General features: G+C 63.5%; 56 protein-coding genes (2 of these 56 cut by a window edge). 26 read left to right on the top strand and 30 right to left on the bottom strand.

Annotation, left to right across the window (positions count from 1 at the left end; all coding sequences use genetic code 11):
• On the bottom strand, window positions 1-582 hold the 5' portion of the coding sequence (locus RBH20_RS14855; RefSeq protein ID WP_306709942.1) for a metallophosphoesterase. 117 nt of this gene lie to the left of the window's left edge; 582 of the gene's 699 nt are visible here — the first part of the coding sequence; its start codon is at window positions 580-582; its stop codon lies beyond the left edge, outside the window.
• A gap of 82 nt (window positions 583-664) precedes the next feature.
• Window positions 665-1,273 (bottom strand): IMP cyclohydrolase, encoded by a 609-nt coding sequence (locus RBH20_RS14850; RefSeq protein ID WP_306709940.1) that lies wholly within the window; start codon window positions 1,271-1,273, stop codon window positions 665-667.
• Between the two features lie 134 nt (window positions 1,274-1,407).
• On the opposite strand from RBH20_RS14850, the gene RBH20_RS14845 reads away from it, so the two are divergent.
• Both RBH20_RS14845 and RBH20_RS14840 read left to right on the top strand, forming a co-directional pair.
• The gene (locus RBH20_RS14845; RefSeq protein WP_306709938.1) at window positions 1,408-2,004 is read left to right on the top strand and encodes a homing endonuclease associated repeat-containing protein; all 597 of its coding nucleotides are present in this window, start codon (window positions 1,408-1,410) and stop codon (window positions 2,002-2,004) included.
• Between the two features lie 311 nt (window positions 2,005-2,315).
• Window positions 2,316-2,747, top strand: a complete 432-nt coding sequence (locus tag RBH20_RS14840) for a universal stress protein (RefSeq protein ID WP_306709936.1) — start codon at window positions 2,316-2,318, stop codon at window positions 2,745-2,747.
• Window positions 2,748-2,773: 26 nt separating this feature from the next.
• On the opposite strand, the gene RBH20_RS14835 is transcribed toward RBH20_RS14840, so the two are convergent.
• Window positions 2,774-3,967 (bottom strand): inorganic phosphate transporter, encoded by a 1,194-nt coding sequence (locus tag RBH20_RS14835; protein ID WP_306709935.1) that lies wholly within the window; start codon window positions 3,965-3,967, stop codon window positions 2,774-2,776.
• Window positions 3,968-4,124: 157 nt separating this feature from the next.
• On the opposite strand from RBH20_RS14835, the gene RBH20_RS14830 reads away from it, so the two are divergent.
• The 5 genes from RBH20_RS14830 to leuS all read left to right on the top strand — a co-directional run bounded on the left by RBH20_RS14830 (window position 4,125) and on the right by leuS (window position 12,299).
• Window positions 4,125-5,288, top strand: coding sequence for a BMP family protein (locus RBH20_RS14830; protein WP_373567961.1), 1,164 nt, complete (start codon window positions 4,125-4,127; stop codon window positions 5,286-5,288).
• A 166-nt stretch (window positions 5,289-5,454) separates the two neighbouring features.
• Window positions 5,455-7,011 (top strand): ABC transporter ATP-binding protein, encoded by a 1,557-nt coding sequence (locus RBH20_RS14825; protein WP_306709931.1) that lies wholly within the window; start codon window positions 5,455-5,457, stop codon window positions 7,009-7,011.
• Window positions 7,008-8,288: an ABC transporter permease gene (locus RBH20_RS14820; RefSeq protein ID WP_306709929.1), complete on the top strand. Its 1,281-nt coding sequence runs from the start codon at window positions 7,008-7,010 to the stop codon at window positions 8,286-8,288. Before RBH20_RS14825 ends, RBH20_RS14820 begins: the two co-directional genes overlap by 4 nt.
• A 10-nt stretch (window positions 8,289-8,298) precedes the next feature.
• Complete coding sequence (locus RBH20_RS14815) at window positions 8,299-9,345, top strand: ABC transporter permease (RefSeq protein WP_306710475.1); 1,047 nt, start codon at window positions 8,299-8,301, stop codon at window positions 9,343-9,345.
• 275 nt (window positions 9,346-9,620) lie between these two features.
• Entirely contained in the window at window positions 9,621-12,299 is a 2,679-nt protein-coding gene (gene leuS, locus RBH20_RS14810) for a leucine--tRNA ligase (RefSeq protein WP_306709927.1), read from the top strand.
• Here leuS and RBH20_RS14805 read toward each other — a convergent pair whose 3' ends face one another.
• Both RBH20_RS14805 and RBH20_RS14800 read right to left on the bottom strand, forming a co-directional pair.
• Window positions 12,300-12,749 (bottom strand): DUF123 domain-containing protein, encoded by a 450-nt coding sequence (locus RBH20_RS14805; RefSeq protein WP_306709925.1) that lies wholly within the window; start codon window positions 12,747-12,749, stop codon window positions 12,300-12,302.
• 8 nt (window positions 12,750-12,757) lie between these two features.
• Window positions 12,758-13,048 (bottom strand): hypothetical protein, encoded by a 291-nt coding sequence (locus tag RBH20_RS14800; protein ID WP_306709923.1) that lies wholly within the window; start codon window positions 13,046-13,048, stop codon window positions 12,758-12,760.
• Window positions 13,049-13,138: 90 nt separating this feature from the next.
• Here RBH20_RS14800 and RBH20_RS14795 point away from each other — a divergent pair, with 90 nt between their 5' ends.
• The 3 genes from RBH20_RS14795 to RBH20_RS14785 all read left to right on the top strand — a co-directional run bounded on the left by RBH20_RS14795 (window position 13,139) and on the right by RBH20_RS14785 (window position 14,526).
• The gene (locus RBH20_RS14795) at window positions 13,139-13,771 is read left to right on the top strand and encodes a rhomboid family intramembrane serine protease (RefSeq protein WP_306710473.1); all 633 of its coding nucleotides are present in this window, start codon (window positions 13,139-13,141) and stop codon (window positions 13,769-13,771) included.
• 136 nt (window positions 13,772-13,907) lie between these two features.
• Complete coding sequence (locus RBH20_RS14790) at window positions 13,908-14,075, top strand: hypothetical protein (RefSeq protein WP_306709921.1); 168 nt, start codon at window positions 13,908-13,910, stop codon at window positions 14,073-14,075.
• Between the two features lie 145 nt (window positions 14,076-14,220).
• Window positions 14,221-14,526 carry a hypothetical protein gene (locus RBH20_RS14785; protein WP_306709919.1) on the top strand — a complete coding sequence of 102 codons (306 nt, stop codon included), beginning with the start codon at window positions 14,221-14,223 and terminating at the stop codon, window positions 14,524-14,526.
• A gap of 95 nt (window positions 14,527-14,621) precedes the next feature.
• On the opposite strand, the gene RBH20_RS14780 is transcribed toward RBH20_RS14785, so the two are convergent.
• Window positions 14,622-15,359 (bottom strand): ribonuclease H-like domain-containing protein, encoded by a 738-nt coding sequence (locus tag RBH20_RS14780; RefSeq protein ID WP_306709917.1) that lies wholly within the window; start codon window positions 15,357-15,359, stop codon window positions 14,622-14,624.
• A gap of 386 nt (window positions 15,360-15,745) precedes the next feature.
• On the opposite strand from RBH20_RS14780, the gene RBH20_RS14775 reads away from it, so the two are divergent.
• Window positions 15,746-16,120, top strand: coding sequence for a universal stress protein (locus RBH20_RS14775; RefSeq protein WP_306709915.1), 375 nt, complete (start codon window positions 15,746-15,748; stop codon window positions 16,118-16,120).
• Here RBH20_RS14775 and RBH20_RS14770 read toward each other — a convergent pair.
• The 3 genes from RBH20_RS14770 to RBH20_RS14760 are packed head-to-tail and all read right to left on the bottom strand — an operon-like array spanning window position 16,117 to window position 17,974.
• Window positions 16,117-16,845 carry a ParA family protein gene (locus RBH20_RS14770; RefSeq protein WP_306709913.1) on the bottom strand — a complete coding sequence of 243 codons (729 nt, stop codon included), beginning with the start codon at window positions 16,843-16,845 and terminating at the stop codon, window positions 16,117-16,119. The two genes, RBH20_RS14775 and RBH20_RS14770, sit on opposite strands and share 4 nt — an antisense overlap.
• 42 nt (window positions 16,846-16,887) lie before the next feature.
• A complete protein-coding gene (locus RBH20_RS14765) occupies window positions 16,888-17,316 on the bottom strand; it encodes an HIT family protein (protein WP_306709911.1) in 429 nt (142 codons plus the stop codon).
• Between the two features lie 34 nt (window positions 17,317-17,350).
• Window positions 17,351-17,974 carry a uracil-DNA glycosylase family protein gene (locus RBH20_RS14760; protein ID WP_306709908.1) on the bottom strand — a complete coding sequence of 208 codons (624 nt, stop codon included), beginning with the start codon at window positions 17,972-17,974 and terminating at the stop codon, window positions 17,351-17,353.
• 100 nt (window positions 17,975-18,074) lie between these two features.
• On the opposite strand from RBH20_RS14760, the gene RBH20_RS14755 reads away from it, so the two are divergent.
• Both RBH20_RS14755 and ileS read left to right on the top strand, forming a co-directional pair.
• Window positions 18,075-18,245 carry a DUF4177 domain-containing protein gene (locus RBH20_RS14755; protein WP_306709906.1) on the top strand — a complete coding sequence of 57 codons (171 nt, stop codon included), beginning with the start codon at window positions 18,075-18,077 and terminating at the stop codon, window positions 18,243-18,245.
• Between the two features lie 82 nt (window positions 18,246-18,327).
• The gene (gene ileS, locus RBH20_RS14750; RefSeq protein WP_306709903.1) at window positions 18,328-21,552 is read left to right on the top strand and encodes an isoleucine--tRNA ligase; all 3,225 of its coding nucleotides are present in this window, start codon (window positions 18,328-18,330) and stop codon (window positions 21,550-21,552) included.
• Window positions 21,553-21,714: 162 nt separating this feature from the next.
• Here ileS and prs read toward each other — a convergent pair whose 3' ends face one another.
• On the bottom strand, window positions 21,715-22,569 hold the full coding sequence (gene prs / locus RBH20_RS14745; RefSeq protein WP_306709900.1) for a ribose-phosphate diphosphokinase: 855 nt from the start codon (window positions 22,567-22,569) through the stop codon (window positions 21,715-21,717).
• Between the two features lie 235 nt (window positions 22,570-22,804).
• Here prs and RBH20_RS14740 point away from each other — a divergent pair, with 235 nt between their 5' ends.
• Window positions 22,805-23,914, top strand: a complete 1,110-nt coding sequence (locus RBH20_RS14740; protein WP_306709898.1) for a PAS domain-containing protein — start codon at window positions 22,805-22,807, stop codon at window positions 23,912-23,914.
• Window positions 23,915-23,950: 36 nt separating this feature from the next.
• Here RBH20_RS14740 and RBH20_RS14735 read toward each other — a convergent pair whose 3' ends face one another.
• Both RBH20_RS14735 and RBH20_RS14730 read right to left on the bottom strand, forming a co-directional pair.
• Complete coding sequence (locus tag RBH20_RS14735; protein WP_306709896.1) at window positions 23,951-24,763, bottom strand: hypothetical protein; 813 nt, start codon at window positions 24,761-24,763, stop codon at window positions 23,951-23,953.
• Between the two features lies 1 nt (window position 24,764).
• Entirely contained in the window at window positions 24,765-26,102 is a 1,338-nt protein-coding gene (locus RBH20_RS14730) for a glutamate-1-semialdehyde 2,1-aminomutase (protein ID WP_306709893.1), read from the bottom strand.
• Between the two features lie 177 nt (window positions 26,103-26,279).
• Here RBH20_RS14730 and nasA point away from each other — a divergent pair, with 177 nt between their 5' ends.
• From nasA to RBH20_RS14715, 3 genes are all read left to right on the top strand, one after another.
• Window positions 26,280-28,385 carry an assimilatory nitrate reductase NasA gene (nasA, locus tag RBH20_RS14725; RefSeq protein ID WP_306709891.1) on the top strand — a complete coding sequence of 702 codons (2,106 nt, stop codon included), beginning with the start codon at window positions 26,280-26,282 and terminating at the stop codon, window positions 28,383-28,385.
• A 320-nt stretch (window positions 28,386-28,705) separates the two neighbouring features.
• Window positions 28,706-30,028, top strand: coding sequence for an MFS transporter (locus tag RBH20_RS14720; RefSeq protein ID WP_306709889.1), 1,323 nt, complete (start codon window positions 28,706-28,708; stop codon window positions 30,026-30,028).
• Window positions 30,029-30,450: 422 nt separating this feature from the next.
• Entirely contained in the window at window positions 30,451-32,217 is a 1,767-nt protein-coding gene (locus RBH20_RS14715) for a nitrite/sulfite reductase (RefSeq protein ID WP_306709886.1), read from the top strand.
• Window positions 32,218-32,481: 264 nt separating this feature from the next.
• On the opposite strand, the gene RBH20_RS14710 is transcribed toward RBH20_RS14715, so the two are convergent.
• From RBH20_RS14710 to RBH20_RS14685, 6 genes are all read right to left on the bottom strand, one after another.
• Window positions 32,482-33,837, bottom strand: a complete 1,356-nt coding sequence (locus RBH20_RS14710) for a substrate-binding protein (RefSeq protein WP_306709884.1) — start codon at window positions 33,835-33,837, stop codon at window positions 32,482-32,484.
• A 172-nt stretch (window positions 33,838-34,009) separates the two neighbouring features.
• Window positions 34,010-34,654 (bottom strand): chemotaxis protein CheC, encoded by a 645-nt coding sequence (locus tag RBH20_RS14705; RefSeq protein ID WP_306709882.1) that lies wholly within the window; start codon window positions 34,652-34,654, stop codon window positions 34,010-34,012.
• A gap of 40 nt (window positions 34,655-34,694) precedes the next feature.
• On the bottom strand, window positions 34,695-36,050 hold the full coding sequence (locus RBH20_RS14700; RefSeq protein ID WP_306709880.1) for a substrate-binding protein: 1,356 nt from the start codon (window positions 36,048-36,050) through the stop codon (window positions 34,695-34,697).
• 120 nt (window positions 36,051-36,170) lie between these two features.
• On the bottom strand, window positions 36,171-36,629 hold the full coding sequence (lrp, locus tag RBH20_RS14695; RefSeq protein WP_306709878.1) for an HTH-type transcriptional regulator Lrp: 459 nt from the start codon (window positions 36,627-36,629) through the stop codon (window positions 36,171-36,173).
• 9 nt (window positions 36,630-36,638) lie between these two features.
• Window positions 36,639-37,001: a P-II family nitrogen regulator gene (locus RBH20_RS14690; RefSeq protein WP_005536890.1), complete on the bottom strand. Its 363-nt coding sequence runs from the start codon at window positions 36,999-37,001 to the stop codon at window positions 36,639-36,641.
• Window positions 36,994-38,322 carry an ammonium transporter gene (locus RBH20_RS14685; RefSeq protein WP_306709875.1) on the bottom strand — a complete coding sequence of 443 codons (1,329 nt, stop codon included), beginning with the start codon at window positions 38,320-38,322 and terminating at the stop codon, window positions 36,994-36,996. The genes RBH20_RS14690 and RBH20_RS14685 overlap by 8 nt, the downstream gene beginning before the upstream one ends.
• Window positions 38,323-38,786: 464 nt before the next feature.
• Between RBH20_RS14685 and RBH20_RS14680 the strand changes: the two genes are divergently transcribed.
• Together RBH20_RS14680 and RBH20_RS14675 are read left to right on the top strand one after the other, a co-directional pair.
• A complete protein-coding gene (locus tag RBH20_RS14680; protein WP_306709872.1) occupies window positions 38,787-40,397 on the top strand; it encodes a methyl-accepting chemotaxis protein in 1,611 nt (536 codons plus the stop codon).
• Window positions 40,397-41,746, top strand: a complete 1,350-nt coding sequence (locus RBH20_RS14675; RefSeq protein ID WP_306709870.1) for an ATP-binding protein — start codon at window positions 40,397-40,399, stop codon at window positions 41,744-41,746. The genes RBH20_RS14680 and RBH20_RS14675 overlap by 1 nt, the downstream gene beginning before the upstream one ends.
• A 71-nt stretch (window positions 41,747-41,817) precedes the next feature.
• Here the strand turns inward: RBH20_RS14675 and RBH20_RS14670 are convergent, their stop codons facing one another.
• From RBH20_RS14670 to RBH20_RS14645, 6 genes are all read right to left on the bottom strand, one after another.
• Window positions 41,818-42,300 carry a hypothetical protein gene (locus RBH20_RS14670; protein WP_306709868.1) on the bottom strand — a complete coding sequence of 161 codons (483 nt, stop codon included), beginning with the start codon at window positions 42,298-42,300 and terminating at the stop codon, window positions 41,818-41,820.
• Window positions 42,297-43,553 carry a DUF58 domain-containing protein gene (locus tag RBH20_RS14665; protein ID WP_306709866.1) on the bottom strand — a complete coding sequence of 419 codons (1,257 nt, stop codon included), beginning with the start codon at window positions 43,551-43,553 and terminating at the stop codon, window positions 42,297-42,299. Before RBH20_RS14665 ends, RBH20_RS14670 begins: the two co-directional genes overlap by 4 nt.
• Window positions 43,550-44,077 carry a hypothetical protein gene (locus RBH20_RS14660; protein WP_306709864.1) on the bottom strand — a complete coding sequence of 176 codons (528 nt, stop codon included), beginning with the start codon at window positions 44,075-44,077 and terminating at the stop codon, window positions 43,550-43,552. Before RBH20_RS14660 ends, RBH20_RS14665 begins: the two co-directional genes overlap by 4 nt.
• Window positions 44,074-44,769, bottom strand: coding sequence for a DUF4129 domain-containing protein (locus RBH20_RS14655; RefSeq protein WP_306709862.1), 696 nt, complete (start codon window positions 44,767-44,769; stop codon window positions 44,074-44,076). Before RBH20_RS14655 ends, RBH20_RS14660 begins: the two co-directional genes overlap by 4 nt.
• A 103-nt stretch (window positions 44,770-44,872) precedes the next feature.
• Window positions 44,873-45,853 carry a porphobilinogen synthase gene (gene hemB, locus RBH20_RS14650; protein WP_306709860.1) on the bottom strand — a complete coding sequence of 327 codons (981 nt, stop codon included), beginning with the start codon at window positions 45,851-45,853 and terminating at the stop codon, window positions 44,873-44,875.
• Between the two features lie 46 nt (window positions 45,854-45,899).
• Window positions 45,900-46,628, bottom strand: coding sequence for a competence/damage-inducible protein A (locus tag RBH20_RS14645; RefSeq protein WP_306709858.1), 729 nt, complete (start codon window positions 46,626-46,628; stop codon window positions 45,900-45,902).
• A gap of 179 nt (window positions 46,629-46,807) precedes the next feature.
• Between RBH20_RS14645 and RBH20_RS14640 the strand changes: the two genes are divergently transcribed.
• Together RBH20_RS14640 and RBH20_RS14635 are read left to right on the top strand one after the other, a co-directional pair.
• Complete coding sequence (locus tag RBH20_RS14640; RefSeq protein WP_306709856.1) at window positions 46,808-46,945, top strand: hypothetical protein; 138 nt, start codon at window positions 46,808-46,810, stop codon at window positions 46,943-46,945.
• Between the two features lie 72 nt (window positions 46,946-47,017).
• Window positions 47,018-47,767 (top strand): TrkA family potassium uptake protein, encoded by a 750-nt coding sequence (locus RBH20_RS14635; RefSeq protein ID WP_306709854.1) that lies wholly within the window; start codon window positions 47,018-47,020, stop codon window positions 47,765-47,767.
• Between the two features lie 110 nt (window positions 47,768-47,877).
• Here the strand turns inward: RBH20_RS14635 and RBH20_RS14630 are convergent, their stop codons facing one another.
• Both RBH20_RS14630 and RBH20_RS14625 read right to left on the bottom strand, forming a co-directional pair.
• Entirely contained in the window at window positions 47,878-48,081 is a 204-nt protein-coding gene (locus tag RBH20_RS14630) for a hypothetical protein (protein WP_306709852.1), read from the bottom strand.
• Window positions 48,082-48,127: 46 nt separating this feature from the next.
• Window positions 48,128-50,215, bottom strand: coding sequence for a (Fe-S)-binding protein (locus RBH20_RS14625; RefSeq protein ID WP_306709850.1), 2,088 nt, complete (start codon window positions 50,213-50,215; stop codon window positions 48,128-48,130).
• Window positions 50,216-50,359: 144 nt separating this feature from the next.
• Here RBH20_RS14625 and RBH20_RS14620 point away from each other — a divergent pair, with 144 nt between their 5' ends.
• Window positions 50,360-50,980 carry a conditioned medium-induced protein 4 gene (locus RBH20_RS14620; protein ID WP_306709848.1) on the top strand — a complete coding sequence of 207 codons (621 nt, stop codon included), beginning with the start codon at window positions 50,360-50,362 and terminating at the stop codon, window positions 50,978-50,980.
• Window positions 50,981-51,098: 118 nt separating this feature from the next.
• Window positions 51,099-51,761: a hypothetical protein gene (locus RBH20_RS14615; protein ID WP_306709846.1), complete on the top strand. Its 663-nt coding sequence runs from the start codon at window positions 51,099-51,101 to the stop codon at window positions 51,759-51,761.
• A 30-nt stretch (window positions 51,762-51,791) separates the two neighbouring features.
• Here RBH20_RS14615 and RBH20_RS14610 read toward each other — a convergent pair whose 3' ends face one another.
• From RBH20_RS14610 to RBH20_RS14600, 3 genes are read right to left on the bottom strand one after another with little or no spacing between them, the layout of a single operon-like run.
• The gene (locus RBH20_RS14610; RefSeq protein ID WP_306709844.1) at window positions 51,792-52,376 is read right to left on the bottom strand and encodes an L-threonylcarbamoyladenylate synthase; all 585 of its coding nucleotides are present in this window, start codon (window positions 52,374-52,376) and stop codon (window positions 51,792-51,794) included.
• Between the two features lie 2 nt (window positions 52,377-52,378).
• Window positions 52,379-52,888, bottom strand: a complete 510-nt coding sequence (locus RBH20_RS14605; protein ID WP_306709842.1) for a redoxin domain-containing protein — start codon at window positions 52,886-52,888, stop codon at window positions 52,379-52,381.
• Window positions 52,888-53,166: a glutathione S-transferase N-terminal domain-containing protein gene (locus RBH20_RS14600; protein ID WP_188852411.1), complete on the bottom strand. Its 279-nt coding sequence runs from the start codon at window positions 53,164-53,166 to the stop codon at window positions 52,888-52,890. The genes RBH20_RS14605 and RBH20_RS14600 overlap by 1 nt, the downstream gene beginning before the upstream one ends.
• A 98-nt stretch (window positions 53,167-53,264) precedes the next feature.
• Between RBH20_RS14600 and RBH20_RS14595 the strand changes: the two genes are divergently transcribed.
• Window positions 53,265-54,653, top strand: a complete 1,389-nt coding sequence (locus RBH20_RS14595; RefSeq protein WP_306709839.1) for a hemolysin family protein — start codon at window positions 53,265-53,267, stop codon at window positions 54,651-54,653.
• Between the two features lie 50 nt (window positions 54,654-54,703).
• Entirely contained in the window at window positions 54,704-55,075 is a 372-nt protein-coding gene (locus tag RBH20_RS14590) for a cupin domain-containing protein (RefSeq protein ID WP_005536915.1), read from the top strand.
• Between the two features lie 53 nt (window positions 55,076-55,128).
• Here RBH20_RS14590 and RBH20_RS14585 read toward each other — a convergent pair whose 3' ends face one another.
• Window positions 55,129-55,341: a hypothetical protein gene (locus tag RBH20_RS14585; protein WP_005536916.1), complete on the bottom strand. Its 213-nt coding sequence runs from the start codon at window positions 55,339-55,341 to the stop codon at window positions 55,129-55,131.
• 123 nt (window positions 55,342-55,464) lie between these two features.
• On the opposite strand from RBH20_RS14585, the gene RBH20_RS14580 reads away from it, so the two are divergent.
• Window positions 55,465-55,553: the start of a hypothetical protein gene (locus RBH20_RS14580; RefSeq protein ID WP_005536918.1), read on the top strand. Its footprint extends 226 nt past the window's final position; the window shows 89 of its 315 coding nt (coding positions 1-89); its start codon is at window positions 55,465-55,467; the stop codon falls past the right edge of the window.

Below are 55,553 nucleotides of genomic sequence, written 5' to 3'. Positions count from 1 at the left end.
AAGGTCGAGCACGGCGTAGGCGGCCCGGTGGTCCTTGTCGCGGGGCTGGCCCACGCTGCCGGGGTTCATTACGATACCGTCCTCGTACACCTCGTGGTGCTGATGGTGCGTGTGACCCATTACGAGCACGTCCTCGTCGCCTAGCAGGTCCGGGCCGAACTCCTCGGGGTATGTGTAGTGGTCCGGGTCGTCGGGGTGGCCGTGGACGAGTTTCACTCGATTGTCACTGACGCGGCGCTCGTCGGGCAGCGCCGCCAGCCATTCGATCTGCTCGTCGGACAACTGTTCTGTGGCGTGTTCGACGCCGGCCTGCGCCATCCCGTTGAACGCGAACGGCGTCTCGGCAGCGACGGCTCTGTCGTGGTTGCCCATCACCGTTGGCACTTCTTCGGTCGGCCAGGGAACGTCCGCAGGGAGCGCGTCGGTGTGTCCGCGCATCGCGTCGACACAGTCGGCGTGCCAGGGGTTGTAGCCGACTACGTCGCCCGCACAGACCAGCCCATCAACTGGCGGCATATCCGCAAGCACCGCCGCGAGCGCCACCCGATTGCCATGGATGTCAGAGAGGATACCGAGTTTCATTACTAGTGTCTACCCCCTGTGGGGTCTTGAGTGTCAGTCCTGGCTCAGTATTTGTGTCCGCCGTGCGTTCGCGGTCATCCGCTCACTCGCCGTTGTACACTGCCACGTCGAACTCGCTTGCCGACCCCGCGACGCCGGCCGAACAGACGGCGTGCTCGTACTCGTGGTCGTACACTTCGCGGGCTACCTCGCCGGCGTCGGTCGCGGCCAGATCGAACGCTGTTGGACTGTTCTCCTCGTATGTCGCCACCAGCGTCGGCTCGGTGACTTCCTCGACGAGCAGCGCGTCCCGACGGACAGTCCCGATAACTGCGCCCGGCCCGTCGGCGTTCGTCGTCGGGTCCGCCGCGTCGACGCCGACGATACCGGCGACCCGCGGCGTATCGTAGTCATCCTTCTCGAAGTCGAGCGAGAGGAGCGGCTCCGCGATGGCGTCCCGTGCCGGATAGCCAAGTTCGAGCTTTTCGGCGATGGGGTCGACGTGGGAGCCGTTGCCGACGACTGCGCCGTGCTCGGTGACCCGGACCCCGTTGTAGGAGATGTATGGGTTGTCCGTCTCTGGCGCGTCTGGCGTTGGCTCGACGGTCACTGTCCCGTCGCGCTGGACTGCCTGGCGGTTGGGGAACGAGCGCGAGGAGACGCGGTACGCGCCGACCTCGGGACTGACGACGACGAATCGTCCAACGTACATACGAGAGTGTGCACAGCACCCCGAAAAAGCGCTGTCGATGTTCGTTCGTGGTGTCACAGTAGCCGTTCGCTTAGACCATTTTGTGACCGCCGAAAAAGGTAATTTGAAATACAATTCTATGACAAATTGACATCGTGACAAGCGAAGAGGACTGTGTTCGAGCCCTCCGCAGTGCCGCTGTGGTACTAGGTGAGTCGCCGACGAAAGCGCAGTACGAGGAGCTTGGCGTGACGCCGGCATCTGGCACGATTCAGCGGGTGATGGATAGCTGGAACGGTGCGAAGAAGGCTGCCGGATTAGAGACCAATCATCCTCGTGGTTCTCGACTCGGTACGAAACCTGCCGACGTTTCGCTCCCCAATGGTTCTTCGTGGGCTGACCTTTCTCAGGACCAGCGATGGCACTACAAAAACGCTGACCGGAATCAACAACGAACCCTGAACCGGCGGGCAAAACACCGGGCATGGGTGTATGAGTACAAACGAGATAGTGACGGCTGCTGTCGCTGTGGAGAGGCTGATCCAGCGTGTCTTGACTTTCACCATCGCGACGATACAGACAAAGAGATGACTATCTCCAAGATGATCACATACGGCTTCTCGAAGTCGAAGCTCCGCGCTGAGATGGACAAGTGTGACATCCTCTGTGCTAACTGCCATAGAAAAGAACATCATGAGGTTCCGACTGGGGTTCGACCGACAACAGCCGGGCAGGTGGATGGCGATGAGTGACATAGCCGCTTGACTCCGCAACACTGAAATACGGCAGCCGGATACTGAATATTGTAATCAGTCCATTGGGGTAGAGGCCAATCCTGAAGCCTTCTGGGGGCTTCGACCCTGGTTCGAATCCAGGATGGACTATTTTTGTCGCGAGCTCACTCACGAGCCATGAGATTGTAGCTACGAACTCGAACCCTGCCAGTCGCGCACAGCGAAGCGAGTCTTCCTCTGGCTCGAACCCATGCGGAACAGGTGTGACACGGGTCTGGCAAGCACCGGCTTGCCCCTTGCTACTTGTAGCTACCTCCCAGAGAAAACATATGACACCGACACACGTCCTTGTCCCGCTGGACGGCTCACCGCTGGCTGATGAGGCGCTGACGTACGCGCTGGAGACGTTCGACTGCCGGATTACGGTCCTGAACGTCGTTGCGCCGCTCGATACGGGGATGAGCGAAGGCGGCTTACTCGAACCAGATGCGGAGCGCCAAGCGGCCGCCGACGAGCGGGCAACGGAACTCGTCGACCGGGCATCACAGCTGGCCAGCGAGGCCGGCCAACAGGTCGAGACGGCCGTCGAGACCGGTGACCCGGCCGAAACGATTCTGGACTACGTCGAGGAGGCTGACGTGGATCAGGTGGTGATGGGTGGCCACGGCGGGACGCGAAACGAGATTGCCCGGCGGCTGCTGGGGACCGTTGCGACGGCGGTCGTCAGCGAAGCGCCGGTGACGGTGACGGTCGTCCGGTAACGCGTGGCTGGCCGCCCCTACCCTTCTCAGACCTGGCTCCCGAGGATCGCTTCCAGCACCTGATACACGCCGAAGCCGATTACGACGCTAGTGGCGAGCGTGATGAGCCAGAACCCGACAGTCACACCTATTTTCCGGCGAGAGACGCCGGCGGAGCCGCCGGCCAGGCCGCCGCCGATGACGCCGGAAATAATGATGTTGTTAAACGAGATGGGAATACCCAGCGCGATGGCAGCCTGCGCGATGATGAAGCCGGGGACCAGCGCCGCGATGGAGCGGCGGACGCCGAGTTGCGCGTACTCGCGGGAGGTCGCCTGTAACAGGCGGGGCGCGCCCATCCACGCACCGCCGAGGATACCCACTGCGCCGAGCGCCAGCAACACGACTCCGGGCAGGCCGAGTTCTGCGCGGTAAAGGTTCTCCAGTGGCCCGGTCGCGAGGCCGACCTGACTACCGCCGCTAGAGAAGGCAACGACGCTGCCGAGAACGACGAGAAAGGTCTTGATGCCCTTGTCGACGGAGGCCTGGGTCTGCCGGCGGATGTAGTAAAAGCTCCCGGCGGCGACTAGTAGCGTCGCGGCGACGGCGGCGATATCCGTTCCAGCGACCATTGCAGCAAAGCCGGCCAGCGAGCCCTGTTCGGTGCCAGCGGGCGACGGGATGATGCTCAACTGGACATTGGCGACGATACCCCCGACGACGCCGGCGAGCAGCGGGACACCGACCGTTTCGGGGATGTCGTCCCGGCGCAACACTGTCGCGGTGAGGTAGGCCAAGCTCCCCGACACAGGTGGGACGAGCAGCCAGAATATGGCGATGCGACGGTAAGTGTCGAACACCGGCTGCCCGCCGAGCGAGAGGCCGACGCCGACCATCGCGCCCGTCGTCGCGAACGCCGCCGGAACGGGGTAGCCCGAGTAGATTCCAAACGCCATGAACCCCGTCGCGGTCAACAGTCCGGCAACGGCTGCGAGCGATGTGATCGTGGCACCGTCGATGAGGCCGGCGCCGACCGTTTCCGAAATGCTCCCGCCCTGGGTCAGTGCCCCCATCGCGGCGAGGATGCCGATCAGGAAGGCAGCACGCATCGTCGAGATGGCGTTCGCACCGATAGCCGGCGCGAACGGCGGTGAGTTGCTGTTCGCACCGAGTGTCCAGGCCGTCACCAGCCCGGTGATCGTCGCGAGGGCGACTAGCGCCCAGAAGACGACGGGGGTCACCGCGTGCCGGGCCCCGTTGGGGCCTGCCAGTTGTTGCTGTGTGAACGCGACCAGACTGTCATTGCCAGCCGTTCACACCCAGTACATAAAATGTCCGCGGCGTCGGCGTCGAACGGTGATCGGCCCGCCTTGCCATGATTTGTCGCCGTTGTGGCTAATGTGCGACACCGAAGTCTTTAACGCCTATCGACACCGCTGGTGGGACATGTCACAGCGAAGGCGCACGTTCATCAGTAGTGTTGGTACCGCAACCGCAATCGGGTTAGCCGGCTGCCTCGGTGGCGATGGCGGCGACGGCAGCGGCGGCGACACCGACAGCGATGGCGGGGACGGTGGCGACGGTGACAGCGGTCCGGCTGCTCGTATCGGAATGGTGTACGCGACGGGCGGGCTCGGTGACGGATCGTTCAACGATCAGGCTCAGACCGGCGCTATCCGGGCAGCAGACGAGCTAAACATCGAATACGATGAGTCGCAGCCGGAAGCGGTACAGGACTTCGGCAGCCTCCAGCAACAGTATGCGCAGTCCTCGAACCCGAACTACGACCTCATCTGCTGTATCGGCTTCCTGCAGGCGGACGCCCTCACCGAGAACGCTGAACAGTACCCCGAGCAGGACTTCATGATCGTTGACTCCGTCGTTGACGCGGACAACGTCGGCTCGTACGTGTTCGGTGAGCATCAGGGCTCGTTCCTCATCGGGCTGATGGCCGCGAAGCTGACCAGTCAGGACTTCTCGGCTGGAGCCGGCTCCACGCAGAGTGACTCCGCGAGCGTCGGCTTCGTCGGCGGCGTCGAGGGTGACCTCATCGGTCGCTTCGAAGCCGGCTACAAAGCCGGCGTCAAGCACGCAGAGGAGGACGTCGACATCCAGTCAGCCTACGTCGGCGACTTCAACGATCCCTCCGGCGGGCAGGAGGCGGCCCTCTCGATGTACGAATCCGGTGCGGACATTGTCTACCATGCGGCCGGCAACACCGGAACTGGCGTGTTCCGTGCGGCTCAGGAGGCCGGGCGCTTCGCAGTCGGCGTCGACCGTGACCAGTCGGTCACGAAAGAGAACTTCAGCGATATTATCCTCGCGAGCATGGTCAAACGGGTCGATAACGCCGTCTACACTGCCGTTGAGTCGACAACGAATGACAACTTTGAGGGCGGCACTGTGAACACCCTCGGCCTCGAACAGAACGGCGTTGAAGCGGTGTACGGTCAGCAGCTCGGTTCGGAAATCCCACAGAGCGTCAAAGACGAGGTGTCCGAAGTCCGCCAGAGCATCATCGGCGGCGACATCAGCGTGCCGACTGACCCCGACAACGCCTGAGGCGAATTGCTGGATCGATTTACCGGCACATTCCGGCTTTGCGGTCGGAACGATCCGGACAAAATCTACAACAGAGTCACCGCGGCCACACACGTAATTGCCGCATATTTTTGGCAGACATGTGGAACCGTGAAGTTAAAACAACGGGAAGGTAACGGCTCAGAGTATGGAACAGGCCGTCCACCTCGATGGTATTACAAAGCGGTTTCCGGGGGTAGTCGCGAATGACGATGTCGATCTGGCGGTCGAGAAGGGGACGGTTCACGCACTGCTCGGCGAGAACGGTGCGGGCAAAACCACCCTGATGAACGTCCTCTACGGGCTCTACCAGCCCACCGAGGGGACGGTCAACGTGCACGGCGAGACACAGCAGTTCGACTCGCCGCGCGACGCCATCGACGAAGGTGTCGGCATGATCCACCAGCACTTCATGCTGGTCGATCCGATGACCGTCACCGAGAACATCACGCTTGGGAACGAGCCCCGCAAGTGGCTTGGACTCACAGTTGACAGCGAACAGTCCCGAAAACAGGTCCGTGAACTCTCCGAACGGTATGGGTTCGACGTGGACCCCGACGCCCGCATCGAAGATGTCGGTGTCGGTGTCCAGCAGCGCGTCGAAATCCTCAAAGCGCTCTACCGTGGCGCAGATGTCCTGATTCTTGACGAACCGACGGCAGTACTCACACCACAGGAAGTCGAAGACCTCTTTCGCGTGCTGGAAGAGCTGACCGACCAGGGCAAGACGATTATCTTCATCACGCACAAGCTCGGCGAGGCGATGGAGGCTGCTGATGAAATCACTGTCCTGCGCGAGGGGAAAAACGTCGGGACCGTGCCGGCCGGCGACATCACTCGGGAAGAACTGGCCGAGATGATGGTCGGTCGGGAAGTCCTGCTGGACCTCGACCGGGACCCAGCCGAGCCGGGCCGGTCTATCCTTGAGGTTTCGGACCTCGTTGTGGAGGACGACCGGGGCGTCCGCGCAGTTGACGGGATTTCGCTTGACGTCCGGGCCGGCGAGGTACTCGGCATCGCCGGCGTCGATGGGAACGGCCAGTCGGAACTGGTCGAGGCGATTACCGGGCTCCAGATGCCCGACGAGGGAACGATCATGTACGACGACGTTGACCGGACCACCGACAGCCGCCGGGAACGAATCGAGTCCGGGCTCGCCTACATCCCGGAAGACCGACAGGAGCGTGGACTGGTGATGGACTTTAATCTCGTCGAGAACGGCCTGCTGGGGAGCCAGCACGCGGCCGACTACACTTCGAACGGGCGCATCGACTGGAATCACACGCGCGACCACGCGGAAGAAATTATCGAAGAGTACGACGTTCGGCCACCGGATGCCAACGCCCACGCCAAGTCCCTTTCCGGCGGGAACCAGCAGAAGTTCGTCGTCGGTCGGGAGTTCGCGCGGGACCCGCGTCTCGTCGTTGCCTCCCACCCCACTCGCGGTGTGGACGTGGGGTCGATGGAGTTCATCCATGACCAGATCAACGCGCTCCGAGAGGCGGGCCGGGCCGTGTTGCTCATCTCCTCAAATCTTGATGAGGTCCAGTCGCTTTCCGACCGCCTCGCTGTCGTCTACGAGGGAGAGATTGTCGATATCGTGGATCCAGAGCGTGTGACCGAAGAACAGCTCGGGCTGTTGATGGCCGGGCAGCAACCTGACGCCGTCCCGACCATCGCGGCGAACGGGGAGGGCGATCAATGAGCGATAGCGGCCCGTCGCGGAACGGCGACGACCCGCCGACATCGGACTCAAACGACCGGTGGTCACAGTACCGACAGCGCCTCATCAGGCTGGGCCAGACCTCAGTCGGCGAGCGGATTCTCATCGCTGTCTCGGCGCTGTTGCTCTCTCTCGTTGTCGGGACGGTTATCGTCACTGCCGCGGGGCTGATGGCGACGTGTCGGTCGCCGGTGCTCACCTTCGGTTCCACGACGCTGTGTTACGACCCGTTCTACGTGTTCAACCGGCTGTTCCTCGGCGCACTGGGCGATCCCTTTGCCGGCAGCTGGTCGCCGCTGAACGCGCAGTTCGCGGCGACGCTACGCGAGACGACGATACTGGTGTTTACCGGCCTTTCGGTAGCCTTAGCGTTCCGTGCGGGCATCTTCAACATCGGGACGCAGGGCCAGCTTATCATCGGCGCACTGGCAGCCGCACTGACAGTGCTGTGGGCCGGCTCGCTGGTCTCTGGGACGATCGCGCTCATCCTGTTTATTCCGCTCGGGCTGCTTGCTGGCGCAATCGGCGGCGGCCTCTACGGTGCGATACCCGGCGCTCTGAAAGCCTACGCCGACGCGAACGAGGTCATTACAACTATCATGCTCAATTTCGTCGCTGTTCGGGTAACGCTGTATCTCGTCCGAAACCACTTCGCCGACCCGACGAGCCAGGCGACACAGACCCCGACCCTGCCCGTCGAGGGACAGTTCCCATCGATCCTGTTCGACCCGCGGACGGACTTCTCGTTGCTCGCACTCCTGATAGCACTCGCATTCGTCGGCGGCGTCTACTACCTGCTCGAACACACGGCCTTCGGCTACGACCTGCGGACCGCCGGTATCCAGCCCGCGGCCGCGGAGTACGGCGGCGTCGACTCCGCCCGGACTATCCTGACCTCGCTCACGCTGTCGGGCGCACTGGGCGGCATCGGCGGGGCCGTATTCGTGATGATGACCCTCGGAAAGTTCCAGACTGGCATTCCGAGCTACGGCTTCGACGGGATCACCGTCTCTATCCTTGCCGGCAACAATCCGATCGGGGCCGTCTTCGCCGCGCTGCTCTTTGGCGTCCTCAAGTCCGGCTCGAACGTGGTGGCGTTTGCGACCAATGTGCCGCCACAGCTCGTCGGCGTCCTCCGTGGACTGATAATCCTGTTCGTCGCGATGCCGGAATTCTTCCGTATCATCGGCCGGCGGCTCGCGACGCGTGAGCCAGACAGTCCGGCCGCCGCGACCGCGGGAGGTGGTGCTGATGACTAACGACAGCGCTATCGATCGACTTCGCTCGGCTTCAAGTCGGGTCCTCATCGCCGCCGCAGCGTTCCTCACACTGGCTGTGCTTGCCGGATTCGGACTCTTTGCGCCGGCGTCGACGCCCGGGCAGATATTCTGGGTGCTGGCCTCGAAATCGACGCTGTCCTCGACACTGCGGCTCTCGGTTCCGATCGTGCTGGCCGCGCTGGGTGGCATCTTCGCCGAGAAGAGCGGTATCATCAACATCGGGCTCGAGGGGCTGCTCATCATCTCAGCCTTCGCAGCCATCTTCGGAGCCGACGCCACCGGTTCGCTGTGGCTCGGGTTCCTCGTCGGCATCGTCGCGTCGACGCTCCTCGCGGGCGTATTCGCCGTCGTCTGCATCGAGTTCCGCGCTGATCAGATTATCGCCGGGCTGGCCGTCTGGCTCATTGCACTCGGACTCGCGCCGTTCGCCTCGCAGGTGTTCTACGGTGGGCCAAACACCAGTAGCGTCGGTACTTTCGACACGATCACGGTCCCGACGCTGGCCGAGATTCCGTTCTTCGGCGCACTGTTCGACGCCTCGCCCGCCGTCTACATTATGTTCCTCGCCGTGGCGGCGTCGTGGTACGTCCTGAACCGAACCACGTTCGGCCGCTGGGTCCGGGCCGCCGGCGAGAACCCGAAAGCGCTCGACACCGCCGGTGTCGACGTGTCTCGCGTCCGATACGCCGCCGTGCTCCTCTCCGGCGTCCTCTCGGGGATGGGCGGGGCCGCGCTGGCGATCAACATTGGCCAGTTCACCGGCAACGGCCCGACGATGGTCAACGGCAAGGGGTTCATCGCCATCGTCGCATATCTGTTCGGCAACTACAACCCGGTCGGCGCATTGCTGTCGACCACGCTGTTTGCCGGCCTTGATGCCGTCCAGTTGCGTCTTCAGACGGCCGATGTCATCGCTGTCCCCGATTCGCTGGTCCAGACCATTCCGTTCGTCGCCGTCATCGTCGTGCTCGCTCTGGTGGGCAAGACGCGGCTGCCCGAAGCCGCCGGTGACCACTACGAGTCTGGCGAGGAATGAACTAGGAACAATCTTTTCTGGGCTTGTTTCTGCCCGCAGTAGTGGATCAAATTTGAACAGCCAGAAAGCCCCGGTTGCTGAACTCGGGGGCGGTTCGAAAGACGCAAAGCGTCTTTCGTCATCACGAGAGAGCTTCGCTCTCTCGAACGACAGCGAGGCGCGGGAGCCGAGACAGCAGGGGCTTTCTGGCTGTACACAGGAGCAGTCCAATCGGGACCAGCCGCCTTCCCTAGCCGAACACTGATGTGCGCGGCAAGCACAGGACGAGATAGTAAATGTCGCGCCGATATGACCACGCTCGGGTTCAGGAGTACTGGCAGCAGGCCTGGGAGCGGGAGGACGTTTTCGAGTGCCCGACCGACGCTGCGGATCCGACGTACGTGCTGGGAATGTTTCCCTACACCTCCGGCTCGTTGCATATGGGGCACATCAGAAATTACGCCATTACGGACGCGTATGCTCGGTACCGGCGGATGGCCGGCGACGATGTCCTTCACCCGATGGGGTGGGACGCGTTCGGCCTGCCGGCGGAGAACGCGGCCTACAAACGGGACACTGACCCAGAATCCTGGACCCGGACGTGTATCGACCAGATGGAAGATGATCTCCAGGAGATGGGCTTTGGCTACGACTGGTCCCGGGAAATCACTACCTGTGACCCAGAATACTACCAGTGGAACCAGTGGCTGTTCACCCAGTTCTACGACGAGGGGCTGGTCGACTACGGCGCGGCGACGGTGAACTGGTGTCCGGACTGTGAGACAGTGCTTGCTGACGCGCAGGTCGAAACGCCGCCGGAAGCCGACGAAGGCGGGACGACCGCCAGCACCGGCCACAGCCACACCCAGGGCGGCGGCGTCTGCTGGCGCTGTGGAACAGCTGTCGAGCAGCGCGACCTCGACCAGTGGTTTTTCGCCATCACCGACTACGCCGAGGAGCTGTATCACGGGCTGGACGACCTCGAGGGGTGGCCCGACGGCGTTCGGGACAGTCAGCGTAACTGGATTGGTCGACAAGAGGGCGCGCGCGTCGCTTTCTCAGTCAGCCACGACGACCACGACACCGTTGAGGCGTTCACGACGCGACTCGACACGGTGTACGGCGCGACGTATCTGGCGCTGTCGCCGGGCCACGACCTCGCACGTGCGCTGGCAGACGAAGACGACGATGTCGCCGAGTACGTGGATTCGGTGGCGAGCACGGACGACGCCGGGATGAGCGGTGTCGAGACGGACCTCACTGCAACCCACCCCTACACCGGCGAGGAACTGCCGGTGTACGTCGCGGCCTACGTCCTTGACGATGTGGGCACGGGCGCGGTCATGGGCGTGCCGGCCCACAACGAGCAGGACCACGCCTTCGCCGACGAACACGACCTGCCCGTCAAGCAGGCCGTCGAACCGGTCGACGGCAGCGGGACGGATCTGCCACACGCGCCCTACACCGGTGACGGGATGCTCACGAACAGCGGCGAGTACGACGGCCTCGCCAGTTCCGCCGCCCGCGAGCGCCTACGCGAGGACGAGGCCACCGAGTCCGCGGTGACCTATCGCCTGCGGGACTGGCTCATCTCCCGCCAGCGCTACTGGGGGACGCCGATTCCCATCGTCCACTGCGACGACTGCGGCCACGTCCCGGTTCCGGAAGAAGACCTCCCGGTGGAACTGCCCGATTACGTCCAGACGACGGGGAACCCGCTCGACGCGGCCGACGAGTGGAAGCAGACGACCTGCCCTGACTGCGGGGCCGACGCGGTGCGGGAGACGGACACGATGGATACCTTCGTCGACTCCTCGTGGTACTTTCTCAGATACCTGTCTCCACACTTCGAAGATGCTCCCTTCGACCAGGAAACTGCCGACGAGTGGCTCCCGGTCGACGTGTACGTCGGCGGCGAGGAACACGCTGTCCTCCACCTCCTTTATATCCGCTTCTTCACCCGCGCCCTGTCGGATATCGGTCTGCTCGACCGCGAGGAGCCGGTCGAGCGGCTCATCAATCAGGGGACGGTGCTCCACAGCGGCGAGAAGATGTCCAAATCGAAGGGCAACGACATCGCGCCCCACGAGTACGGGGCCGAGACGACGCGGCTGTTCGTCCTCTCGGCGGCCCATCCCTCGCAGGACTTCGAGTGGACCGTGAAGGACGTCTCGACGGCCTACGACTTCCAGCAGACGCTGTATCGCCTTGTCACGGAATACACTGACCGAACGGAGACCAGGACTGAGAGCACCGACCACGACGCGTATCTGGAGCGGGAAATTGACCGGACCATCGTAGCGGTCACCGAGGAGTACGACCGCTTTCGCTTCCATCGCGTCATCGGCGAGATACAGCGCTTTGCCCGGCTACTTGGGCGCTACGCGGGCTACGACCGCCCGTACCAGTTCGCCTACAGCCGGGGCCTGCGGGTGCTCGCCGGCTTAGTCGCGCCTATCGCGCCGTTTCTCGCCGAGGAGATGTGGCAACTGCTCGACGAGGACGGTCTCGTCGCCGAGAGTCGGTGGCCGGAACCGCTCCGGGACGTGGACGACTACCGCATCGAGCGGCAGGTCGTTCGGCGAACGATCGACGACGTGCGCGAGATCACGGAGGTCGTCGACATCGACGAACCGAACGAGATCGAACTCGTCGTCGCCGCCGACTGGAAGTACCGGGCCTACGAGATCGCCCGCGAGTCCGACCCCGACGACGCCATCGTCGGTGAAATCATGGCTGACGAAGCGATCAAACAGCACGGCGACACAGCCGCCGATTTCGCCGACCGGTTGGCCGACCGCGGGGCGGGACTCGAACCAATTATCGACGGCGAGCGCGAACTCGACACGCTCCAGCAGGCCGCGTGGCTGTTCGAAGACGAGTTCGCCTGTGACGTCGTTGTCCGGCGGGCCACGCCCGACGACGACCTCGCAGCCAAAGCGCGACCGAACAAGCCCGCGATTCACATCTCCTGACTACTCGGTCGCGGCTGCTGCCCCCTCTTGGGCGGCCTCGTGGGCATCAGTCACCGCATCGACCAGTTTCTCCCGCTGCTCGTGGTGTATCAGGTGCGAACGACAGTCACAATCAGAACAGCCGAAGGCGTCGATACCCTCGAACCCCGCCGCTGTCGGCCCGTCGATCTGCTTGGCGACGGCGCATTCGATATCGGCCTCGGTTGTGACGACCCGGTCGACGGTCGTCGCCACGTCACCGAGCAGGTAGTCGATGTGCCAGTGCCGGGTGTCGTTGTCGCCGGCAGCGACTGCGCGGTGGCGGTCGATGCGGCCGAAGCCGCCGCTACCCAGCGCGCTCCCGGTGTAGGCGTACCAGCCTGCCGGGAACGTGATTTCACCAAGCGCCCCGACTGCAATCGGCCCGCTGGTGCCCCGTTCGAGAACCAGCGTGTAGGTTCCGCCAGGCATGCGCCCCCTCAGGTCCCGACATCCGGGTCGGCGGCAAGTTCGCCGAACCCATCGATACGGAACGCTCGGGAGTCGGTGCAGTCCTCATTCTCGGCGGCGAGTTCGCCGATGACCCAGTTGAACTGGCGGTCGAACCCGTCGTAAGGCGCGTCCGCGAGCAGGCCGGTGACGCGGTCGCTCGTCAGGTCCTCGTCGTACTCCTCGGCGAAGTCGGCGATGTTCTCGGCGGCCGTCTGTGCGATTTTGTCGTCGGTCTCGTCTGCGAACGCCGCAGTGAGGGCGTTGGTCAGTTCGGACATACACGACATAACGCGACGATGCCACGTATGCGTTCTGAAACGGAGGGCTGTCCGAGCGTTTCTTGTGTCGAGAGCGACAATATCGGCACGATGAAGCCGCTGCGACAAAGCCCGACCGTGGTCACGCTGGCCGTCATCGTTGCTGTGTTCCTCGCACAGCAGGCCGCCGGCGTCGTGACCGCCCCGCGGAGCCTGTTCGCCCTCTCCCCGCCGCTGTTCAGTCGCCCTTGGACGCTTATCACCAGCGTGTACGCACATGCTGGCCTGTCGCATCTCCTCGCAAACGCTGTCGGATTGGCGCTCGCCGGCGTCGTCCTCGAACGCCGGACGTCGCCGCTCCGATTCCACACCTTCTTCGTCTCGACCGGCGCGCTCGCCGGCGTCTCGCAGGTTTCGATTACCAGCCTTGTCGGCCCGCATGTTCCCGGGATGGTCAGCCACGTCTCCGTCCTCGGGGCCAGCGGCGCGGTGTTTGCGCTCTTTGGATATCTGCTCGCCGCAAACCGTTTGACGGACACTGTCATCGGCGGGTTCGAACTCGCACCGCGTGTTCAGTTGGCACTGGCTGGCGTTGTCGCCGCGGCGATCACGCTCGCCACCGCGAACCCCGGCGTCGCGCTCATCGCACACTTCACCGGCCTCTTGCTTGGGTTCCTCGCCGGGCGCGTCCACCTGCTGCGGCCGACGGACTCGCCACAGACTCCCGAGGCCCCGAACTACTGAACCTGGCCGCTTCCGTTTTCGGCCGATTCACCACATTGAACGACTGGTTGCGTCGCTGCTGCGGGACGACGGTGAAGACGTGGTTCCACCCTGTAGGAGCCTGGTAACAATATGTATTGAGTGCGTAGCTCGATGTATGTGGAAAAGTGACACAGAAACGGCCGACCCACCGCTCGGGAAGTGTCCAGCCTGTGACGTGACGATTCCCGCAGCGAACCTCGTCATTGCGTACGACAGGGCCGGCGACTGGCCGCGGATGCTCGCCGCGTGCCCGGATTGTGAGGACGCCGTGAATCCAGTGTAATTCCTGTCACAAAATGACAGTACCTGTGGACATGAATACACATAGACACGCTGGCGCAGTCGTCTATCTGTGTAGTGACCACCGATTAGGTGCGGTATACTGTTGGTTTGATTAATGATACCGAGGCCAGACAGGGGGAGTGAGGGTGGGGTCATCGAGCAGCGATAGTCCTCCGCTACCCCACCAGGGCGACACCGACAGATTTCGACTGGCGGACCCCAGTCGATATCTCAACGCACTTGCGTTCGCCGCCCGCGGGGTCTGGACCGTGACACTCGTCAGTGTCCGACCGTTTGCGTTCTGGGGTGCGGTATTGCTGCCGTTGCTGTATCTCCCATCGCTCTACGGCATCGGTACGGGGCAGGATACGTCGCTGGTCATCGAACTCGTTGCCTGGCACGTGGCTTCTATCGTCCTCGGCCACGGGTACACGCCGTTCTGGAGTCGATAGCGCGGCAATACTCTCGCTACCACTCTACGGCTGTCAACCGCCGCCCCGCTCCACCTGAAACAATGGGGGTGTGGTGACGATTCACGCTCTCGCCATCAGCCGACAAAAACCTGATCGTCAAGCCTCTCGGTGGCGGTTTCTGCCAATTTCTTGAGGTTCACCGTATCCTCACGGTTGTATGATACCAGTGTTTCGAGTGCACCATCTCTGCCCTGCTCGTGTTCCCGCCAGAGTCGCACCGCGTCTTGGCCCGAGATGTCTGGCCGGTCCCGCTCGATACCGATGTCCTGCTCGACCTGTTTGAGCCCGCCGGAGAGTCCGATCTTCTTGCAGGTGTACATCAGGTCCAGATGCGGGCGGTTGAGGTCGACGTCGAAGTTCGCTTCGAGGAAGGGCACGTCGAAGCGCTTGCCGTTGAACGTCACCAGCAAGTCCGCACCGTCGAACGCGGCCCGAAGGTTCTCGGCAGTCAGGTCGTCACCGGCGATGAGTGTCTGTGTTTCCCCGTCCTGATGGAGGCTCACTGTCGTCACCTGATTGTGGTCTTGGTCGAGCCCGGTCGTCTCAATGTCGAAGAAACAGGCCCGCTCGCGGAAGGTCTCGTACAGCCGCCAGCGCTCGCTGCTGGGAAACGCATGGTCGAAGTAGGTAACGTCGGTCTCGGCCACCCGCTCGCGCCCCTCGTCGATGAACTGCTGGATCCGGTCGCCGCGCTGGCCGCCGACGACGGACGGTTCGAATTCGTCCCAGTGGGTGACGCCCTGCTCCCAGATGGACTGCTCGGTCTTTTCCCCGACGCCGTCGGTACCGATGAAACTGTTCTCGACGCGCACGCTCTCGGGTACAGGTTGGGCTGTATGTAAGCCCGTCGGTGCGCGTGACAGACGACCGGTACGTCATGTTCCACCCGTCCTAATGTCCACACATCGGAAGGATGCTGTCGTACACTGATTGACTTTCCACGGAGACGACGACTGTGCTATCGCAGCTATCACACACTGATTGGGGCCGGTCGAACGTCCGCTCACAGAACGGACAGACGAACCGTATCGGGTCCGGGGTTTCGGATAGGGTCATGGCTTCGCAAGGAGTCCCGTATATGAGTAGCCACTCACTATGTGTATGCTACGCCCCCGAGTCTGTTGCTACCTGTATAGTTGTCCTTGGTGCGTTGCTGACGAACGAAAGCCCGAAGCCGAGCGACGCCGCAGAGTCGTCCATGACGACGTTTCTGCTCGCCACAAGCTCGGTTCACGTCACCGCGGCCGCCGCTGACTACCTCCAGCACCGGCTCGACCCGGCAGGTGATGACGACATTGTCGTGGTCGCCGTCCGCGACCCCGATGCCCCATCACGTGACGCGGGTGACGCCGTCAACGTCGCCCGCTCGCGGCTCGCGCCGTTTATGCCCGCAACGGAGACACGGGAAGGCGAGCCCGTGACGGAAATACTGGCGGCTGTCGCCGAGCACGACCCGGACGAACTCCTCATCGGCCCACATCGCGGTTCCGACGATAGTGACGGTGTCGGGTCGACGGCCCGAAACCTCCTCGCCCGCGTTGACCGCCCCGTCATCGTCCTCCCGCTTCCCTAGCGGGAGAACAGGCTGTCGTCCTCGAAGGTCAGACCGAGGTCGATATCGAGCAGGTCCTCGGCCAGTGCGGCGACAGTCGGGGCAACATCGGTATCCGGGTCCGTCACAAGAGGTCTATGCGCACTCGGCTCGATGTGTGGGACCGTATGTGCTGCATCCTCGACGGATTCGTCGGTATCGCCGTGCACGCGGGTGGCAACAATGGCTGATGCCGGCGCTCCGATGTCACGGAGTCGGCCCTGCTGTCGCGGAAGCAGGTCGCTACCGCGCTGGCTGGCCGGCACCACGAGCGCCCGCCGCTGTGCGGTTGTTGCAGCGGCGACGGCCTGATTCGACGCGATTGGTGGCACATCGAGCAGGACGTGGTCGAACCGGTCGGCTAGCTCCTCGATAGCCTGTTCGAGCGTCTGTGCGTTCTCGGCTGACTTCGCGCGAGCGAGGCGCTCGAACGGCGCGTGGGTCGGACAGAGCGCGACCCGCCCGTCGGCGTCGATACTCCACTCGAACAGCGCGTCGTCGACCGGAACGTCGCCGACGGCCACCGCAGTCACGTCGGCGTCAAGTCGCCCATCGACGTATGTTGCCAGCCCCTGTGTGCCAAAGGCTGCGTCGACGACAGCGACGGACCGTCCACCCCGGGCCAGCGTCGCCGCCGTCTCGACTGTCAATCTTGTCGTTCCAGCCCCACCGGTACACCCGACGAACGCGAGCGTCGAAACCCCCATGCGTCGCTGTTGGCGTATCTTTCGATAAAAAGATGCGGAATTTTACGCTTGCTCGGCGACGATATCCGACTCGATGTCGTCCAGTTCGTCATCGGAGAGGTCAGGGCGGTCATTGACCAGCACGTGAACCGGGCGGCCGCCGTCGTCCTCGAACCGCGGGATAATGTGGCCATGGACGTGGGGGACCTCCTGACCGGCCACTTCGCCATTGTTGAACGCGACCGTGCTGGCGGGGGCGTCGACGGCCGCCTCGATGGCGGGGACGAGTTCGTGCAGGGTCGACATGACCGCACTCGCCACATCGGCGGGCGTGTCGTTCAACCGCTCGTGGTGGTCCTTCGGGATAACGAGCGTATGTCCCGGCGAAAGGGGATTGGCGTCCAGAAACGCCAGCACGGTGTCGTCCTCGTAGACGGTGCGGCCGGGGATGTCGCCGGCAACGATCTGACAGAAAATGCAGTCCTCGCTCATAGTCGTCCCTGCGTCCGGCGGTCACAAGAAGGTTCTAGGTGTCGGCGACGCGCGCGACCGTCTCAGCGATGGCGTCGACGTACCCCCCGTAGTCGTAGCCCAGCCGCGAGAGCCAGACTTCCTGATACGACGGGTGGAGCAGCGGGACCACGGGCACGCACAGAGCCTCGCTTTGCCGCGGGTCGAGCACGCTGTCGAGGAAGCTGTCAAGGCTGTTGTCGTCCAGCGCCAGTACCGTCTTCGTCGCGTGTTTTCCAGTCGTCACGACCGCCGCCGGCTCGACCGTCTCGACCTCTCTGACGAGGTAGGGCCGGCAGTTCGCCAGCTCCGTCTCGGTCGGGTCGCGGTTCCCTGGCGGATGGCACTTCACCGCGTTGGTGTAGTAGCAGTCGTCGTGGCCGAACCCGGCGTCGGCGAGCACTGCCCGGATTTTCCGCCCGGATCGCCGCGAGGTGTAGGCCATGCCGGTCAGGTTGCCACCCTGCCAGTGCTCGGCCTCGGGGTCCCCCTCGGCAGGGGCTTCGCCAACGACGACGAGGTCGGCTGACAGCGGGCCGTTGCCCCACGAGATACAGGTCCGACTGTCGGCGAGTTCGGGGCAGCGCCGACAGCCCTCAGCGAGGGCGTTTCGCTTCGCTCCATCGGGGAACTTTGGCACATGCGACGTGAGGGCTGTGCGTGGCAAATCGGTGGCGGTCAGCGCATGCGCCGCCCCGGAGCCCAAGACATTTGCTGGTGGCCGCTGTCACGACGCCTGTATGCCCTCCTACGAATACAAGACGCTCGATATCGACACCGGGATGTTCGGAAGCAGTAGCGTCCCGACAGACGAACTGAACGACCTCGGCGCGGACGGCTGGGAAGTTGTCGCACCGATAACCGAAAACAGCGGGCAGACAGCCGGGTTACTGCTCCAGCGCGAGCGCTGACCAGCGCCACATTGGGGCCGTACCGTCCGAACGGCACACACATAACCGATTGTCCTTTATTGGAGGCGGCGAATGTGCCGGTATGGAACGTTTCGCCGCTGTCGACGACCAGTACAACCCCGACGCCGTCGAGGACGGCGTCTTCGAGTACTGGGACGATGTCGACGCCTACGAGCAGACGAAGGCCCACCGGGCCGACGGCGAGGACTACTTCTTCGTTGACGGGCCGCCCTACACCTCCGGCGCGGCCCACATGGGGACGACGTGGAACAAGACCCTGAAGGACTGTTACATCCGCTACCTGCGGATGCAGGGCTACAACGTCACTGACCGGCCGGGCTATGACATGCATGGCCTCCCCATCGAGACGAAAGTCGAGGAGCGCCTCGACTTCGAGAACAAGAAAGACATCGAGCAGTTCGGTGAGGAGAACTTCATCGAGGAGTGCAAAGACTTCGCCGAAGAGCAACTCGAAGGCCTCCAGACGGACTTTCAGGACTTCGGTGTCTGGATGGACTGGGACGAGCCGTACAAGACGGTCAACCCAGAGTACATGGAGGCCGCTTGGTGGGGCTTCCAGCAGGCTCACGAGCGCGACCTCGTCGAGCAGGGCCAGCGCTCCATCAACCAGTGTCCACGGTGTGAGACCGGGATCGCCAACAACGAGGTCGAGTACCATGACGTGGGCAAGCCGTCGATTTACGTGAAGTTCCCCTTGAGCGACACGGAGGGCAGTCTGGTCATCTGGACGACGACCCCGTGGACTATCGTCGCCAACACCTTCGTCGCCGCCGACGGCGACCTCGAATACGTGGGCGTCGACGCCGAGAAAGACGGCGACACCGAACGCCTCTATCTCGCCGAAGCCTGCGTCGAGGACGTGTTGAAGGCCGGCCGGTACGACGACTACGAGGTCGTCGAGACGCTGTCCGGCGAGGAGATGGTCGGCTGGGAGTACGACCACCCGCTGGCCGAGGAAGTGCCGGACCACGCACAGGGTGAAGGCTCCGGGCAGGTGTACACCGCCGACTACGTTGAGGCCGACCGCACTGGTCTCGTCCACTCCGCGCCTGGCCACGGTGAGGAGGACTTCGAACGCGGCCAGGAACTTGACCTCGAAATATTCTGTCCGGTCGGCTCAGACGGCGTCTACACCGATGCCGCGGGCAAGTACGCCGGCACCTTCGTCCGCGACGCCAACGATGATGTCATCGATGACCTCGACGACAAGGGCGTCCTGCTCTCCAGCGAGGAAGGCCACACCGTCCGCGAGGGGCAGTGCTGGCGCTGTGACACCGACATCGTCCGCATCGTCACCGACCAGTGGTTCATCACAGTGACCGACATCAAGGACGAACTGCTGGCGAACATCGAGGACAGCGAGTGGTACCCACAGTGGGCCCGCGACAACCGCTTCCGTGACTTCGTCGAGGACGCGCCGGACTGGAACGTCTCGCGACAGCGCTACTGGGGCATTCCGATTCCGATCTGGCTTCCTGAAGACTGGAGCGGTGACATGGACGACGCCATCGTCGTCGGCGACCGCGAGGAGCTCGCCGAGCGGGTCGAGCAAGAAATCGACCCCGAGAGCGTCGACCTGCACAAGGGCACGGTCGACGACCTCACCATCACCGAGGACGGCACGACCTACACCCGCGTCGGCGACGTGTTCGACGTGTGGCTTGACTCCTCCGTCGCGACGTGGGGGACCGTCAACTACCCCGAGCAGACCGAGGACTTCGATGAACTGTGGCCCGCCGACCTCATCATGGAGGCCCACGACCAGACCCGCGGGTGGTTCTGGTCCCAGCTGGGCATGAGTACCGCCGCAACCGGTGAAATCCCGTACAAGCAGGTGCTGATGCACGGCTACGCCAACATGCCCGACGGCCGCGGCATGTCCAAGTCGAAGGGCGTCCTCATCGACCCCCATGAGGTCATCGAGAAGCACGGCCGCGACCCGATGCGACTGTTCCTGCTGTCGGTGACCGCGCAGGGCGAGGACATGAACTTCTCGTGGGAGGAGACCGCCGAGATGCAGCGCCGGCTGAACATCCTCTGGAACGTCGCCCGGTTCCCGCTGCCGTACATGCGCGCCGACGACTTCGACCCCGAGGAAACGACGGTCGAGGACGTCCGCGACGATCTCGAACTCGTCGACGAGTGGGTGCTTTCCAGACTCCAGAGCGTGACCGAGGCGATGACCGACTCGATGGACGACTTCGAGAACGACAAAGCGGTCGACGAACTGCTCGAGTTCGTTGTCGAGGACGTCTCCCGCTTCTACATTCAGGTCGTCCGCGAGCGGATGTGGGAAGAGGAGGACAGCGCCTCGAAGCAGGCGGCCTACGCCACCCTCTACCGTGTGCTCGAATCCGTGGCCGCGCTGTTTGCCCCGTTCACGCCGTTCGTGGCCGAGCAAGTGTACGGTGCGCTCACCGGTGACGCCGGCCACCCGACGGTCCACATGTGCGACTGGCCAGAGGTCGACGCCGACCTTCACGACCCCGCGCTCGAACGCGAGATCGAGGTCGTCCGCGAGGTCGAGGAAGCGGGCTCGAACGCCCGTCAGCAGGCCGAACGTAAACTCCGCTGGCCCGTCACTCGTGTCATCGTCGATGTGGACAGCGACGACGTGGCCGATGCGGTCCGCGCTCAGGAAGCAATCATCGCCGACCGACTCAACGCCCGCGCCGTTGAGGTCGTCGGCGCTGACAACGAGTGGGGCGAACTCCAGTACTCCGCCGAGGCCGACATGAGCGAACTCGGCCCGGCCTTCGGCGATGACGCCGGCCGTGTGATGAACGCGCTCAACGAGGCCCGCGTCACCGAGCAGTCACTCGATACCCTCGAAGGCACAGTGAGCGACGCGCTCGACGAGGATATCGCCCTCACCGAGGAGATGGTGGAGTTCCGCCGCGAGACGCCCGACGGCGTCACCGGAACAGAGTTCACCGCACTCGACGGCGGCGGCGTCGTCTACGCTGACACCACGCTCACCGAGGACATCGAGAGCGAGGGGTACGCCCGCGAGGTCATCCGCCGGGTGCAGGAGATGCGCAAGGACCTCGAACTGGACATCGAGGAGCGCATTGTCGTGGATCTGGCTATCGACGACGAGCGCGTCGATTCGCTGGTCCGCGAGCACGAAGCCCTGATTAAAGAGGAGGTCCGGGCTGATGAACTCGCCGGCGTCAAGGACGGCCACCGCAAGACGTGGGACGTCGAAGGAACTGATATGGAGATTGCGATTGCGCCGTGCGAGGCCGACCAGCGAGAGGCCTCGGAACAGGCGAGCGGCGACTAAGAGGAGCCGAGAGCCGTCGCGGCTGCGGAAGCGTCGGACTAGTCCGGCACGCGACCGGCGAGCGCCCTCAGAACAGGCGATCGGCGACTAGGAGCAGTCGAGAGTATGGCGGCTGCGGAAGCGTTGGAGTACTTCCTGCGCTAGAGGCGAAACAAGGAGTGACTACAACTGGTTTGCGACGACCGGCGCGGCGCTGACCTCGCTGACGGCACGTTCGAGCGTGTCCGTCCCGTAGACGGCTTCGACGCCGGCGCTGTTGAGCTTCGTCAGGGCGTTGCTGGCGAGCATCGGATGGACGCAGGTGACGTACACCCGCCGGGCGTCGCGGTCTCCGAGGACGCCGACGGACTCGCTCATTGTCGACCCAGTGGCGATGATGTCATCGACAAGCACCACGTCCCGGTCCTCGACTGGCGCGTCGCTGGGGCTGATTTCGATGTCGCCGGTATCGTAGTCCCGATCCTTCTGGAAGAAGTCCGTCTCACCCTCGCCGTAGGCGTTCCGGACCGTCTCAGCGAGGTTGATTGCGCCTTCGTCGGGCGAGAGAAAGAGCGGGTCCCGCAGGTCCGCAGGCAGCGGGTCGGCGAGAACACTTGCCGCGTCGACGTTGGTGGCTGGGACGTCGAAGAAGTCACAGACGGCTGGTTCGTGGGGGTTCACCGTCAGCACGCGGTCGGTCCCCGTCGAGATGGCGCGGGCCATCGCCCGCGAGGACACCGGTTCGCCGGGTTTGAAGGCCTCGTCCTGGCGGGCGTAGCCCATGTACGGGATGACGGTGACGACCTCACTCGCGCCGCTTTCGCGGGCCGCGTCCTGCAACTGGAGCAACTGCAGGTGTGCGTCGCTGTCGACGGTAGACGCGACGACGACAGCACGCTCGCCGGAGAGTGCTTCGGGGACTTTGACGACGTGCTCACCGTCGGGGAACTGCTCATACTCGACCCGTCCCAGCCGCTCGCCCGTCGCTTCGGCGAGGGTCGCCGCGAACGCCTGCGTGTCTGCCCCGGGGATAATCATGTGCGGTGGGTGGCTGTCCGGGCTAAACCTCTTTTCGATTCCCCGACATCGTGGCTGACTCCCGCCTCTGACAATATATCACACCTGACACTCATAGATACGACACCTACGCGGCTTGCGTGATAATGCATATTCTGGGCCACAGCGGCATGCTTTCATAATATAATTTATAACTAGATCAGATATTTATCCCTGTTCGATTCCACAGTACGAACAGGACAGCCCCTCCACAATAATGAAGATATTACATCTGGATGACGAGCCTGATTTTGCGGATTTGACTGCCCAGTTTCTTGAACAAGAAGACGAACGGTTCGAAGTTCAAACAGCAACGAGCGGGACCGATGGTCTTGCGATTCTTCGGGCGGAGGACATCGATTGTATCGTCTCAGACTATGATATGCCGGGAATGGACGGGCTGGAGTTCCTAGCTGCAGTCCGCCAGGAGCAACCCGACCTGCCGTTCATCCTTTTCACTGGCAAAGGGAGCGAAGAGATCGCGAGTGAAGCCATTACCGCTGGTGTGACGGAGTACATCCAGAAGGAGCACGGGATCGACCAGTACGCCATCCTGGCCAATCGGATCACGAACCTCATTGAACGGTACCGGGCTGTCCAGACAATCGATCGTAGCTACAGGGCGATGAAAACCGCCAGCGAAGGCATTAGTCTCATCGATCCGGACGGGGCGTTCTCGTATGTGAACCCTGCCTTTGCGGACCTATTTGGATACGAGCAGGATGAACTGAACGGTGAACACTGGACAATCCTGTACCACGACGACGAAGCGGACCGGCTAGAGAACGACATCATCCCAGCGGTCAAAGAAAACGAGTACTGGTCGGGCGAAACCGTTCGGCTGATGAAAGGCGGAGACAGGCTCGTTACCAACCACCGTCTGGCTTACGCTGACGACGGGGTAATCGTGTGTACAGCGCGGGACATCACACCCGAACGGATGCAGTTGATGGGGCAGAGCACTCAGTTCGACGTTCTTATCGAGGCCATGGACGACCACGCCTTCTTCACCCTTGACCACGAGGGCTACGTCACTCGCTGGAACGATGGTGCCCGACAATTCACGGGTTACGATGTCGAAGAGATCCTTGGAGCGCACGTTTCGACGTTCTTTGAGGAGTCAGACATAGCGAACGGCCTCCCGGAGCAGCTCCTCGAAACAGCGAAAACAGCGGGGTCTGCCTCTCACGAAGGGCTGCAGATCCGACAGGACGGCACGCGCTGCTGGACAGACATGACGTTCTCCGCGAGTTTTGACGAGTCCGGGGCGCTCCGGGGGTACGGGATTATTTTGAAAGAAGCCGACAGACAGCAAATACCGCAGTAAGAAAGTCCGGCCGCCGGCTTATTCTGTGAAGCCGGATCAGGCGACGGCAACGCCGACAACGTCAGGGACGCCCAGCGAGCGTTGTCGCCAGCCACCCTGCCCGTCGGCTGTCGCCTCGGCCGCGGTTGCAACGAGGAAGGTTCCGTTCTCGGTGATAGCGTAGGTGTCGTCGCCGTGGGTCACGTCCATCACACGCTCGTCGACGGGGAGCGCACACGGCTCCCACGATCCGTCGGTCAGTTCGTACAGCCCGTCCACCGCGGCAGCGTGTACCTGCTCGCCGTCGCTTGCGACCGCCATGTGCCGACCCGACCGGACCTCGATCCACTCGCTGTCGGCGCTCTCGCCTTCGTAGCGGTACAGCCCGCTCTCGGTCGCGGCGTAGTCGCCGGACACGTCGGCCACATCCACTAGACCGAGCCGGTCGAGCGACGGCAGGGCGTACACGCCGTCTGCCGCGGCGAGGCGGTCGCCGTCGATGGCGCGCACGTCGTCAACGCTCCCGATATCGGTCCATTCGCCATCGTCGTAGCGGGCGACACGGCCGTCGCCGGCCGCGAGCAGTCCGTCGCCGTCGTAGCCGACGGCGGTGGCCGGCCCGAACCCAGTCGAGACGAAGCCGTCGTCAGTCAACACGAGCACGTCCTCGTCGGTGGCGACCGCGACTTCACCGCTTGCGCCGGCCACGTCACGGGCATTGCATCGCTCGCTCAGGCTGAACCGTCCGATTTGGCCACCAGCCGTCTCAACGCGGGTGACGCCCAGTCCCGACGCGACGTACGCGTGGGTCTCCGGGCGCTTCGCCCCGTACATCCGCTTCTCCGAAAGTGCGATGTCGTCGTCGCTCACCTCATATCGCCTCTTTGTACGCTTCGAGCGCATTCTCAATGTCTTCACCTGTGTGGGCATCACAGATGAATTGTGACTCGAACTGGTTCGCCGTGAGGAACACGCCCTGGTCTTTCATCGCGGGCCAGAACAGCCGCTCCCATCGCTCGGTCTCGGCCTGTGTCACGTCGTGGCCGGTCTTCGGACAGTACTCGAAGCGCGGACAGGACTCCTGTTGCTGGCAGCCAGCCTCACATTGCCCCTCGAACGAATCCGGACCATCACGGGTGAAGATGACCTTGAACATCGAATCTCGACCGACGACGGTGTACTCGGGAGCTTGGTCTTCGAGGATATCCTGCAAGCCCGCTCGAAGTCGTTCGCCGAGGTCGTTGACGTGGTCGTATACGTCGTGTTCAGCCGCATACCGCAACGTCTCCAGGCCGGCCGCCATCGTCACGGGGTGGCCGGAGAAGGTCCCGGACTGGAACACGTCGCCGGCAGGGGTGAACTGCTCGATGATCTCGCTTTTGCCGCCGATTGCCCCGACCGGGAAGCCGCCACCGACGATCTTCCCGAAGGTGGTGATATCGGGGTCGATGTCGAACGCGCCTTGGGCACACTGGAGACCGCCGACGCGGAAGCCGGTAATGACCTCGTCGAAGATCAGCAGGGAGCCGTGGTCGTCACACAGCTCCCGGAGCGTGTCGTGGTAGCCCTCGACCGGGTGGACGATGCCGTAGTTCCCGAGGATGGGTTCGGTGAGCACCGCGGCGATGTCGTCACCGTGTTCCTCGAACACCTCATGGGCGGCTTCCTCGTCGTTGAACGGGACAGTCAGCGTATGCTCGGCGAAGCTCTCGGGGATACCGGGGCTGGACGGGGCCGTGTGGTCGCCCTCGCCCTCGACCAGCGTGGACTCCTGTGCGCCGTGATAGCCGCTCTGCATCACAACGATCTTGTCCCGTCCCGTGTAGCCACGAGCTAGTCGGACCGCCGAGACCGTTGCCTCGGTCCCGCTGTTGACGAACCGGAGCATCTCGACGCTGGGGACGTGCCGGGTGACGAACTCGGCCAGTTCGACCTCGACTTCAGTGGGTGCGCCGTACATCGGCCCCTCGGCGGCGTGTTGCTGGATGGCCGACTGGACCTGTTCGGGCAGGCTGTGGCCCAGCAGCAGCGGACCATAGCCCATGACGAAGTCGATGTATCGGTTCCCGTCGGCGTCGATGACGTGCCCGCCGTCCCCCTTCTCGACGAAGAACGGATAGGGCCGCGTCGCTCGCACGGAGGAGTTGACGCCGCCCGACAGCACCGACAGGGCGCGGTCGTACAGCGCTCGTGACTGCTCGTGGTTCATACGCTGCCGTTTGACCGCTGTCAGAAAGAAACTGTTGTTACCTGGCGGTGCAATCGACTTGGTGGACGTACGTCACGGACTTACCGTTGAAATAAGTATTTCGTAAAGAGTTACTGTTATACAGTGTGTGTTCTTCTATGCAAACACGATAATGGCATCTGAACGTACTGTAATATCATGCCAAGCTGGACAAATGGGCGTCGGGACGGCGCGTGGGCGGCTGTGAGCGACTGGGTGCCGACGACGTGTATGCGGTGTGCAGTCGGCTGCGGGCACATGCACCAGGGCGCTGACGAGGGGTACGGTATCGACGCTGTTCGCGGCGACGCCGCGCATCCAGTCAGCCAGGGACTCGCCTGTGCCCGTGGTCTCCGGGAGAGCAAGGCCCCCGACGGGGAGTGGCTCACCCGGCCGATGGTCCGCAGTGACGGCGAACTCCGCCAGACCCAGTGGGACGTGGCGCTGGCCCGCGCTGTGGAGGGCCTTCAGGCCGCCCACCAGCAGGACCCTGACTCCGTCGCGATACTGGGTAGCGGCCAGCAGACAAACGAGGCCGCCTACGCGCTAGGGAAGGTCGCCCGCGGCGGCTTCGGCACGCGCAACTACGACGCCAACACGACGCTGTGCATGGCCAGCGCCGTCACCGCCTACTATCAGGCCTTCGGCAGCGACGCCCCGCCGTGTACGTACGCCGACATCAGCGATGCCGACCGCCACGTCGTCTGGGGGGCGAACCCGGCGGTCGCCCACCCCGTGCTGTTCCGCTGGGTCCAGCAGTCCGCCGATGAAGACGGTGTGGAGATCATTGTCGTTGACCCGGTCCGCTCCGAGACTGCGGAGAACTCCGAGCACCACGTCGCGCCTGCCCCAGGCAAGGACCTCGCGCTGGCCCGGGCTGTTCTCGCTCGTATCGTTGAGACGGGGCGTGTCGACCGCGAATTCGTCGACGAAGCGACCGACGGGTTCGAGGACCTGCTCGCGACGCTGCCCGATGCCGCCGATGCCGCCGCCGAGGCCGGTGTCGAGATGGCCGACGTGGACCTGCTTGCCGACGCGATGGACCAGCGGGCGCTCGTCTACTGGGGCATGGGCATCAATCAGCACGTCCAGGGGACCGAAACCGCCCGGGCGCTCATCGACCTGACGCTGGCGACTGGGAACCTCCGGCCCGGCGGGGGCCCGTTCTCGCTGACCGGCCAGGCCAACTCCATGGGGACCCGTATCTGCTCCTCGAAGGGGACCTGGCCCGGCCAGCGAGCCTTCGAGGACCCGGACCCCCGTCGCCTCGTCGCCGACCACTGGGACGTGCCGGTGGACCGCTTGCCCGACGACACCGGCCCCGGCCCGGTCGGGATGCTCGAAGATGATCCCGAGGCCGTCTGGGCTGTCGCCACAAATCCCGTCGCCGGGATGCCCGAGGCAGAGAGCGTCCGCGAGACGTTCGAAGACGCGTTCGTCGTCGCGCAGGACGCCTTCCACACCGAAACGACGGAGGTCGCCGATGTGGTCCTGCCCGCCGCGACGTGGGGGGAAAGCGACGGAACGACGACGAACATGGAGCGGACCATCTCCCGGGTTCGGTCGGCCACCGACCTACCGAGCGGGGTCAGGTCGGATCTGGAGATCATCGCCACCATCGGTTCACGGCTGTTCCCCGACCTGTTCGAAAGCACGTCGCCGGATCCGTCGGATGTCTTCGACGAGTTCACATCGCTCACTGCAGGAACGGTCGCTGACTGTTCGGGCATCACCTACGAGCGCCTCGACGAGAGCCACGCCGTCAGGTGGCCCGCGCCGGACGAGGAAAGCGCCGGCGGCTACCGCTACCATGCCGACGAATCGTGGTCGTTCCCGACGCCGTCCGGTCGGGCACAGTTCTCGACCGGCCGCCAGGGGTCGCTCCCGGAACCAACCGACAACGACTACCCGCTGACCCTGAACACCGCCCGCGAGGCCGACGGGTACAACACCGGCGTCCGATCCCGCGGCGGCGAGGCCGGCCCGCTGGTGGCTCGCATCCATCCCGAGACGGTCGCGGAACACAGCGGCCTCGTCACCGACGGGACGCTGACCGTCGAGACCCGTCGGGGCTCCGCGACGGTCGCCATCGACCGGGACGAGGGCGTCCCCCACGGGATGGTGTGGCTCCCGATTCACCACCCGGCGACGAACCGGCTGACGCTCTCGGACCGGGACCCTCAGTCCGACGAGCCGAACTTTAAGCAGTGTGCCGCCCGCCTCATTGCCCCGGAGGCCGAATTGCCGCCGGCCACGGCCGACTGAACCGATATGGGGCGCGCTTCCGACATCTCGGCAACACGCGCTTCTCCAGTACCGTTCGAATTAATCTAAATATGTCCAATTATTCCTCCATACGCTGGGCGTTCAATGGCCTTAAACAGGGGATATCCGATGATATATTTCCAGTCTATCCACTCAGGCAGATTAGAATAGCCGTTTTGTAAAGGGGTAATGTTATTTAATGACGAGTATTTTGCCTATCATGTACTGATGTGGGCACACATCCAAAATAAAATCGAATTGGTGGACAAAATTTCGGTAATGGACGTAGATAACGCGCGGTCCGTAACTGGGGTGTCGGCATGGGACTGATCAAGATGACGAAGTACCGGACGCTACTGTTGGCGACCATCGGCTTCAATTTCTCGTTCCTTATTTGGTTCTCGTTCGCGCCGTTCACCGGTCCAATGGCCGAGGAGTTCGGACTGTCGACGGCGGAGATCGGTATTCTGGCGAGCTCGGCCATCTGGATGGCGCCATTCGGCCGGATGCTCACCGGCTGGCTCTCGGATAAGTTCGGCGCGCCGGCTATCTTCGCCATCGTGCTGGCCTACGTCGGCGTGTTCTCGATCGGGAGCGCCTTCGCACAGGACTACTCCGTGTTCTTCGTGTTGCGACTCATCGTGGCGACGGCCGGCATCACGTTCGTCATCGGCATCCAGCACGTCGCCGAGTGGTTCGAGGAAGAGAATCTCGGTCTGGCTGAGGGTATTTATGCCGGCGTCGGGAACGCCGGGGCCGCCGGCGGCGCACTGATTCTCCCCCGCGTGTTCGGTTCCGGCTGGAGCGGCCCGCTGTTCTCGACCAACTGGCGAGCCGCGTTCTTCTACACCGGTATCGTCTCTATTCTCCTCGCAATCGCCTACTACACGCTCGGCGAGGCCGCGAAGACCGATGCAAAACGACAGGCGACCAAAGAGAACACCAACTTCAAAGGCTGGCTGCACACGGCCACGCGGTACGGCACTGTCGTCCTCGCCGCCGCGTACATCATGTCGTTCGGTCTGGAACTGTCGATGAACGGGTGGCTCGCTACTTACTATCGTGAGGCGTTCAATCAGGACAACCTCGTCATCGCAAGCACCTTCGCCGCGACCTTCTCGATTGCCGCGGGGCTGCTCCGGCCGTTCGGTGGCTACGGCAGCGACCTGCTGGCCCGCAAAGAAAAGAACATCCTGCCGTTCTTCAAGGGCCAGTACCGCGGACAGTGGACGTTCCTCGGGCTCTGTTTCATTGTGGTGATGATGTTCGCCATGACGCTGGCCGGCCTCTCTGGGGTGCTGTTGAACGCTGTCGTCATCGGCTTCCTCGTGGGCACGGGCTGTGCCTGGGCTGAGGGCGCTATCTTCGCGCAGGTGCCTGCGATGTTCCCCAACGACTCTGGTTCGGTTGCGGGGGTCGTCGGCGGCGTCGGCACTGTCGGTGGGATCGTCTACCCGCTGTTCTACTCCGCGCCGTGGCTGGCGAACCTCCACCTGGGGTACTCCGTAGCCGCTGTCACCATGATACCCATCGTCGTCCTGTCGGCGTGGGTGTTCCGACCGGAAATCGCCAAAATCGCGAACACGGCCGGGTTCGTCGGAAGTACGCAGGACGGCCCGACTGTCGCCTCCGGCGACGACTGACGCCTCTTACGGTCTCTCGTTTACTTCACGCGCGTTCGCTACTACAGCCGCTACGTTGCGTGTCGCGTCCGTCTGGTCCGGTTCAGCGCACGCGCGACCGACACCCCAGTTCTACGGGTCCAGCCCGATCCGGTGACCTGTCTTCGGAGAGTTTCTCCGAAAGACAACTCTGGCTCTCGACGAGTCAGTCGCTTGCCGTACTGCGGTTTCGTCCGTTCTGTCTATGTGGTGTATAACCTCTTTAAACACCTCCCAGACGGTATAATTCTGGACGGCTGTTGTCGAACTCACCCTCACTCTTTACTTCTTTAACGATTAGTGTTATAAGTCACCAAGCTGAGTAATTAGACGTAAATTAGCGGACATTCAGATGCTTATGAGTGATAAAAAACCACATATATCAAGAGAGAGGGTGATCGAAGATGGCACATAAAAAAGAGGAGTACAAGGCGGAGCTGTACGGTGACGAGGTACGGGAGAAACTAGAGGAGTTCGCTGAGAGTGGCTGGGAATCGATTCCCGAGGACGAACGCGAGAAGTGGTTCTCGCGGTTCAAGTTCTGGGGCGTGTTCCACCACCGCGGCGGCCAGGAGTCGTATTTCATGATGCGGCTGACAAATTGTGGCGGCGTTTTGAAGCCCGACCAACTCCGGGCTATCGGCGAAGTTGCCCGCGACTACGCGAAGGGACCAGCCGAAAACCCTGAGTTCGGAAACGGCTGGATTGACTTCACGACGCGACAGTCCATCCAACTGCACTGGCTCAAACTCGAAGACATCCCGGAAATCTGGGAGAAACTCGAAGCCGTCGGCGTCTCCTCACGCTCGGCGGGTGGGGATACAATGCGAAATATCTCCGGTTGTCCGGTCGCCGGCAAGGCTGAGGAGTTCGTCGAGTCCCGCCCGATTCTCGACGAGATTCAGGAGACCATCCGCGACGACGACGACCTGGCCAACATGCCCCGGAAATTCAACATTTCGGTGACGGGGTGCAAGCAGGGGTGTGCTCAGGACAGCATCAACGATATCGGGCTGGAGCCAGCCCACAAGTTCATCGGTGGCGAGGAGGTAGAGGGGTTCAACGTCCGCGTCGGCGGCGGCCTTGGCGGTCGCGAACCCCGCGAGGCCCGTCCGCTTGACCTGTTCATCCGGCCCGAACACGCCGTCGAGACAGTCCGGGCTTTCGTTGAGTATTACCACGAGGCGGGCAACCGTCAGAACCGCTCGAAGAACCGCGCGCGCTTTTTTGTCGATGAACACGGGACTGACGCCATCCGCGAAGAACTCGACGAACGGCTTGGTTTCGAGTTCGAGACCGCTGGCACCGACTTCCGTGGGGAGTACACGTATAACGCCGGCAAGGCGACCGAACACGGGGCTCACGATCACGTCGGTGTCTACGACCAGCAAGACGACAAGAACTACGTCGGGCTCTCGGTACCCGTGGGCCGGCTCTCCGCCGAGGACACCATCGAGCTGGCGGACCTCGCTGATGCCTACGGCTCCGGCGAAGTACGCCTGACCCGCCGACAGAACCCGCTCATCATGGACGTGCCCGACGGGAACCTCTCGAATCTCCTCAACGAGCCGCTACTGGACAAACACTCGCCCGAACCGAACCCGTTCGTTCAGGGGGCGATGGCCTGCACCGGGACGGAGTTCTGCTCGCTGGCGCTCACAGAGACGAAAGCGCGGATGGCCCGCCTGCTCCGCTGGCTCGGTGACAACGTCGACATGCCCGATGACGTTGACCGCATCAAGATGCACTTCTCGGGCTGTACGGCCGACTGCGGCCAGGCGATGACGGCCGACATCGGCTTACAGGGGATGCGCGCTCGCAAGGACGGCCAGATGGTCGAAGCCGTCGATATCGGTGTCGGCGGCGGCATCGGCGCGGAGCCGACGTTCATCGAGTGGGTCCGCCAGCGCGTCCCCGCAGACGAAGTCCCGGGGATGATCGCCAACATCGTCGAGGCCTACGCCGCGCTCCGCTCGGAGGGCCAGACGTTCCGGGAGTGGGTCGACGCCACCGGTCACGAGACGATCGTCGAATTGGCCGAACCGGAAGAGGTCGAGGGATACACCGACCCGTGCCTGGCCGACGGCAAGCAGTCGTGGTATCCCTTCGACGACGGCGACAGCCCGGCCCCGACAGACGCCGAGGGCCAGCCGATTTCGGCGGACGACTGACTATGGCTGAGACAGACTGTTCGACCGACTACGCCAGCGACGACCAGTCGGAATCCGCGGCTGAGGGGGTGGCATACGACGCGGCACCGGAGCTACTGGAGTAACGCGGCCCCGGCTCCGAACGGCCGGATGTGCCGACGTGACGCGCCCGTCTCAGGGCGCGTCCGTCTGCCTCTGACAACTGGGGACTGCTCGTGTCCATGTCCCCGCTCGGTTCTCCGTATGCCGTATTTTGCCGTTACTCAGCATCGCTGAGATCCGGCTCTAGTCCCCATACTCTCCGAGTTCGCATTCGACGGCCGGGCCGCCGTCACAGTCGTATCCGACCGCTTTCGTAACCCTGAGCAGGTCGTAAAACCGACCGAGTGACTGCTCGGATTCGGGAAGCCCTTCGACCACCGGCACGCCACGCTGGGCCTGATGGTCACAGCTCCGCATCGTCTGGCTACCCAGCCCGACCGAGTATTCGTGGTCTTCCAGCTCTCGGATAACTGCTGGCGGGTAGAACGTGCCGGCCCGCTCGACGGCCGCAGCGTACTGGAGCGTCTGTGCGTAGGCCAGATGGGCCACGCCGGAGGGTCGCTGTGCGTTCCCGTGCTCGGCGGTGAAGGCGTTCTTGAACGCATTGGAGAGGTCAGACGAGATGCTGGTATCCCACGCAACTGTCCCGACGACACCGTCGAGTGCTTTCGAGGCGTTCTGCGCCACGATACGGTTGTACAGCGGCACCACAATCCCCACCTCGTCAGGAAGAATTTCCTGCGCCTTTGTCAGTGAGTTCGCGGCGTCAAGTCCGTAGTGGTCAAGGAAGACGACCTCCGCACCGGCGTCCCGGGCCTGTTTGAGCGGTTCCTCGTAGTTCGTCGTCCCGAGACGTGTCGGGATGCTTGTGAGTTCGACCCAGCCACTCGACGTGAAGAAATCACGGATTGACGACTCCATCGTTTGCCCCCAGTTGTAGTCCGCGTAGATCTGGACGTACTGGGCGTCCCGGCCAAACCGTTCCTTGAGTACCGGAAGCAGCGCTTGTGCGGTCATGTACGCGTTGAACATCTCCCGGAAGCTGTAGCGGACACAGTCCGTCCCTGTCGTGTCGTTCGAGTGTGTCAGACAACACATATACGGAACTTTCTGGGCCTGTGCAACCTCCTGCTGAGCGATGGCGACGGAACTGGATGAGCCGCCGGAAAACATGACGACGTCGTCCTGCTCGATCATCTCCTTTGCATTGGCCGTCGCGACATCCGGCTTCGTCTCCGTGTCTGCAGTGACGTACTCGACGGTCTTTCCGAGCACGCCATCGCCGCTGAGTACGTCAAAGGAACCCTGTCCGACCCAGCCGCCGCCCTCGTTGAGGTGCGTGACAGCGAGCTCATACCCTCGGAGTTCGTCGCGCCCTTCGGCGGCGTAGGTCCCGGACTGTGGCACATTGAAGCCGAGCGTGACCGCGTCGCCGTCGACCGGATAGTTCCCGAGCGGTGGGTGCTCCGGTGTGTTTTCGGCTCTCGATCCTCCGCCTTGGCACCCCGCTAGCCCGGCAAGCCCCGCGCTACCGACTCCACCGGCAATCTGTAGTACGGACCGCCTGTCAACTGCCTCTCCCCCTTTTTCCAATCCCATACCAGCTGTTTTGATGATAAATATATATAATACTTATTTCAATAGAAATGGGTAACCAATTAGCATAGGCGGAGCTGGTATCGGGTGTCGACGGACCGCAGGCTGTCCGATCGGCGATCAGATCTACTCTGGCCACGCGGTGAACAGGGGGTGCAGAGATAGGGTGCCGCTGTCAGTCAAGAATATCGCTGGCTTCGGTGTCTACCGCCACGTCGGTGTCGAGGTCGATATCCTGAATCAGCGCGACGAGGTCCTCTAGTTCGGGGAACGTGTACACGGTCATCCCGAGGTCACCGTCGTCGACAGTGATACGCGAGTCGACGACGAACACTAGATCAGAGTCCGGCCAGCCACCCATCTCGTCGATGATGCCGTCGGCCGGGCCGAACACGAAGTTCGGTGTCCCCATATCAATGGTCGTCTCCAGCACGTTGGCCCACCCGTCGATGAACGCGGAGGTCATGATGTTGCCGATCTCCTGCATCGCCGACCGTTCCATGTCGGAGAACCCCTCGCCCTCGCTTGGCTCACCCATGCCACCCATCATCGCGCTGGCCATCTGCTTGCTGTCGGCCGGTTCGAGCAGAAACAGGACGTAGCCGTAGGGCGGTTCGTTCAGTTCGACATAAATGCCGACGCCCTTGTCGTCGCCGATGTGTGTTTTGACGTCTTCGATGTCGAGAAAATTGATCTGTGAGGTCCGAACTGTCGCGTCGAGCCCGGTCAACTGACCGAGGTTCTCCGCGACTGTCCCAGACCCCTCTTTTGCCATCTGATTGAAAAGGTCCAGCTTCCGCACGTCCACTTTCAAGCCCATATCTTCTGGAACGTCGCAAGCGGCTTAACGCCACCGCCCGTCAGCTGTCGGCTGTCTCGGGTTCGTACGGCCCCAGGTCAGTACACTCGCTTGCCGGATACTCCTCGCAGCCGTACCCGACGTCAGTCGAAATCTCGATGACGTCGAGTACTTCGGGACCTTGACTGGAGCCCTCGACGACGGGAACGGGCCCCATAGACTGGTGATCGCATGCCCGTAGCGTCGCCTCGCCGCGTCCGGCCTGGTACGTGGTATCTTCGATTTCACGGATGACGGCCGGCGGCTCGAACGTCCCGGCCCGCTCGACGGCCGCGGCGTACTGGAGCATCTGTGCGTAGGCCAGTCGGGCTTGATCCGACGGGACTCGGGCCTCGGCGGCGGCATACGCCGCATTGAACGACTCCGTGAATGCTGTTGAAAGTGGCGTATCGATGCTGTAATCCCACGAAATGGTACCGACGACACCGGCCATGTCGGCACCGGCATCGCGGGCAAGTTGCCGGCTCACAATCGGCATGACAATACCCATCTCTTCTGGAACGATGTCCTTCGCCTGGTTCAGCGCAGTGACCGCGTCGCGCCCGCGGTAGGACAACACGATGGCATCGACGTCAGCGTCCACGGCCTCCCGCAACTGTGGCCTGAAGTTCTCCGTTCCGACCCGTGTCTTCGTCTTGCTCATCTCGCTCCAGTTCTCCGACTGAAACCGGCGCCTGAACTGCTCGGATTGTGTGAAGCCGAAATCGGAACTGGCGTACAACTGGTAGAACTCCGTTCGCCCTTCGGACCGCTCGGTCAACACCGGGACCAGCGCGTTGGCGGCCATCCGGCTGTTGTGCATCTCCTGAAACCCGTATCGCGAGCAGCCGATACCCGTGACGTTCGTCCCTGGCGCGAACCCGAGCATATGGACCACGCCGCGGGTCGGACAGTACTTGAGCAGCTCTCGGGCCGTGTTCGTCGACCCGCCGCCAGCGACCATCACGGCCCCGTCCTGCTCGACTAGCGTCTCCGCCACGTCCCGGGCTGTTTCCGAACTGGACTCCGTGTCAGCTATGACGCTCTCGACTGTCCGGCCGAGAATTCCGCCCCCGGACAGTGCCTGCCACGCATCGGTGTCAACCCAGCCGCCGCCCTCGTTGAGGTGGTCGATGGCCAGCTCGAAGCCGCGCTGCTGGCCGGTCCCAACCGGCGAGAACGGTCCTGACTGCGGGATTGTGAGTCCAATCGTCACTTGATTGTCGTCGACCGGCTGATTCGCGTACTCTGTACTGCTTGTCGGCGTCGTGGCGCGACCGTCCCCGCCACAGCCAGCGAGTCCGGCAAGCGAACTCGCTCCGACGGCCCCGAGTAGCTCTCGTCGCGTCACTGTTACCCCCCGCGTATCCCAATCCATGATGAAAAATATATTACTACTGCTGTAATTAAACCTTGCTTCATCGATCACTAGACCTCCAAACCGCCACGAGACGCTACTCACTGCTGTGATTGCAGTCGGAAAACAGATGGCGTCGGCTCAGGCGTCAGTTCCGCCGACCGGGAACTGTTCGTGCTCACACACCGTGTTCAGTACGACTGACGTTGAGGCGGATCGGATATCCTCGTCGGTCAGCAGCGTTTTTATCCGTTCGTTCATCGACTGCGTGTCGGTGAACTTCCCGACGGCCACGATATCGTGGTCGCCGGTCACTTCGTAAACCGCGACCATTTCGCGTCGATCACGTAACTGGTCCACCACCCGTCCGAGCCCGTCGCCCTCGACGGAGAGCTGGAACACGGCAGTCACGTCGTAGCCCAGCGCCCCGTAATCGATGTCGACGGTGTATTCGTCGATCACACCGGTCGCCTCCAGGTCGTCCATCCGGCGTGACACCGTGGTCGCCGCGATGCCGGTTGCAGCGGCGACATCACGGGCGCTCGCCCGGCCGTCCTGGAGCAGTGCGTTCACTACCTGTCTGTCGGTATCATCGACCATCTCGTCCGCTCAGACTGCCTCTGGGCCTTCTTTGCCGGTTCGGACCTGGTAGGCGTTGTCCACGGGGAGGACGAATATCTTGCCGTCACCTTTCTCGCCGGTGTGGGCACCGTCGGCGATGGCATCGACGACATCCTTTGCGGGGATGTCGGCAACCACCGTCTCGACTTTGACCTTCTGATGCAGGTCAACGACGTACTCCTCGCCGCGCCACTGCCCCTTCTTTGCGGGCTGTGAGCCGCGGCCGGACACGTTCGTCACCGTCAGCGAGGGTGCGCCGACCTCAGCCAGCGCCTTCTTTACGTCGCCGAGTTTGTCCGGTCGAACCATTGCCACTACCATCTTGATCTCTGAGTCGTCGGTTTCAGTCATCTTGGGAACCTCCGTCAGTATGCATGCTCGGGCTCACTTTACCACCATCGGCGACAACGCTCTCGCCACCACCGAACTCGGGGTAGGTCTCGACGCCGTGTTCGCTGACATCCAGCCCTTCCTGCTCGTGTTCGGGCGTAACCCGGGCCTGACCGGCCAGTTTGAGCGCGTACCAGACGACCCCGGTTGCGACAATCGTCCAGCCCGCGATGGCGACGACGCCGATCAGCTGTGCGATGAAGGCGTTAGCGACCGACCCGACCGTTCCGGGCGTGGCGACGAACGGGAACAACAGCGTGCCGAGCACACCGGCGCTACCGTGGACCGGGAAGACGGCACAGACGTCGTCGATTTTCATTCGGTTCTCGATGAAGCTGAACACGACCGGCAGCTGTCCGCCTGCGAGGGCACCGACGATGATTGCGCCCCACCACGTCGTGGTGTCGGGGATCGCCGTGATACCGACCAGCCCGGCCAGCAGACCGTTTGCCACGTATAGGGTGTCGACCTTCCCGGTCTTCAGCCACGCGACCAGTCCGGCACCCATCGCACCACAGGCCATCGCGATAGTCGTCGTCATCGCGACACGGCCAACCGTTGCGAACGCACCGAGGGCAAGCGATCCGTCCTCAACGACGAAGACGGTCGCTGCCGTACCGACGTTGAAACCGTACCAGCCAAACGCGAGGATGAGCGTTCCTAGAACGGCGAAGGTCAGTGAGTGGCCCGGGATGACATTTGCGGAGCCATCCTCGTTGTACCGACCCATGCGTGGGCCGAGGACGTACGCTGCCGTGAGGCCCGCGATGCCGCCCATGCCGTGGACGATCATCCCGCCAGCGAAGTCGTGGAACGCCTCGCCGCCGAAGCTAATGTACGCGCCGGCCCACGTGATCCCGGTGACGACGGGGTAGATGACCGCCGCCAGCAGGAACGTGTAGGTGATGTAGGCGCGGAGCTTGGCTCGTCCGGCGACCGCACCGGAGACGATGGTCGCCGCCGTCATCGCGAAGACGGCACCGAACAGCCAGCCGACGTAGTCGTTTGCGGCCCCGGCACCGAAGGCAGGCGAGAACCCGCTACCGCCGACCAGCGCACTGATTCCTGAGCCGATCAGGAAGAACACCGTCACACCGACCGACCAGGTCAGAAGGTTCTTCGTTAGCTGGTTCGCGACGTTCTTCGAGCGCACCTGGCCCGCCTCAAGCATGGCGAAGCCCGCGTGCATGAAGAAGATCAGGAACGATACCACTAGGACCCACAGCAGGTTAACCCCCTCTGCGAGTACGGTCGGATCTACTTGTAGTGCAGTGTAGCTCATTTCTAGTTCACCTGTTTCGTTTTGTTATCGACTGCCGTCTGCATGTCCAACTTTCCCCCAGTCTGGCTCAACTTCTTCAACTCTTTCACGAGAAAGGGTCTGGTAACAGCACTACATAAGGTTTGCCTTTATGAATACGGAAATTAGAGGGGGTGTGGTAGACGACCGTCCAGATTATGGTATGATATTATGGATATAAGGTTGTTCTCCGTAAAGAAAGTCCGTATATGCACACTGGGATTTTGGACGTTTGTCGACCCCGGTTCCGGCCGCAGGGGGCCAAATAGGCCGTTTTTGCTTGCGCGCGCTCTCGGCTGGCGGGTGTTGCCAGCGACAACAGGGTTATACCTCGCGATCACAGATTCGGATTTAGTATAAATGTCCGGAAAACAGTGGGGAGACGTGGCACAATATGCCGATAAACTGTACAAGTCGATTATGCTTCGGAGGGTTCATAGCTGATTATGGCTTCGGACCACTACCCCTCCGTTCCGGACCAGTCGACGGCCGTGACAGAGGAACGGGCAGTCGCGAACGCACAGGGGGCACTCGATGTCGTTCAGGCGGCGTCGGTGACTGTCGGCGAGCAGCTCGCGGCAATTGACGACCGTGCAACGGCACAGGCGACCGACGCACAGTGGATCGCCGATGAGGTGTCGTCGCTTTCGGCTACAATCGAAGAAATCGCTGCGACTGCGACCGAGGTCAGCGAGCAGAGCCAGCGGGCAACGGATGCGGCAAACGATGGTCGGGAGGCCGCAGCCGACGCCATCGAGTCGATGGACGAGGTCCGCGAACTGGGCCAGGCGGTCGCCACAGAGGTGGCCGCCCTGCAGGACCAGGTCGACCGTATCGCCGATGCGCTGGCCGGCATCGACCGCATTGCCGACCAGACGAACATGCTCGCGCTGAACGCCTCGATAGAGGCAGCGCGGGCAAGCGGCACCACCGATACGGACGGGTTCGCCGTCGTTGCAGACGAAATCAAGGGACTCGCCGAGGAGTCCCAACAGCAGGCTGAGGAAATCGAGACGACGCTGGCTGCGGTTCGGGACGCCACCGACGACACCGTTGCCCAACTCGACGAAGCTATCGACGGTATCGATACCGGGGCCGAGCAGGTCAGCACGGCGATGGCTCGCCTCGACGACGTGGCGGACACCGTCGCGGAAACGGCCGACGGCATCGCATCCGTCTCGGCGGCGACCGACGAGCAGGCGACGACGAGCGAAGCGGTCGCCCAGCGGTGTGAGACGGTGTCGGACCGCGCCGCTGCTATCGAAGACGACCTCTCCGAGATACGTGCCGCTCGCTCGGAGCAGACCGCGATGCTGGACGAGATCGACGACGTGCTCGCCGCTGCAGAAGCCGACCGGCAGAACCGACTGGCGGACGCGCCGACAGTCTCGACCGGTATCGACGGCCTTGACGACCTCTGTGGCGGCGGTCTCGTCATGGGCGGCCAGGCTGTCTTCCGATACGCTGACGGGACCCAGGTCGACGGGGTCGTTGCGCAACTATGCGCGACGGCTGTCGCCGCCGGCCGGGCCGTCTCGCTGACGCCGCCGCCGTCACTGGACCGGTCGACGCTGGCCGCCGCGTTCGCGGCGACCGACCACTCGCTCGAAGACGCGCTCGACGACGACGCCCTGTTCATCCTCGATATGTTCGGCAACTGGGATGCCCGATACAACGTGTTCGACCTCGAACGGACCTCGCTTGCCACTGCCAACGAGACGACGGCGACCAGACGGGACGCCCCGCTGGTTATCGTCGGGAACATTCAGGGAGAAATACAGCTGATGGGCGAACAGGCTGCAAGAGAGGCCCGGTACGAGAACGACGACGGTGTCTTCGAACCCCACGACACAGTGGTCAACGTCATCGACGACGACGCGGTCCCGGCCACGCTCGCGGCGTTCTACTCGGGTGCTGCCGATCAGGAACTCACGCTGACACAGACTGACGGTCGCGAGTACCTGACGCTCACGGCCTCGCCGCGTGGCACTGTGGGGACGAAACAGTCGGTCTCTCGGTTGTCGGGCCCACCCTTCCTCCAGCTCAGAGACAACTGATGTTCGGTATCGATGACATTGGTCGGTTCACCTTTGCGACGGATGAGTTCGCTGCACTGCTCGACCGAACACCTGCCGAACTTGTCGGCACACCCATCGACGCGCTGGTCGCAGCCGAGGATCGCGAGACACTGACCGCAGCCAGACAGGCCGTCAGTAGTGCTTCAGACCAGGTGACACGGACCTGCCAGGTCACACTGCGCCAGAGCGAGCGCTCTCGTCCGGTTACGCTTGAACTTACGACCGCGGACGACGGGTCCGTGGTCGGCTCGCTCTGCCAAACGGCCGAGACAGCCGACCCGTTTCAGCACCTGTTCGACCTCATCCAAGACGCGGTCGTCGGCTTCGAAATCGTCAATTTTGTCCCGATTGTGCGGACGGTCAATCCCGCGTTCGTCGAGACTTTCGGATACGACCGCGAGGAAATCGTCGGCGAACCCCTCAACGAGTACATCGTTCCCGGCGACCGCGTTGAAGAGGCGGTCAACTACGACCAGCGGACGGCCGCCGGCGAAGTCAACTACGCTGTCGTCTCCCGGGAAACAGCCGACGGTTGCCGCGAGTTCATCTACCGCGGTGTCCCGTACGACACGGCCGACGGCCGCCGCTGTGGCTTCGCGATGTACACGGATGTAACGGACAGCCGGCGGCAAAAGCGACGGCTCCGTGTTCTCCATCGCGTCCTGCGACACAATCTCCGGAACGAGCTTTCTGTCATGTTCGGGACGTCCGAATACGTCCGTGCCCACGCAGCCGATTCGTCTGTCTCGCTGGCCGCGTCCCGCGCCCTCGACGCGGCTGACCGCCTCGCCGCCGTCAGCGAGAAGGCCCGGAGCGTCGAAACCGCGCTCGATGTGGACGCCGACCAGCCGGTCGATGCGGCGGCACTGGCCCGGTCTGTCGCTGATAGCTATCGCCCGGATGCACCGGTCGAAACGGCACTCCCGAGCACACTCCCTGTCACTGGTGGGACGGCCGTCTACGACGCCGTCGACAATCTTGTCGAGAACGCAGTCGAACACACACTGCCGGGTACGGCCGTCCGAATCACAGCCGAACAGGCCAACGGCGACGCGTTCGTCCGTGTTCTCGACGACGGCCCCGGTATTCCCGCCGCCGAGCGGGCCGTCGTGTTCGAGGACGCGGACATCACGAACCTCCAGCACGGGAGCGGCCTCGGTATCTGGCTCGCCCGGTGGGTCGCCGAGACGGCTGGCGGCGGCATCGAGTACGACCGAACCGATGGGTGGACGACTGTCTCGCTCCGGTTCCCACTATCCGACGCCGATACCGAGGATGTGCTTACGGTGCTCGATGCCCCGGAATCAGCGGCTGAGCCGACGCGGTAGTCATTGCGACGCTCTCAGAAGTACCCTGTCCCAGTAGCCACAGCCGGCCGTGACCGGAACAGCCTCGACCGCTATCGCCTGAGCGCCGCGGTGAGTGCGATTGCGCCCAGCACGACGCTTGCCAGCGCCAGCGGCGACAGCGGCGGCACGTCAATCTGGAAGAGCAGCGTCGTCACCACAACGCTCCCCCCGACTAGCCCCGTCGTCCCCGCGACGTGGGTGAGTTCGACGGGCGTCCCGGGTGCTGTTCCGAGGTCCGCGTACAGGTCGATAGCTGCATGGGCAAACGTCCAGGCCAGCACCGTTGCGCCGCCGGCGACCAGCACTGTCGTTGTCGTTGCCCCCTGAAGCGCGGCTACCAGTAGCGCCAGAAACAGCGACGCGCTGGCGAGGTCGACCAGCCGGCCGGACTGAATCAGTTGGCCGCCAGCGAGCAGCACGACGCCGACGAGGGCGGCGGCAGTCGAGACGGCGCTGATACCGGCGACGAACAGCGTCACAACGCCCGCCGCCAGCGCCGCACCGCCGCAGACGGCTCCAGTTCGCGCAATCATTGGCCACCCCGCTGGACCCGTTCGGTGACTCGTTCCAGCGGCTCCGCCGCGGGCCAGTCGTGGACGGCGATGCCAGCGGCTCGCAACCGACGGAGGCGTTCGCGGCGTTCGAGCCGCGCCAGCCGGTGGCCTGCCGTATCTGTCGCGGTCGGGTCGGGGCTCAGGACCGTCACTGGATGGCCGGTGGCGGCGAGTCGCTGGACCAGCGCCTCGCTGTCGTCGTCACACAGCGGGCCGAGGAAGACAACGTTCGCCGCTGTCGGCAACTGTGCGATGAGTTTCGTCGTATCCGGTGTTCGGGTGACTGACGTTGCGGCGAACGCGCGGTCGGTCCTGAGCAGGTCCCGGGCCTGTTGCTGGTGTGCGGCGCTCGTACCCGGTGCGAGCCACGCGTCATGTGGCGAGTACGCCGCGACGCCGACCTCGTGGCCGTCCTCCGGGAGCCCCTCGACGAGCGCGACGGCGGCCATTGTGGACCGCTCGATTGCCGTCTCGGCATCCGGTCGCGGGGCCAGCGCGGCGGCTGATCGGGCGTCGACGACCACGACGACCGTCGCCGACTGTTCGCGGCGAAACTCGACGGTCCGCAGGTCGCCGGTGCGGGCGTACTGGTTCCAGTCGACGCGCGAGAGCGGGTCGTTCGAGCGGTGCTCCCTGACTGCATAGAAGGAGACTCCCTCGCCGCCCTCGTCGACGGGAACCGTCCCGGGCCGGCGGGCAACCGCCGGGACCAGCGGCAACAGGGCTGAACTGGCCGGCTGCTCCCAGGTGACGGTGTCGGGTTCGGCCGTGACGGACGTTCGTCGGGCGACGACGCCGACCACGTCCCTGACGACGACTGTCGCCGGGTCGAACACGCACCGGTCTGTTCCACCGGTGATCTCGTAGGTAATTGTCGTCGACGCGCCGGGGCGCAGCGCCGTCCCCAGCGACGCCGACCCCTCGACGACGCGGACGGAATCCGGGACGCCGTCGGCGAGCCGGAGGTCCGGAATCGTCTGCGATCCGTCATTTCGGACGGTGAGCGCGACGGTCACCCGCTCACCTAGCGCCGGCTCGGTCGGTGTGATCGACCGCTGTATCGTCACGTTCGCCGCCGGTGGGACGGCGACCCGGTCGTACGCGCTCAGCGTGACACCGAGCCCACCCAGCAACACGAGCGCTGGGACCTGCCCCACGAGTCCGACCCCGACGGCGACTAGCGCGGCCCCGGCCAGCCCGAACCAGCGGCCGGTTCGGTGGACCTCGCTCATCGCTCCTCGTCGCGCCGTCGGAGTTCGGCCGTTGCGTGGGCGACACGCCGTTGGAACGGAGGGGTACCCGAGAGCCACCCGGACAGCCGCGCCCGGAACGATATCGGCGTGCCGTCGAACAGTTCCTGAGCCGGCTCCCTGTCCGTCCACGCGCCCGAGCGCAGCGCCGACTTTGCCTCCTCGGGCGAGAAGCCGTCACGCTGGAGGACGGTGACTGCGACTCCCTCGACGCGCTGCCGGATGGCTTCTTGTCCGGCCCCAGCATCAAGCGCTTCGTCAATTTCGTCGCCGGGGACCGTGACGTACTGGCTGTCAGTGTCCGGGAGCGCCATCCCGCGGTCGCTGTCGAGGGAGCGGACGAGGAGCGCCAGCAGCGCGACACCGCCAGCGAAAACGGCGGCGGCGAGGATTGGGAGGTCCGAGACAGCGCCGGCGGGCAACAGTGGCGCGCCGAGAGCGGCGAGGCCGACGCCGACGGCTGTCGCGACGAGGCCGAGCGCTAGCGGAACCCGGCGCAGCGTCACGTCTCGGCCTCCGTTCCCGATTCGTCTTCGATATCGTCAGGATTCGTCACGATGTCGTCCGTATCGTCGGTCGCTTGTTCCAGCGCCTTGCGGGCCTGCGATTCCAGATCTGCGTCCGGCTGGTCTCGGCCGTAACGGACTCGCTCGAACACCGACCGTAGCGAGGCCACGGCGTCGGGGTCGGCACCGGCAGCTGTCGCGTCCGCCTCGATGTCCTGTGGCGTCGAGGAACTGCCTTCTGGGGCCACTGCGTTTTCGAGGGCAGCCCACGCGCGGTACACGTCGTTTGTGAGCGGGATATCGATCTCAGCAGCGTTATGCGACGGACTCCTCGCGGATTCCGCCGTTGCGACGGCCGTCGTCTCGCCGCCCGCCTCGTCGATTGTCCGACTCTGGCCGGCCAGTCGCCACAGGACCGCGAGCCCGACCGCAAGGCCGACGGCGAGCGCACCGACCGCCGGGGCGGGGACACTCGGCAGCAGCGCCCGAGCGCCGTTCTCGCTTTCGGGCGGATCGATGCTTCCTGGCGGGTCGCTGAGGCCCTGTCCGTCTGGGTTGTCAATCTCGCTGTCGTCCCGGGTCATCTCCGCTTGATCGGACCTGGTAGCAGCGTCCAGGCTCGCGGCCCCGACGCTGAACGACAGCAGCGCAATCGCGGCGACAACCGCCACGAGGAGGGACTGTCGCTGCATACGGCCACTCCGCCCCTGGCACATGAATAGGTTAGGGACCTGTCGCTCGCTGGAACGCTCCACGGGCGCGGTTCGAACGGGTACACCCATGGACTGGTCCCGCTCAGAGTTCGTCCGCGAGGTCCTCTGCGAAGTAAGTCAGAATCAGGTCTGCACCGGCCCGCTTGATGGACAGCAGCGACTCGTAGGCGACCGCTTCGAGGTCGAGCCAGCCCTTCTCGGCGGCGGCGTGTAACATCGCGTACTCGCCGGAGACGTTATAGGCGGCAACGGGGTGGTCGTAGGACTCCCGGACCTCCTTGACGATATCCAGATACGGCAGAGCGGGCTTGACCATCAGCACGTCTGCGCCCTGTTCGACGTCGAGGTCGACCTCGCGGCGGGCCTCGCGTGCGTTTGCGGGGTCCATCTGGTAGTGCCGCCGGTCGCCGAAGGCCGGCGCACCGTCGGCGGCGTCCCGGAACGGGCCGTAGAAGGCCGACTCGTACTTGGCGGCGTAGCTCATGATGGGCACGTCGGTATCGCCCTGTGCGTCCAGTGCCTCCCGGATCGCGCCGACCATGCCGTCGATCATCCCCGACGGCGCGACCATGTCGGCTCCGGCCGCGGCGTGGCTCGCGGCGATTTTCCCCAGCAGGTCGAGCGTCTCGTCGTTGCGCACCGTCAGCCGGGGGTCCTCGGCCGCGTCGTCTTCGAGGACGCCACAGTGGCCATGGTCGGTGTACTCACAGAGGCACACGTCCGTGATGACGTAAGCGTCGGTTTCGCTGGTAATCTGGCGGGTCGCCTCTTGCACGACGCCGTCCTCAGCCCAGGCACGGCTCCCGCGTTCGTCTTTTGACTCCGGGACGCCGAACAGCATCACTGCTTCGACGCCGGTTTCGAGAACTTCTTTGACGCGATCCACGGCGTCCGCAACGGGGACGCGCTCGTGGCCCGGCATCGTCTCGATGGGGACGCGCTCGTCGGTCGTCGCGTCGACGAACACCGGGGCGATGAGGTCCGACGCTGTGACCTCCGTTTCACGCACCAGCGGTCGTACGCCGTCGGTTCGCAGGCGGCGGGGGCGCTGTGTCAGGTTCATACCGCCATTTCAGTCCGTGGCCGGCATGAACCCACCGCTTACCGACCTACTCCGTCTCGATGTGCTTGCGGAGCCAGGCCGCCGCGTCGGCGACGGTCGCCGGGTCGTCGCCGGTAATCTTCACCCGTCCCGGCGTGTCGTCCTTGCGCGGATAGCTCCCGACAGCCACCTCGAACTGCTCGCGGGCCGCCGTGATGTGGGTGACCAATGCGCCCTCGGGTGCAGGCGTGTGAATCGTCTCTGTCGTCCGGTCGCCGTCGAACTCGTCGGCGATGGTCTCGTACATCGCTTTCAGTTCTTCAGGGATGCCCGGCAGGACGTATACACGGTCGATAACACAGCCGGCGGCGAAGCTCTCGTCCGTCAGCAATGCCTGCCCACCCTCGGGAACCGAGGCCCACGCGTCGAGGTCAAGATCCATGTCGTACCGGTCCACCATCTCGGGGTTGTCGTCGGCAAAGCGCTCAGCCTTCGCTTCGAGATGTGCCCGCACGTCGTCGGGAACGACGAGGTCGCGGTCGAACGCCCGCGCTACGGCGGCCTTCGTGATGTCGTCGGGCGTCCCGCCGATGCCACCGGTGACGATGACCGCGTCGAAGGCGTCGTGATACCGCGCCACGGCGTCGGCGATGACCGCTTCGTCGTCAGGAATAGTCAGGACGCGGGTGACGGTGGCTCCCGCGGCCGTGAGCTGGCGGCCCAGCCACGACGCGTTCGTGTTCTCCGTGTCGCCAGCGAGCAGTTCGTCACCGACAGTGAGCAGTGCGACCTCCATTATCTCGCTGTGAGAGTCTGGCGGCGTTAAGGGTTTGGCTGGAACGCGCACGTGGACATCGGCCCCAATAGTGCCAGCCTGCTCTGTGCCGACTGTCTGGCAGTGGTGTATAATGACATTATATCTCGTTTAGCCATATTCCGACAACATACATATACTCGGTCCGGCAAATGAAAAGCATGGTACTTGTCACCAATTGCACTGACTGTGTCAAGCGGGTCTACCCGAACCGAAGCCGTGTGCCGGACACAGACCGCGGCGACGTAGCGTCCGTCGAGGAGCCACAGACATCCCCCGCCGAGACGTCGACAGACTGAGCTCGGCGGCGAACCACGTCAGCGTCGCTTTCGGCGGCGCTGTGCCGCGACTTTCGGTAGACAGCTACAGCAATGGAACGCAGTGACAGCAGTGCAGACACGGACCGGTCGTTGCTCCGGCAACTCTTGAAACCGGTTCTCGCGTTCGTCGGGCTGGTCGTCGCTGGCGTGGCCGGTTTTGTCACGTTCGGCGGCGTCGGCGTCGTCAACGCGCTGTTCTGGCTGCTCGACCCCACGAGCATCGAACTCCACTTTCAGAGCCACGACGGGCCTGCGAGGCTGGTCAAAGGCTACGCCATCGTAGTGCTGACCGGTCTCGTCGTCGCCGGTCTGTGGACTGGTGAGACAGCGCTGTCGGCGGCCTTCGGTGGCCAGATTCAGACGGAACTCACACGCATGCACATCGCACAGCAAATCGAGGACCTAGACGACCACGTCGTCGTCTGTGGCTACGGGACGTTCGGACAGACCGTCGCGGAGCAGATAGGCGACACAGACTCCCGAGTAGTCGTTATCGAACAGCAGCCGGAACAGTACGAACGGGCACTTGACGACGGGCATCTCGCGCTGGAGGCCGACGCGAGCCGTGAGGACGCGCTGACAGATGCAGGTGTCAAGCGAGCCGATACGGTCATCGGCGCAATCGACGACACGAACGCAAACATCCAGATAGCGGTGCTGGCGAGCCAGCTCGCGCCCACGGTCCGGCTTATCGTTCGAGCCGGCGATCAGCAGGACGAGACCGTGGCCCGCCGCGTCGGGGCGGACGAGGTGATAATCCCGGAGGTGGTGAGCGGAAAACAGGTCTGCGAACGGCTGTGAGCCGGGCCCTGTTGGCCGCTTACGTCAGCAGTTCGGTCACGCCGACAGCGATCATGGGGCGTTCACATCTGCGACAGGAAGTCAACAAACAGAAGCTACCGAGTCGGTCGTTACTCATCGGATAGCTCGGATTCGAGTGTCTCGACCTGGCGTTCGAGTTCGGAAATGCGTTTCTCGTAGCCGCGTTTGCCGTCGAGAAAGTTATAGATGAGTATCATGCCGGCGGCTGGCAGTCCGATGTACACCGCTAGTACCATCACCATGACGATGAGTTCCGTTGCGCCGGGTAATCCTGCCACTAGAAGGAGGGCCATAGCCGTCCTTTTCGTTTCAGCTACTTGGAAATTTATATCCGGGCGATCAGACTCTCTCTTCGCCGACCGCTTCAGCAAGCAACTCGGTCACGCCGACGATTTCGAGGTCGTCCTCGTACCCACCGGTCTTGCGCCCATCCTCGTACATCGTCATGCACATCGGGCAGGCGACGACGAACTTCTCGACCGCCGCGCCTGCCTCGGTGTCTTCGAGGGCCTCGCGGAGGCGTTCCTCGCTGGGTTTCGTCTCCTCTTCGAGGTCCATCCAGAGGCCGCCACCGCCACCGCCACAGCAGAAGGAGTCGTCCCTGTTGCGCGGCATCTCGTGGAGGTCGGCCCCGGTCGCGCGGATGAGGTCCCGCGGGGCTTCGAATTCGCCGTTGTACCGCCCGAGGTGGCACGGGTCGTGGTACGTGACCGTGTAGTCAAGTTCGGTCCCGGAGAGGCCGAGCGCGCCGCCACTTGCGAGATCGGCGACGACCTGCGTGTAGTGGAACACGTCGTCTTCGCCCCATTCGCAGGCCTCGAACTCGGGGTACTCGTTCATGAACGTGTTGTAGGCGTGGGGGTCCGTCGTGACGATGGACCCGAACTCACAGTCCAGAATCGCCTCGGCGTTGTCCTCGACGAGCATCTCGTAGAGGCCCTCCTCGCCGACGCGGCGCACGTCGTTACCGTCGGTCTGCTCGGCCTCGTAGAGGATGCCGTAATCGACACCGGCGGCCTCGAAGACGCGAGCCAGCGCGCGCGCTATCTTCTGATTGCGCTCGTCGTAGCTGGGGTAGTCGCCGACGTACCAGAGGTATTCGACCGCCTCGTCGCGGGCGTCCGGCACCTCGAAATCGAGGTCGTCGGCCCAGTCCGGCCGGGCACGCTCGGGGTCGCCGAAGGTGTTGCCGTGCTGGAACACGTTCATCATCGCGTCCTGAACGTGTTCATCCATCTCGCCAGCCTCGGTGAGCCGGCGGTTCATCTCGGTGAACTGCGTGACGTGTTCGATGTCGACCGGGCAGGCGTCCATACAGGCCATACAGGACATGCAGGACTCCATCGTATGGGCGTCGATGACCGAGGTGCCGCCGTCGGCGACGATAGGCACGTCCTCGCCGCCGGCGTCGCGTTCTTCGCGGTAGCGTTTCAGGTCCAGAATGACGTTTCGCGGGTCCAGCGGCCGCCCGGAGGCTTTTGCCGGACAGACGGACGAACACCGGCCACACTTGGTGCAGGCGTCGTGGTCGAGCAACTGTTTCCAGGAGAAGTCGTCGATGTCGCTGGGGCCGATCTCATCGGGACTTGCATCGCTTGGCACGCCGGGCAGTCGCACGCCTGCTTTCTCGTCGCGGGCGACGAGGTTGGCAAACGACGAGAGCATGTGGAACGGCTTCGCGTAGGGGATCCAGGCGACGAACCACAGCGCGACGAGCGAGTGGCTCCACCAGACAAATGGGTACGCGCCCGCTGCCATCTCCGGTGTCATCCCGGCCATGACAAGTACTTCTTTGACTGACCAGCCGACGAAGCTCACCGTCTCGAAAGAAACGTCCCGGACCGTCGACGTGCCGAGAATTCGAATGCCTTCCGTGAGGTAGCCGCCGACACCCAGCACGAACAACGAGCCGAGAAACAGGTCATCCTCACGGGAGGTGTGGCGGTCGTGGAGGCGGTCCAGCTTGCGGCCGTAGCGTCGCCACAGCGCGACGCCGACGCCGACGACGAACAACAGCCCCATCGCGTCCATGACAAACGAATAGGAGAGGTAGAACTGGCCGACGAAGAATGATTCACCGGTCAGCGGCCGATAGAGGTCGATATCGATACCCAGAATCGTCGTTCCGATGAGCAGCGTCAGAAACCCCCAGACGACGAACGCGTGCATCACGCCAGCGACGGTGTCGCGGTCCAACTGCTTCCGGTTTGACAGCGCTAACTGCGCCGCCGCAACCGTCCGCTGGGGCAGGTCGTCCAGTCGCTCGAAGGGGTCCTCGCTGCCCTTGGCATAGCGGGTGACGCGGTTGTACACACCGTACAGAAAGACGATGACGGCGAGCGCTGCCAGATAGTAGAACAGCGCCTTTCCCACGCCGCCGATACGCCAGAACGTCGGGCGCGTGGTCGTCTGGAGTATAGATGACATACGCTAACACGTGCTTTGTGTCCGCTTAAATCTTGCCACGCCCCGGTGCAGTCTTGCGAGAATTAGGAAATCGTTGAAAGTTTCCGCTGCGTTACGTTGTCCATCCGACAGATATATGCCTTCTGAGAAGTAGTTTCATGTTCGATGGACGAGAAGACCGAAGAACTCCGTGACATCTTCATGGACGTCTCCGGCGAGGAAGCTGTGACGGAGTCTCAGGAGGCGTCGAGAGGGTCCCTGGCCGATACCGACGAGGCCGGTGTCGCGGATCGACTCGGTGATGTCATCGCGCGGATGCGCGAGCGATATGAGTTCCAAACCGAACTCACTGACGAGGCCCTGGTGACAGTGGTCCGACTGTTCTACGAGGGGAGCGACGACGGAGCTATCGCGGCCGAGATCGGCATGGACGAGCCTGACGTGGTCGAGGGCCGACTCGACCTGCACCTCCTCCGCGATGCGGACACAGAGGCACCGTTTGACCTCGCCGAGTTCCGCCGTCGCGTCGCCGACAACGACCCGTCCGTCGCCGAACTCGCAGCCGAGTTCAATATCGGCGAGTCCCGGGCCGCCCACTACCGGCGTGTCGTCGCCGCACAGGACGCCGCTCGTCGCGTTTCCCACCGATTCCAGAGCCAGTTCGAAGATGTACTCACCGACGCTGGCCTGTCGACACAGCACGCCGCCGGTCTCCGCGATGACGGCCTTGACGAGGCCACTGAAGACATTGATTCGCTTGACTCCGGCGCTGACGTGTCAATGTAACTCTCGGATACCTTTTGTAGTTGTTTCCAGTCGCGGTAAAGGTAGCTAACTGCACAGTTGTTTCAACAGCCGGCGGTGCGCCGAACCTTCTTGTGGGAGAACACGACCATGGCGGCCCATGTCAACCCACACGTTCAGGGAACTGGAAACGGCCGCCTACTGTCCGCGGAAGCTCTATTATCGCCGCCGCGATGGCGCAAGCGAGATTCCCGACGAAATCGAGTCGGTTCGCCGACTCGCACGGGAGTACGAGCGGCTGCTGACCGACGACGCCGCCCTGCTGGCAGCCCCCATCGAAGTGGGGCCGGACGAGTACCGTGATCGACTCAGAGGGCTTCGAGAGCGGCTGGCTGACTGGGACGCGCTGGTCGCCCCTGCTGGGACCGACGCGTATCTCGAAGGCAAGGACGCCCGCGGGATCGCACACAAGATCGTCGCCGGGCAGGACGGCCCCGCGCCGTCGCTCGTGTTCGCCGGTCGGCCGCCAGAGAACGGTGTCTGGGAGCCCCAGACCGTGCGGCTGGTCGCCGCCGCGAAGGCACTCTCCTGGGAGCGCGAGCGTGACGTCGACATCGCCTACGCCGAGTACCCGGCCTACGGCGACATCCGGCGAATCGAGGTGAACGCGCGGCGAGCAGGGACCTACCGTCGCGCGGTCAGAACCGCCGACAGCATCGACGGGCCGCCGGGGCGGGTGCGAAACGACGCCAAGTGCAAGCCCTGTGAGTTCAGCGACGACTGCGGGGTGAAAACGCGGTCGCTACGGTCAATGCTACGCTAAGGCGGACAGCCACCCGGACAGCGCCGGGTGTCAGTCCCGGTCTTCGAGCCACGACTCGACGGCGTCGGCGCGTGCGCCGCGGCGATGAATCGTCTCGCTGTCGACGTTCACGACCGTCGACCCGGTCCCACCGTCGGTCTCACCGGCGTCAAGGACGACGGCAGCACGCTCACGGATAGCGTCGAGGTCGTCGACGGAACGGGCGCTCGGGTTCCCGGAGATGTTAGCGCTCGTGGCCGTGAGCGGCCCGGTCTCGGCGAGCAGTTCGAGCGCGAGGTCGTGGTCGGGGATGCGGACACCGACACGGTCACGGCCAGCGACCAGCACGTCCGGGACTACGTCGCGGCGCTCCACGACGACAGTGACCGGACCGGGGAGAAATTCCCGCATGAACGCCCGCTCACGCTCGCTCAGCCGCGTATACTCGCGTGCGGACTCGATGTCGGGGACGGCCATCGACACTGGCTTGTCACGCTCGCGGCCCTTCGCGTCGAACACCCGTTCGACGGCAGCAGCGTCGAGCGCGTCCGCGCCGAGACCGTACACTGTCTCCGTCGGATACACGACCAGCTCTCCGTCGCGAACCACTACCGCGGCGTCGTCAACTGTCGCCATCGTTAGAGCTGGGCCTCGACGTCGTCGTAGTCCGGGAAGTCGGGCCATTCCTGGGCCACCCACGCGTACTCGATGGTCCGGTCGCTATCAAGGACGAACACCGACGGGCGTGGTTCCTCGATTCCAGTCATTCCGTCGAGGGCCATGTCGATGTTATACTTTTCTGCGACGCCGTTAGCCGGGTCCGAGAACAGCCGGTAGTCTCCCTCGATCTCTCGCTCTTCGAGCAACTGCTTGTGCTCGTACGGCGTTGAGATAGAGACGCCAATGACGGTGGCCTGCTCGTGCCACGCGCGGTCGCGGATCTCGTTCCAGATGTACGTCGCCGGGAACGCCCCATCCATCGCGTGGAACACGAGCACGACCCGGTCACTGTCGGCACACACCGACGCGAGCGATTCGTCTTCCCAGAACTCGTCGTTGACGAGCGGGCGTGTGAAATCCGGCGCAGTGTCGCCTTCTTCGGGGTGATCGACCGGATCGAGATCGACGATATCGAAGTCGAGGTCCATCAGGCTACACCCCCAGCGGTCTCCTCGCCTTCGCCGTATGTCCGCTCCAGATACGCGACGATGTTCGCGCTCTCGGACATCGTGACGCCGGTGTTCTCGTCGACGATGGCCGGGACGGTTCGCTTGCCGGACAGTCGCTTGACCACGTCGCGGTCGGCGTGCATCGGCTCGACGAACCGTGACTGGTAATCGAGACCGTACTCGTTCAGCTTCCGAACGACGCGCTCGCAGAAGGGACACGCCTGCAACCGGTACAGCGTGATGTCGGACTCGCTCATACTCTATACGGCGATACGCGTGAAAGCCGTGTAAGGGCTTCGCTGGCAACCCCTCCATGACAAGCCTTAATCCCCGCCCATTACAATTTCGACCGTTGATGGCCCTGGATCCACCTGCGCCGTTTGAGCTGTCTACAGCGATGCTGCAGGGCGTCGAAATCGTCGGCGTCCCAATACCAAAAGATGCGGTGCTCGTCGCTGGTATTGTCACGCTCGTCGCACTGGTTGTCCTCTCAGCGTTCTTCTCGTCCTCAGAAATTGCGATGTTCTCGCTGCCTGCACACCGGACGGAAGCGCTCGTCGAGGACGCCGTTCCGGGTTCGAAGACGCTCAAACAACTCAAATCAGACCCCCACCGTCTGCTTGTGACGATTCTCGTCGGCAACAACCTCGTCAACATCGCGATGTCGTCCATCGCTACTGGACTCCTTGCGATGTATGTTGAGAGCCAGGGGCTGGCTGTCGCCATCGCGACGTTCGGGGTCACCGCCATCGTGCTCCTGTTCGGTGAGAGCGCGCCAAAGAGCTACGCGGTGGAGAACACCGAGTCGTGGGCGCTGCGCATTTCCAAGCCGCTCAAGGCCGCCGAGAGGGTGTTGCTCCCGCTTATTCTGCTGTTTGATTACCTCACTCGCGTCGTCAACAAGATCACCGGCGGCCGTTCCGCCATCGAGACCTCCTATGTCACCCGCGAAGAGATCCAGGACATTATCGAGACAGGTGAGCGCGAGGGCGTCCTTGACGAGGACGAACGGGAGATGCTTCAGCGCACACTCCGGTTCAACGACACCATCGCCAAGGAAGTGATGACGCCGCGGCTGGACATGACCGCCGTCGCCAAGGAGTCATCCGTCGAGGAGGCCCTTGAGACGTGTATCCAGAGCGGCCACGCCCGCATCCCCGTTTATGAAGGAAGTCTGGACAACGTTATCGGCGTCATCCACATCCGCGACCTCGTTCGGGACCTCAACTACGGCGAGGCGCTGGCCCGCGATATGGAGCTTGAGGACCTCATCGAGCCAACTCTACACGTCCCCGAGTCAAAGAACGTCGACGACCTCCTGACCGAGATGCGGGCCGAGCGCCTCCACATGGTCATCGTCATCGACGAGTTCGGGACCACCGAGGGGCTGGTGACGATGGAGGACCTGACAGAGGAGATCGTCGGCGAGATACTCGAAGGCGAAGAGGAAGAGCCCATCGAGTACGTCGACGACGACACGGTCACGGTCAAAGGCGAGGTCAACATCGAGGAGGTCAACGAAGCGCTGGACCTGGATCTGCCCGAAGGCGAGGAGTTCGAAACCATCGCCGGCTTCATATTCAACCGGGCGGGCCGACTGGTCGAGGAGGGCGAGACCATCACCTACGACGGCGTCGAAATCCGCGTCGAACAGGTCGAGAACACGCGCATCATGAAAGCTCGCGTCGTCCGCCTCGAAACCGATGAGACGGAGCCGGTCGACGCCGAAGAAGCCTCGGACTGAGCACCTGCGGGAGCAGTTGTTTTAGGTCGGTCGCCGCCGACAGGGATGACATGGGTTATCATCACCTCGCGGTCGACGACATCGAACCGACACCGGACCGACCCAGTGTCCAGCGGTCGATAAGTGATGCAGCTGGCCTCGAAAATGCGGCCGTAAACCTTTACGAGGTCTCCCCCGGCGAGGACATTCCGCTCGCGTACCACTATCACGACAATCAGGAAGAACTGTTCTACGTCCTCTCTGGGACGCTGGCTGTTGAGACGCCGGACGGAACCTACGAAGTCGAGGAAGACGAGGCGTTCGTCGTCGAACCGGACAGCCCCCAGCGGGCGCACAACCCCGAGTCGGCGACCGAACCAGTGCGGACGCTCGTCGTCGGTGCACCCGCGGTGGATGATGTCCATCCCTACGACCCCGAGTAAGTCGGGGGTCACAGTCGTACCGCAGAACGCTACTGGGGCGTAACGTCGGACCGCTATTGGAGGGTGATGGCGTAGGTCAGCGCAAACAGCAGTATCGCGCCGGTCGCAACGTTTATCGCCGTGAGTTCCGCCGCGCCGATGACGCTCAGGCCCCAGACGAGAGTGGCCGAAAACACCGTCGAGAGCACAATGTTCATCGCGATAAGTACCCGTGGGTCACCCTGTGACCCGCTCGCCCCCTCCTCAAACCCGTTCGCGTCGCTCATGCCCACGAACACGAACGGGACTCCCCTTAGCTCTTTGGCAGTCCCCGGTGCGTTCGCTCCGCTAACTCTAGCCGGGCGCGGCCAAGTCGCGCAACTAAACACATTCGGAGCCTAACACAACATATGAAGATTCCAAATCGCCATGGGGATCCGGTTGACCCGGTCCCGTTTCTCGTCTGCACCGCGACGGCGGTGATGTTGCTGTTCTCCGT

Source organism: Haloarcula sp. H-GB4 (assembly GCF_030848575.1).
GTDB lineage: Archaea > Halobacteriota > Halobacteria > Halobacteriales > Haloarculaceae > Haloarcula.
This window is presented reverse-complemented; position numbering and strand designations above follow the sequence as displayed.

Excerpts from the sequence above, each read along its gene's own strand:
- RBH20_RS14615 (WP_306709846.1), top strand. The coding sequence starts at position 51,099 with ATGTCAACCCACACGTTCAGGGAACTGGAAACGGCCGCCTACTGTCCG.
- RBH20_RS14805 (WP_306709925.1), bottom strand. The coding sequence starts at position 12,749 with ATGCCTGGCGGAACCTACACGCTGGTTCTCGAACGGGGCACCAGCGGG.
- RBH20_RS14640 (WP_306709856.1), top strand. The coding sequence starts at position 46,808 with ATGGTACTTGTCACCAATTGCACTGACTGTGTCAAGCGGGTCTACCCG.
- prs (WP_306709900.1), bottom strand. The coding sequence starts at position 22,569 with ATGATTATCCCCGGGGCAGACACGCAGGCGTTCGCGGCGACCCTCGCC.
- hemB (WP_306709860.1), bottom strand. The coding sequence starts at position 45,853 with ATGAACCTGACACAGCGCCCCCGCCGCCTGCGAACCGACGGCGTACGA.
- RBH20_RS14685 (WP_306709875.1), bottom strand. The coding sequence starts at position 38,322 with ATGAGCTACACTGCACTACAAGTAGATCCGACCGTACTCGCAGAGGGG.
- lrp (WP_306709878.1), bottom strand. The coding sequence starts at position 36,629 with ATGGTCGATGATACCGACAGACAGGTAGTGAACGCACTGCTCCAGGAC.
- RBH20_RS14705 (WP_306709882.1), bottom strand. The coding sequence starts at position 34,654 with ATGGGCTTGAAAGTGGACGTGCGGAAGCTGGACCTTTTCAATCAGATG.
- RBH20_RS14655 (WP_306709862.1), bottom strand. The coding sequence starts at position 44,769 with ATGCAGCGACAGTCCCTCCTCGTGGCGGTTGTCGCCGCGATTGCGCTG.
- RBH20_RS14675 (WP_306709870.1), top strand. The coding sequence starts at position 40,397 with ATGTTCGGTATCGATGACATTGGTCGGTTCACCTTTGCGACGGATGAG.
- leuS (WP_306709927.1), top strand. The coding sequence starts at position 9,621 with ATGTCGCGCCGATATGACCACGCTCGGGTTCAGGAGTACTGGCAGCAG.
- RBH20_RS14700 (WP_306709880.1), bottom strand. The coding sequence starts at position 36,050 with ATGGATTGGGATACGCGGGGGGTAACAGTGACGCGACGAGAGCTACTC.
- RBH20_RS14665 (WP_306709866.1), bottom strand. The coding sequence starts at position 43,553 with ATGAGCGAGGTCCACCGAACCGGCCGCTGGTTCGGGCTGGCCGGGGCC.
- RBH20_RS14775 (WP_306709915.1), top strand. The coding sequence starts at position 15,746 with ATGACGACGTTTCTGCTCGCCACAAGCTCGGTTCACGTCACCGCGGCC.
- RBH20_RS14710 (WP_306709884.1), bottom strand. The coding sequence starts at position 33,837 with ATGGGATTGGAAAAAGGGGGAGAGGCAGTTGACAGGCGGTCCGTACTA.
- RBH20_RS14590 (WP_005536915.1), top strand. The coding sequence starts at position 54,704 with ATGGGTTATCATCACCTCGCGGTCGACGACATCGAACCGACACCGGAC.
- RBH20_RS14755 (WP_306709906.1), top strand. The coding sequence starts at position 18,075 with ATGCCCTCCTACGAATACAAGACGCTCGATATCGACACCGGGATGTTC.
- RBH20_RS14620 (WP_306709848.1), top strand. The coding sequence starts at position 50,360 with ATGGACGAGAAGACCGAAGAACTCCGTGACATCTTCATGGACGTCTCC.
- RBH20_RS14800 (WP_306709923.1), bottom strand. The coding sequence starts at position 13,048 with ATGTCCGAACTGACCAACGCCCTCACTGCGGCGTTCGCAGACGAGACC.
- RBH20_RS14720 (WP_306709889.1), top strand. The coding sequence starts at position 28,706 with ATGGGACTGATCAAGATGACGAAGTACCGGACGCTACTGTTGGCGACC.
- RBH20_RS14645 (WP_306709858.1), bottom strand. The coding sequence starts at position 46,628 with ATGGAGGTCGCACTGCTCACTGTCGGTGACGAACTGCTCGCTGGCGAC.
- RBH20_RS14770 (WP_306709913.1), bottom strand. The coding sequence starts at position 16,845 with ATGGGGGTTTCGACGCTCGCGTTCGTCGGGTGTACCGGTGGGGCTGGA.
- RBH20_RS14600 (WP_188852411.1), bottom strand. The coding sequence starts at position 53,166 with ATGAGCGAGTCCGACATCACGCTGTACCGGTTGCAGGCGTGTCCCTTC.
- RBH20_RS14690 (WP_005536890.1), bottom strand. The coding sequence starts at position 37,001 with ATGACTGAAACCGACGACTCAGAGATCAAGATGGTAGTGGCAATGGTT.
- RBH20_RS14765 (WP_306709911.1), bottom strand. The coding sequence starts at position 17,316 with ATGAGCGAGGACTGCATTTTCTGTCAGATCGTTGCCGGCGACATCCCC.
- RBH20_RS14680 (WP_306709872.1), top strand. The coding sequence starts at position 38,787 with ATGGCTTCGGACCACTACCCCTCCGTTCCGGACCAGTCGACGGCCGTG.
- RBH20_RS14825 (WP_306709931.1), top strand. The coding sequence starts at position 5,455 with ATGGAACAGGCCGTCCACCTCGATGGTATTACAAAGCGGTTTCCGGGG.
- nasA (WP_306709891.1), top strand. The coding sequence starts at position 26,280 with ATGCCAAGCTGGACAAATGGGCGTCGGGACGGCGCGTGGGCGGCTGTG.
- RBH20_RS14795 (WP_306710473.1), top strand. The coding sequence starts at position 13,139 with ATGAAGCCGCTGCGACAAAGCCCGACCGTGGTCACGCTGGCCGTCATC.
- RBH20_RS14790 (WP_306709921.1), top strand. The coding sequence starts at position 13,908 with ATGTGGAAAAGTGACACAGAAACGGCCGACCCACCGCTCGGGAAGTGT.
- RBH20_RS14715 (WP_306709886.1), top strand. The coding sequence starts at position 30,451 with ATGGCACATAAAAAAGAGGAGTACAAGGCGGAGCTGTACGGTGACGAG.
- RBH20_RS14830 (WP_373567961.1), top strand. The coding sequence starts at position 4,125 with ATGTGCGACACCGAAGTCTTTAACGCCTATCGACACCGCTGGTGGGAC.
- RBH20_RS14730 (WP_306709893.1), bottom strand. The coding sequence starts at position 26,102 with ATGAACCACGAGCAGTCACGAGCGCTGTACGACCGCGCCCTGTCGGTG.
- RBH20_RS14840 (WP_306709936.1), top strand. The coding sequence starts at position 2,316 with ATGACACCGACACACGTCCTTGTCCCGCTGGACGGCTCACCGCTGGCT.
- RBH20_RS14595 (WP_306709839.1), top strand. The coding sequence starts at position 53,265 with ATGGCCCTGGATCCACCTGCGCCGTTTGAGCTGTCTACAGCGATGCTG.
- RBH20_RS14630 (WP_306709852.1), bottom strand. The coding sequence starts at position 48,081 with ATGGCCCTCCTTCTAGTGGCAGGATTACCCGGCGCAACGGAACTCATC.
- RBH20_RS14625 (WP_306709850.1), bottom strand. The coding sequence starts at position 50,215 with ATGTCATCTATACTCCAGACGACCACGCGCCCGACGTTCTGGCGTATC.
- RBH20_RS14585 (WP_005536916.1), bottom strand. The coding sequence starts at position 55,341 with ATGAGCGACGCGAACGGGTTTGAGGAGGGGGCGAGCGGGTCACAGGGT.
- RBH20_RS14605 (WP_306709842.1), bottom strand. The coding sequence starts at position 52,888 with ATGGACCTCGACTTCGATATCGTCGATCTCGATCCGGTCGATCACCCC.
- RBH20_RS14850 (WP_306709940.1), bottom strand. The coding sequence starts at position 1,273 with ATGTACGTTGGACGATTCGTCGTCGTCAGTCCCGAGGTCGGCGCGTAC.
- RBH20_RS14635 (WP_306709854.1), top strand. The coding sequence starts at position 47,018 with ATGGAACGCAGTGACAGCAGTGCAGACACGGACCGGTCGTTGCTCCGG.
- RBH20_RS14820 (WP_306709929.1), top strand. The coding sequence starts at position 7,008 with ATGAGCGATAGCGGCCCGTCGCGGAACGGCGACGACCCGCCGACATCG.
- RBH20_RS14740 (WP_306709898.1), top strand. The coding sequence starts at position 22,805 with ATGAAGATATTACATCTGGATGACGAGCCTGATTTTGCGGATTTGACT.
- RBH20_RS14670 (WP_306709868.1), bottom strand. The coding sequence starts at position 42,300 with ATGATTGCGCGAACTGGAGCCGTCTGCGGCGGTGCGGCGCTGGCGGCG.
- ileS (WP_306709903.1), top strand. The coding sequence starts at position 18,328 with ATGGAACGTTTCGCCGCTGTCGACGACCAGTACAACCCCGACGCCGTC.
- RBH20_RS14610 (WP_306709844.1), bottom strand. The coding sequence starts at position 52,376 with ATGGCGACAGTTGACGACGCCGCGGTAGTGGTTCGCGACGGAGAGCTG.